The sequence below is a fragment of the Kitasatospora sp. NPDC059599 genome, from assembly GCF_042735125.1.
Lineage (GTDB): Bacteria > Actinomycetota > Actinomycetes > Streptomycetales > Streptomycetaceae > Kitasatospora.
Genome location: NZ_JBHWCL010000011.1, coordinates 1 through 57,671 on the forward strand (window position 1 = coordinate 1; position 57,671 = coordinate 57,671).

At 71.3% G+C, this 57,671-nt stretch carries 34 protein-coding genes and 5 pseudogenes (1 of these 39 running past the window's edge); 20 read left to right on the forward strand and 19 right to left on the reverse strand.

Annotated elements, in window-relative coordinates:
- Positions 1 to 186: 186 nt before the first annotated feature.
- The 10 genes from ACFV04_RS06105 to eccD form a co-directional block, all read right to left on the reverse strand.
- Complete coding sequence (locus tag ACFV04_RS06105) at positions 187 to 621, reverse strand: hypothetical protein (protein WP_380527123.1); 435 nt, start codon at positions 619 to 621, stop codon at positions 187 to 189.
- A complete protein-coding gene (locus tag ACFV04_RS06110; protein ID WP_380527125.1) occupies positions 618 to 21,980 on the reverse strand; it encodes a toxin glutamine deamidase domain-containing protein in 21,363 nt (7,120 codons plus the stop codon). The genes ACFV04_RS06105 and ACFV04_RS06110 overlap by 4 nt, the downstream gene beginning before the upstream one ends.
- Before the next feature lie 12 nt (positions 21,981 to 21,992).
- Complete coding sequence (locus ACFV04_RS06115; RefSeq protein ID WP_380335962.1) at positions 21,993 to 22,310, reverse strand: hypothetical protein; 318 nt, start codon at positions 22,308 to 22,310, stop codon at positions 21,993 to 21,995.
- Positions 22,303 to 22,785 carry a YbaB/EbfC family nucleoid-associated protein gene (locus tag ACFV04_RS06120; protein ID WP_380335965.1) on the reverse strand — a complete coding sequence of 161 codons (483 nt, stop codon included), beginning with the start codon at positions 22,783 to 22,785 and terminating at the stop codon, positions 22,303 to 22,305. Before ACFV04_RS06120 ends, ACFV04_RS06115 begins: the two co-directional genes overlap by 8 nt.
- Before the next feature lie 74 nt (positions 22,786 to 22,859).
- Entirely contained in the window at positions 22,860 to 25,007 is a 2,148-nt protein-coding gene (locus tag ACFV04_RS06125; protein ID WP_380527127.1) for a hypothetical protein, read from the reverse strand.
- 132 nt (positions 25,008 to 25,139) lie between these two features.
- Positions 25,140 to 25,649 carry a hypothetical protein gene (locus ACFV04_RS06130; protein WP_380335971.1) on the reverse strand — a complete coding sequence of 170 codons (510 nt, stop codon included), beginning with the start codon at positions 25,647 to 25,649 and terminating at the stop codon, positions 25,140 to 25,142.
- A gap of 16 nt (positions 25,650 to 25,665) precedes the next feature.
- Entirely contained in the window at positions 25,666 to 25,968 is a 303-nt protein-coding gene (locus ACFV04_RS06135) for a hypothetical protein (RefSeq protein WP_380335974.1), read from the reverse strand.
- Positions 25,969 to 26,065: 97 nt separating this feature from the next.
- Positions 26,066 to 26,398, reverse strand: a complete 333-nt coding sequence (locus ACFV04_RS06140) for a hypothetical protein (protein ID WP_380335976.1) — start codon at positions 26,396 to 26,398, stop codon at positions 26,066 to 26,068.
- A gap of 102 nt (positions 26,399 to 26,500) precedes the next feature.
- Complete coding sequence (gene eccB / locus ACFV04_RS06145; protein WP_380527129.1) at positions 26,501 to 27,967, reverse strand: type VII secretion protein EccB; 1,467 nt, start codon at positions 27,965 to 27,967, stop codon at positions 26,501 to 26,503.
- 58 nt (positions 27,968 to 28,025) lie between these two features.
- The gene (eccD, locus tag ACFV04_RS06150; protein WP_380335982.1) at positions 28,026 to 29,393 is read right to left on the reverse strand and encodes a type VII secretion integral membrane protein EccD; all 1,368 of its coding nucleotides are present in this window, start codon (positions 29,391 to 29,393) and stop codon (positions 28,026 to 28,028) included.
- Between the two features lie 201 nt (positions 29,394 to 29,594).
- Here eccD and eccCa point away from each other — a divergent pair, with 201 nt between their 5' ends.
- The 3 genes from eccCa to ACFV04_RS06165 all read left to right on the forward strand — a co-directional run bounded on the left by eccCa (position 29,595) and on the right by ACFV04_RS06165 (position 37,864).
- Positions 29,595 to 33,590: a type VII secretion protein EccCa gene (gene eccCa / locus ACFV04_RS06155; RefSeq protein ID WP_380527214.1), complete on the forward strand. Its 3,996-nt coding sequence runs from the start codon at positions 29,595 to 29,597 to the stop codon at positions 33,588 to 33,590.
- Positions 33,591 to 33,756: 166 nt separating this feature from the next.
- Positions 33,757 to 36,894 (forward strand): hypothetical protein, encoded by a 3,138-nt coding sequence (locus ACFV04_RS06160; RefSeq protein WP_380527131.1) that lies wholly within the window; start codon positions 33,757 to 33,759, stop codon positions 36,892 to 36,894.
- A gap of 100 nt (positions 36,895 to 36,994) precedes the next feature.
- A complete protein-coding gene (locus tag ACFV04_RS06165; protein WP_380527133.1) occupies positions 36,995 to 37,864 on the forward strand; it encodes a chitosanase in 870 nt (289 codons plus the stop codon).
- 74 nt (positions 37,865 to 37,938) lie between these two features.
- On the opposite strand, the gene ACFV04_RS06170 is transcribed toward ACFV04_RS06165, so the two are convergent.
- Together ACFV04_RS06170 and ACFV04_RS06175 are read right to left on the reverse strand one after the other, a co-directional pair.
- On the reverse strand, positions 37,939 to 38,460 hold the full coding sequence (locus ACFV04_RS06170; protein WP_380527135.1) for a hypothetical protein: 522 nt from the start codon (positions 38,458 to 38,460) through the stop codon (positions 37,939 to 37,941).
- 103 nt (positions 38,461 to 38,563) lie between these two features.
- Positions 38,564 to 39,214: an LPXTG cell wall anchor domain-containing protein gene (locus tag ACFV04_RS06175; protein WP_380527136.1), complete on the reverse strand. Its 651-nt coding sequence runs from the start codon at positions 39,212 to 39,214 to the stop codon at positions 38,564 to 38,566.
- A gap of 318 nt (positions 39,215 to 39,532) precedes the next feature.
- Here ACFV04_RS06175 and ACFV04_RS06180 point away from each other — a divergent pair, with 318 nt between their 5' ends.
- The 3 genes and pseudogenes from ACFV04_RS06180 to ACFV04_RS06190 all read left to right on the forward strand — a co-directional run bounded on the left by ACFV04_RS06180 (position 39,533) and on the right by ACFV04_RS06190 (position 41,892).
- Positions 39,533 to 39,805 carry a hypothetical protein gene (locus ACFV04_RS06180; RefSeq protein WP_380527137.1) on the forward strand — a complete coding sequence of 91 codons (273 nt, stop codon included), beginning with the start codon at positions 39,533 to 39,535 and terminating at the stop codon, positions 39,803 to 39,805.
- A pseudogene (locus tag ACFV04_RS06185) lies at positions 39,718 to 40,260 on the forward strand (ATP-binding protein); the annotation flags it as partial. The gene ACFV04_RS06180 and the pseudogene ACFV04_RS06185, both read left to right, overlap by 88 nt.
- Before the next feature lie 423 nt (positions 40,261 to 40,683).
- Entirely contained in the window at positions 40,684 to 41,892 is a 1,209-nt protein-coding gene (locus ACFV04_RS06190) for a hypothetical protein (protein WP_380527138.1), read from the forward strand.
- Positions 41,893 to 41,947: 55 nt separating this feature from the next.
- On the opposite strand, the gene ACFV04_RS06195 is transcribed toward ACFV04_RS06190, so the two are convergent.
- Positions 41,948 to 42,172 (reverse strand): hypothetical protein, encoded by a 225-nt coding sequence (locus ACFV04_RS06195; protein ID WP_380336004.1) that lies wholly within the window; start codon positions 42,170 to 42,172, stop codon positions 41,948 to 41,950.
- 126 nt (positions 42,173 to 42,298) lie between these two features.
- Here ACFV04_RS06195 and ACFV04_RS06200 point away from each other — a divergent pair, with 126 nt between their 5' ends.
- The 7 genes and pseudogenes from ACFV04_RS06200 to ACFV04_RS06230 all read left to right on the forward strand — a co-directional run bounded on the left by ACFV04_RS06200 (position 42,299) and on the right by ACFV04_RS06230 (position 47,313).
- Positions 42,299 to 43,003 (forward strand): DUF6000 family protein, encoded by a 705-nt coding sequence (locus tag ACFV04_RS06200; protein ID WP_380336007.1) that lies wholly within the window; start codon positions 42,299 to 42,301, stop codon positions 43,001 to 43,003.
- Positions 43,004 to 43,016: 13 nt separating this feature from the next.
- A complete protein-coding gene (locus ACFV04_RS06205) occupies positions 43,017 to 43,574 on the forward strand; it encodes an SMI1/KNR4 family protein (protein WP_380527140.1) in 558 nt (185 codons plus the stop codon).
- Positions 43,575 to 43,628: 54 nt separating this feature from the next.
- A pseudogene (locus ACFV04_RS06210) lies at positions 43,629 to 44,123 on the forward strand (IS5 family transposase); the annotation flags it as partial.
- 506 nt (positions 44,124 to 44,629) lie between these two features.
- Complete coding sequence (locus ACFV04_RS06215; RefSeq protein WP_380350192.1) at positions 44,630 to 45,034, forward strand: hypothetical protein; 405 nt, start codon at positions 44,630 to 44,632, stop codon at positions 45,032 to 45,034.
- Positions 45,031 to 45,435 (forward strand): hypothetical protein, encoded by a 405-nt coding sequence (locus ACFV04_RS06220; protein ID WP_380350195.1) that lies wholly within the window; start codon positions 45,031 to 45,033, stop codon positions 45,433 to 45,435. Before ACFV04_RS06215 ends, ACFV04_RS06220 begins: the two co-directional genes overlap by 4 nt.
- Positions 45,436 to 45,463: 28 nt before the next feature.
- Entirely contained in the window at positions 45,464 to 45,895 is a 432-nt protein-coding gene (locus ACFV04_RS06225) for a hypothetical protein (protein WP_380527142.1), read from the forward strand.
- Positions 45,896 to 46,419: 524 nt separating this feature from the next.
- Entirely contained in the window at positions 46,420 to 47,313 is an 894-nt protein-coding gene (locus ACFV04_RS06230) for a methyltransferase domain-containing protein (protein ID WP_380527144.1), read from the forward strand.
- Positions 47,314 to 47,494: 181 nt separating this feature from the next.
- Here ACFV04_RS06230 and ACFV04_RS06235 read toward each other — a convergent pair.
- Positions 47,495 to 48,387 (reverse strand): IS5 family transposase gene (locus tag ACFV04_RS06235; RefSeq protein ID WP_380527216.1). Its coding sequence is split into 2 segments (ribosomal slippage): positions 47,495 to 48,006 and positions 48,006 to 48,387, totalling 894 coding nucleotides; the frame shifts between segments, so codons are not numbered across the junction.
- Positions 48,388 to 48,782: 395 nt separating this feature from the next.
- Entirely contained in the window at positions 48,783 to 49,475 is a 693-nt protein-coding gene (locus tag ACFV04_RS06240) for a hypothetical protein (RefSeq protein WP_380527146.1), read from the reverse strand.
- Between the two features lie 8 nt (positions 49,476 to 49,483).
- On the opposite strand from ACFV04_RS06240, the pseudogene ACFV04_RS06245 reads away from it, so the two are divergent.
- From ACFV04_RS06245 to ACFV04_RS06255, 3 genes and pseudogenes are all read left to right on the forward strand, one after another.
- Positions 49,484 to 49,678 (forward strand): annotated as a pseudogene (locus tag ACFV04_RS06245) (hypothetical protein); the annotation flags it as partial.
- A 128-nt stretch (positions 49,679 to 49,806) separates the two neighbouring features.
- Positions 49,807 to 50,040, forward strand: coding sequence for a hypothetical protein (locus ACFV04_RS06250; protein WP_380527148.1), 234 nt, complete (start codon positions 49,807 to 49,809; stop codon positions 50,038 to 50,040).
- Entirely contained in the window at positions 50,040 to 50,903 is an 864-nt protein-coding gene (locus ACFV04_RS06255; RefSeq protein ID WP_380527149.1) for a DnaB-like helicase N-terminal domain-containing protein, read from the forward strand. The genes ACFV04_RS06250 and ACFV04_RS06255 overlap by 1 nt, the downstream gene beginning before the upstream one ends.
- A gap of 280 nt (positions 50,904 to 51,183) precedes the next feature.
- Here ACFV04_RS06255 and ACFV04_RS06260 read toward each other — a convergent pair.
- Positions 51,184 to 51,783 (reverse strand): annotated as a pseudogene (locus tag ACFV04_RS06260) (transposase); the annotation flags it as partial.
- A gap of 432 nt (positions 51,784 to 52,215) precedes the next feature.
- Here ACFV04_RS06260 and ACFV04_RS06265 point away from each other — a divergent pair.
- The 4 genes and pseudogenes from ACFV04_RS06265 to ACFV04_RS06280 form a co-directional block, all read left to right on the forward strand.
- On the forward strand, positions 52,216 to 52,722 hold the full coding sequence (locus ACFV04_RS06265) for a hypothetical protein (protein WP_380527151.1): 507 nt from the start codon (positions 52,216 to 52,218) through the stop codon (positions 52,720 to 52,722).
- A gap of 27 nt (positions 52,723 to 52,749) precedes the next feature.
- Entirely contained in the window at positions 52,750 to 52,992 is a 243-nt protein-coding gene (locus ACFV04_RS06270; RefSeq protein ID WP_380527152.1) for a hypothetical protein, read from the forward strand.
- A gap of 202 nt (positions 52,993 to 53,194) precedes the next feature.
- The gene (locus tag ACFV04_RS06275; RefSeq protein ID WP_380527154.1) at positions 53,195 to 53,884 is read left to right on the forward strand and encodes a DUF6294 family protein; all 690 of its coding nucleotides are present in this window, start codon (positions 53,195 to 53,197) and stop codon (positions 53,882 to 53,884) included.
- A gap of 284 nt (positions 53,885 to 54,168) precedes the next feature.
- Positions 54,169 to 54,819: pseudogene (locus ACFV04_RS06280) on the forward strand (IS5 family transposase); the annotation flags it as partial.
- Between the two features lie 741 nt (positions 54,820 to 55,560).
- Here the strand turns inward: ACFV04_RS06280 and ACFV04_RS06285 are convergent.
- From ACFV04_RS06285 to ACFV04_RS06295, 3 genes are all read right to left on the reverse strand, one after another.
- Positions 55,561 to 56,190: a class I SAM-dependent methyltransferase gene (locus ACFV04_RS06285; RefSeq protein WP_380343366.1), complete on the reverse strand. Its 630-nt coding sequence runs from the start codon at positions 56,188 to 56,190 to the stop codon at positions 55,561 to 55,563.
- Positions 56,191 to 56,755: 565 nt separating this feature from the next.
- Positions 56,756 to 57,382, reverse strand: coding sequence for a DUF6000 family protein (locus tag ACFV04_RS06290; protein ID WP_380343368.1), 627 nt, complete (start codon positions 57,380 to 57,382; stop codon positions 56,756 to 56,758).
- A 57-nt stretch (positions 57,383 to 57,439) separates the two neighbouring features.
- A protein-coding gene (locus ACFV04_RS06295; RefSeq protein ID WP_380527218.1) for a tyrosine-type recombinase/integrase crosses the window boundary here: on the reverse strand, positions 57,440 to 57,671 show its final stretch. Its footprint extends 296 nt past the window's final position; the window shows 232 of its 528 coding nt (coding positions 297-528); its start codon lies beyond the right edge, outside the window; its stop codon occupies positions 57,440 to 57,442.

Genomic DNA, 57,671 nt, shown 5'->3' on the forward strand with positions numbered 1-57,671 from the left:
AGATCTACCCGCCCATCGGCGTGGCCTGCGACTTCTGTGTATAAGCCCCCGCCCGCCTGGGCCCCGGCGCCGCGGCGGGCCCCGGGCGGGTGGGATCCCACCGGCCGGGGGCCGTCCGGCGTCGCGGCCTCAAGCTTCGCGACTCAAGCTTCGCAACTCGGGCTTCGCGACTCGGGCTTCGCGGCCTCAGGCTTCGTCGATCTCCCAGACCGTCTCCTGCCCGGCGGCGGCCGGGGCCAACAGGAAGTCCACCACGCGCTCCCGCACCTCCGACGCGAGCGGCGCGGGCGCCTCGCCCGCGGCGAGGCGCTCCCGGACGTACGCGAGCAGGCCCGGCTCGGGCGCCAGACCGTAGCGGTCCAGGTAGTAGGTGACGGTGTCGGTCCAGATCCACCGGCCGTCGCAGCGGTAGTTCATCGGCACACCGCCCGGGCGCTCCGGGTCGAGGACGTCCGCCATCAGGCTCGGGGTCATCAGCACGACGGCGGCCGAGGCCAGGTACGCCGCCAGTGCCTCCCGCTCGCCGTCGTCCCCGATCACCGGGTGGTCCTCGTGGAAGGCCGGCCCGGTCAGCGGGTCGACCAGGTCGAAGACGGGGGCGACGATGAACTCCGCGGTCACTTCAACAGCTCCTGGAAAATCTGGTCGGCCAGCCCGGTGCCGGGGTGGTCGCCGTCGAACGGAATGGCGCCCGGGATGGGCCGCTTGACGTCGAACTCGTCGTCCTTGACACCGAGGTAGTTCTCCGGCCGGGGCGCCGAGTCGCCGGTCGGCGGGAGGTAGGCCCCGAGCTTCTCGATGACCGGGACGAGCGTACCGTCCGTCGGCCGGTCGAAGCGGTACCAGCTCCCACCGGCGGAGATGCCGGGCCGGGCGCTCGTCGTCATGCCGACCTGCTTGGCCACGACCAGGTCCCCGCGCCGTCCGAAGTCCGGTACGCCGTGCTCGTCGACCTTGGGGACGAACCAGACCGCCCCGTCGCCCGCGTAGGCCGGCGCCACGATCCGAGGGTCGAGCGCCCACAGCTTGGACATCGTCGTCGCCACGAAGCTCGACTCGATCCCGGCGCCCAGGTTGCACGCCACGAACTGCAGCGGCTTCTCGCCGTCCCAGCCGCCCGACAGCAACGCCTGGTGCAGCCCTGCGGCCACCTCGTCGGGCGAGAGCAGGCGGTTCACGTGGACCGGGAACCCGCCGTCGGTGTGCATCGCCACGGTGAAGAAGCGGTCGTCGAGCGGGAAGTGCTGCATCGCCGCCATCTTCTGGTGGTGCAGCTCCAGGGTGGGGGCCGCGCCGAAGACGGCGACGGGCTGGCGCCGCAGGTCCCCGGGGGGATTGTGCCCGCCGGGTTGTTCGACCTGGTGTCCGGTCGGCGTCAGCGGCGTGGTCGGGGTGTTCGGCATGGCCGGCGTCAGGTGGCCGCCCGGGGTCCCCGGGGTGCGGGGGGTGCCGAGTGCCGACAGCGGTGTCCAGGCCTTCTCGACGTCGGACGGCGAGACGTGCAGGCCCTGCTTCTTGAGCGAGTTGACGAGCTTCAGCAGCCGGTGGCGGTCGAGCGGCACGACCTGCGCGGCGTCGTCGGCCTTGTTCAGGCGCCTCAGGTAGCCGTCCACCTCCGCCCTGGTCACGGGCTGCTCGGAGTTCAGACCGAGCGCCTCCCGCACCACGTCGGCCATCCGGCGAACGCCCCGGAGCCGTTCGACGTCCACGTGCCCCGTGCCGCCGTGGAGGTCCGCCGTGAGGGCGCCGATGTGCCAGGTCTTCTCGCCCAGGACCTCCTTGGCCCTCTCGCCGGGGAAGACGTTCGCCGCCGACCAGCCGCGGAGGCCTTCCGCGTTCGAGACGCCGATCTCCTTGCCCAGGGCCCAGAGGTCCTTGTGGTCCTTGACCCCCCGCATGCCGGAGATGTCGGCGAGGTGCTCCTGCAGGTCCTCCCTGGCCCGGCGCAGGGCGGCCGCCGAGGTCGGCGTGCCCGGCGTGCCGGGAGTACCCAGCATGGGGAACGAGGTGGAGGAGTTGGCCTCCTTCACGTTGATGAAGAGCTTGTTGTCCCGCCTGCGCCGCTCGATCACCGTGTAGGTGCTCCCCGGCTTGCCCAGAACCTCCTTCTCCTGCATCTCGACCGAGAAGGCGGAGATGTCCTTGGCCGCCCCGCCGCCGGTCAGCTCCATGGTGACCAGCAGCGGCTCGGTGCCCGGAATCCTCCGGCGGGTGTCCCGGAACTTGAGCGCGACGGACTCCTGGCGGCTGGCGCTGGCGAAGTCGCTGCTCCGGACGTGCGAGCCGCCGTACGACGGGGACAGCCCGGTGAAGCCCTTGAAGGAGATGGCGGCCGTGCCGCGGTAGACCTTGCCCTCGGCCGCCGGAAGCTCTTCCAACGCCGAGTCCAGCATCCGGATGTGCTCGCGCATCTCCGCCTTGAGCCCCGGCAGGACGTCCGTCCGGACGATCTCCATGATCTTCCGGCGGTTCGCCATCTCCACCGACTTGATGCCGGAGTGCACCCGGAGCAGGTCCTTGATGGCGGGGTGGAGGGACAGCGAGGTGGGCGTCGCACCAGAGCCCCAGAGCAGGTTCTTGATCTGGACCAGCATCGCCTTGTCGAGCGAATCGCCGAACCTCATCATCACGTTGATGAGCGGGAACGCCGGCCCGGTGTAGACCGCCAGGGCGTAGAAGTGGGCCGGGGTCAGCTTGCTCAGGACCTCCTGGGCGGTCATGTGGTTGGTCGCCAGCCAGGCGTTGAGGCCGTCGACGACGTCCGTGTCCGCGTGCGGGTCCATCACGCCCTCGGCGATCTGCTCGAAGAGCGACCTCCGCTCCTCGATCACGGTCCGGTGCGGGCCGGAGGGCTCGGAGAAGCCGCCGTTCTGCTCCTTGATCCTCGAGAGGTAGACCTGCTCGTGCGGCAGCATGTGGTCCGGGGACAGCTCCCGTCGCACCTGGTCGAGCGGGATGCCCGGAAGGTTGCGGTACATGGACTCGGCGGACTTCAGCGTGTCCTCGCCCAGCGGCCTGGTCGCGCCGGACATCTCGACGCCCTTGAGGATCTCGTAGACCGAGTGGTCGCCGGTGGGCAGCATCCAGCCGAACAGCGCCTTCACCATGTGGTCGGGGCTGACGCCGTCCACGTTCAGCAGCCTGAACGCCGTCATCAGCTTGGCCGAGGTGGCCGAGATGCCCGCCACCAGCCGCATGCCCAGGTCGCCGTTGGCCTCCTTGTACCAGGAGGAGTCCGGGCTGAGCGTGTGGACCGCCTCGCCGGTGCGCCAGCTGATCGGCTTGTCGGGACCGATCTCACCGGGGCCGACCTCCGGGTTGGGCCGGTGCTCCACCAGCTTGTACACCTCCTGGCCGCCGGGCCCCCGCTCCGTGACCACGTCGTGGACACCGGGCCGGCTCTTGAGCGCCTCCAGGTCGTACGAGCCGTCCGCCTTGCGCGGAACGTCCTCCCACAGCACCCGCTCCAGGCGAAGCCCGACGATGTCCCAGGCCAACGGGTTGACCTTCAGGAAGGCCAACTCCCGCTCGCTCAGCTTCGTCCCGGCGATGTCCAGGTCCAGCGCCGACGGCGCCTGCACCTCCCCGGTCGGCCGCGGCCGGCGGGCGGTCAGGCTCGCCAGGTAGCCCTTGCCGTCGGAGAACCAGCTCTCCGACTGGGCCAGCACGTTCCCGGTGCCGAACACGTCGTGCTCGAACATGGTGGCGTGCTTGGGGCTGACCCTGCTCAGGCTCTCGTGGAGGCCCTTGCGCACCGGGCCCTCCAGGAACGCGTGGTGCTCCTTGAGCGCCGCCACGTTCAGACCGAGCTCCTCCGCCCGCTCCCAGCTCTCTCCCTCGATGAGGGAGTTGAGCAACTTCTTGAGGTTCAGATCGGAGTCGTTGAAGTAAGCCCCGTTGAAGAACGCCGTCATCAGCTCACGGGTGTTGCCGGTCTTCAGGAGCCCGGCGATCTGCTCCGGGGTGAGGTCGGTGCCGACCTGCCCGGCGGACGTCGGATCGTCCTTGAGGAGGGTCTTGAACCGGTCCAGCGCCGACACCTCGGGGTTGGCCTTCTGGATCACGTACAGCAGCTTGGCCACCGTTCTGCGGGCGGCGTCCTCCGCCTCCTTCAGGTTGTGGCAGTAGGCGCCGAGCCGCTTCTCGAACTCGGCGGTCGCCGCCGCGTATTCGGGCGCGTCGTAGAGCGGGCGCTTCCCGAAGACGGTCGCGCCCGGCATCTCGTGCGCCACGGCCGACGGGGAGTCCGCCCAGTGCAGGCCCTCCGGCAGTCCTTCGTGGGACGCCGGGACGGACAGGTCCGCCGGCAGGTGCGCCCCGAGCTCCTCCACGTGCGGGACGGGCCCGTGCGGCGCCGGCTGCGGGTGCTCCGGGTTCTCCGGGTGCTCCACGTGCGGCGGGTTCTCCGGGTGCGGCGGGTGCTCGCCGCCGGTCTCCGGCAGTGACACCTTCAGCCACGTGCCGCCCGGGACCACGACCGGCAGGCCGTTGGCGTCGAAGCCGACCGTCTTGGCCACCACCAGGTGGCCCAGGCCCTCCGGCTCCACGGTGAAGGCGCCGGTGGGCTTCGGCACGAACCAGAGCTTGCCCTCGGGGACGTACGCCTCCAGCGGGCCGCTCACCTTGCCCCGCAGCGCGCGCAGCACGTCGGCCGCGTACGAGGACGCCTTGCCGGTGCCGAACTCGCAGGCGGGGAACTGCAGCGGCTTGCCCTCCGCCCAGATGCCCCGGGCACGCAACTCGACCAGGACGGCGGCCAGTTCCTCGGGGCCCACCCGTTCGCCGTGCCAGGTCGGCGAGCCGTCGGCGTGCTCCGAGTGGAAGGCGACCGAGAAGAAACGCGGGTCCTTGGGGAACCGGGCGACGGCGCCGCCGGTCTCCTGCCGCTGCCCGACCGGGCTGTCCGGATCCGCCAGCCAGCGCACGTCGGAGCCCGCGCGGGCATCGACCAGGGCGTCCACCATCTCGTGCACGCGCTCGGGCCGTTGCTCGGGCTGCTGCTGCGGCTCCGGCTCCGGACGGTGCTCCGGCTGCGGGTGCTGCGCCGGCGGCGCGCCCAGGTCCGGCCCGGTGCCGCCCCGGTGCACGGAGAGGTCGGACTCGACCGGGTCGATCGGCTTGGAGCGCGGGTCCCTCGGCACCGGCGACGCGGTGCCGGAGTCCGACGCGGCCGGGCTCGGGGTGAAGGGCGGACGGGGCGTGGGCGTCGCGGTGATGTCACTGCTGCCCGAGCCCGACCGCTTGAGCTGCGGACGTGCGGTGTCCGGAGCGTCGGGCAGGCTCTCGTCGGATCCGTCGACCCGGTAGTGGGTGACCTTCTTGCCCTCCTCCACCCAGAGCACCTTGCCCGGAGCCTGTCCGGTGGCGTGCTCGATCAGGGCCGGCAGCGAGGTGTTCCAGAGCAGGCCGTCGACCGCTACGGTCCGCGCCTTGGCCGAGGCCGCGAACGTCGAGGCGAGGTCCTTCTGCGAGGCGAAGCAGCGGGCGAGCAGGACGTCGACGTGCTGCTTGCGCTCGGCGCCGCTACCCAGCGAGTTGACGTCGGCGTTGGAGAAGCTGGCGCGCCGGCGGACGGTCCGCCCCAGTGCCTCGCCCTCCATCCGGGCCGTCACCGAGAAGGTGCCCGGCGTGTGGGTACCCACCTCCATCAGGGCGGTGGAGCCCAGTCCGTGCCCCTGGTCGACGTACGGGCGGGCGCCGAGGTCCCACTTGATCTCGGAGCCCTTGAACACGCCGACGCTGCCGTACTCCTGGTGGAAGACGCGGCTGTTCGGCAGGACTTCCCGCCCGGGCTTCTCGATGACCCCGATGTGCGGCACGTCCATCGGGACGGCCTGGTCGAAGCTCCAGAACTTCCACTGGTCCGGGACGTTCCAGGTGGTCCGGCCGACGTGCTCGCCCGGCTGGTCACCGACCGGCCGCGAGTACAGCGGGTAGGACACCGTGGAGCGGTCCGGCAGCGGGATCTTCAGGGGCAGGACGGGCCCCTTGCTCCCGCCCAGGCTGTGGGTGACGAAGAAGCCGCTCTCCTTGAACTTCTCGGTGTCGAAGTCCGACGGAGAGGTCCGGTAGTCGCGCGGCGGCAGGTCGTGGTCGTGCCGGGCCGTCACGGCGAGCGTGGTGGCGCCGTTCGGGCCCCCCGACAGCGGCTCCGTGCGCACCGGATTGGCCTTGAAGTGCACGGTCCGGCCGGTCTCGGCGGCGATCCAGCGCGCCAGCTGCTCCATGTGCGGGCCCTCGGCGAGGTCGCCGTGCAGGCCGACCAGGCCGATCTCGCCGTTCGCCGGGAACTTGCTCTCCTTGAGAACGTGCCCGATCAGGCTCGCACCGTCGCGCCAGGGCAGGGTGACCGTCCCGCCGTCCTTCGTGGTGACGGTCAGGCCGCCGCGCCGGTCGTCGACGACCACCACCGCGACCTTCTTCGGGCTCCCGTCGGGGAGCTTCTCGCGCATGGCGGACGCCCACGGCAGGTCGGCGTCACCGTGCTTGGTCGGCAGGCCCGTCCGGCTCTGCTGGGTGTAGTCGAGGTACTCCCGGTTCCCGTCGAGGTTGCGGAAGCCGTCGATCGCCGCCGCGTCCAGGTCGGCGAAGACGAACCCGAGCTTGTCCCGGGTCATCTCCACCTCGACCGCGACCTCGCCGCTCAGGTAGGTCCTCCGCTGGCCACCGCCGTCGAGCCCGTCGCCCGTCCAGGAGCGCGCTTGCGGCTCCTGGACATGACCCTCCGCCACCAGCTTGCCGTCCTGGTAGCGGGCCACCCGCTCGTCCCCGAGTGCGATCCGGACCTCGATGTGCGTGCCGGTGCCGCCCAGTTCGGCGCTGAGGTCCTTGGCGAAGGTCCTGCGGTCCCGGTCGTCGACCGTGCCGTCCTCGCCGGTGATCACCACGGCGAGGGCCGGGGTGTGGGGCTTGTCGCCGTTCGCCGAGAGGATCCTGGCGGCCTCGGCGGGCGTCAGGGGTGCTCCGGTGTGGTCGACGAAGCCGCCCCCCTGCGCGGAGAGCACGAGCAGCTTCGAGTCGGCCAGCCCCGGGAGCTTCTCCAGGTTGTGGATGAGCCCGCGGTCGACGACCTTTCCGGGGACGAGCACCCCGGCCGTGGTGTACTGCGGCAGGTGCGCGTCGGTCCGCTTGCCGCCGGACAGGTCGGTCCGCACCCGGGCGTCCAGCTGGGCCGAGGCGTGGTCGACCAGCTTCTGCCGGACGTCGTCCGTCGGCGCCTGACCGGAGAAGTGGAGGGTGACCGTGTCGCCCTTGGTCACGCCGAGCTTGGTCAGGGCCTCGCTGAAGGCCTCCGGAGTCAGCTGCCGGACCTCGCCGTGCTCCGTGGTGAACACCGGACCGTGCGGGCCGGACTCCACGGTGACGATCCGCTCGCCCGGGACGTTCGGGGCCAGCAGCAGCGCGTCCTTGTAGGCGGTGGAGTCAACGCCCAGCTTGGGCCCGCGGATCACCGCGGTGTCGGGGCGCGTCGTCGGGATCACCGGCGCCGACTCGCCGGGCTTCGGCACCTCCGGCGGGGGTGTCACGCCCGGATCCGGTTCCGGGTAGAGCGGGCTGCTCGTGCTCGTGTCCCGCGCGTGGTGGACCGCCTGCTCCGTCTGCTCCGGGGTACGCCCCTTGAACAGGTCCTGCACCGAGGCGCCCGGGTACTTGGCCGCCTCCAGCTTGCGGCTCGCCTCCACCTCGGCGGCGTGCGCCTTGTCCGCGGCGAGGAACGCGTCCCGGAACTTCGCGTCGTCCCCGAGGACGTCCAGCAGTGCCTGGCGACGCTCGCCGATCCCGCTGAAGGGGTCGAAGAACAGCTCGCCGGAGTCGTGCCTCATCCCGGGCGGGACGACGCCGGCCCCGGCCTTGGCCATGCGCTTCACCTGGTCGAACATCAGCAGGTGGCGCAGGTCCTGGCGGATCGCCCCGATGACCGCCGGCGTCAGGGTGCCGTCGTTCAGTGCGGGGATCTCGGCCAGCTCCCGGGAGAGTTCCGTGATCGCCCGCAGGGTCTCGCCGAGCCCCTGGTCCGGCTTGCCCGCGTGGTGCCCGTCGAGGTACTCGGCGAGCGACCGCGGAGCGGGGACCTTACCCGCGGCCCCGGTCAGCACGGCGACCCGGGAGAGCTGACGAGGCGTCAACTCATCGTTCGCGACGAGCAGCCCCGCCAGGGCGTTCGGGTTGTGCGTGGCCTCGGCGGACAACACCAGACCCACCGCGTAGCTGCTGAGCGTACGGCTGCCGAGCAGGTCCTCCACCGCATGGTCGGCCGCGTAGTCCTGGAGGGCCTTCACCAGCTCGACCGCGCCCTGCGGACGGGCCTGGAGCGGCTCCTTCAGCGACGCGCCGATCTTGTCGACCAGTTCCTCGGCCGACGTCTTCTTCGGCGTCTCCCAGAGGTCGACGAGCTCGTTCACCGCCTTCTTCTGGCGGATCTCCAGCTGTTCGTCGGCCACCTGGGGGTGGACCGGGTCCGGCAGCTGTCCGGGCAGCGGCAGCTCCTGCAGGCCGGCCTGCAGCTTCTGGCCCTCCTTCAGGGCGTTCGTCACGTGGTCGGCCGCGTCGATCCAGTCGGCCACCTGGCGCATCCGGTGGTCGGACTGCGTGATCCACCGGCCCAGCCTGGCGTTGTACTGCCTCTTGGCCAACGCCGGATCGGGCAGGTCGACGCCCCCGTGGTCCGTCAGGAAGGCCTTCAGCTCGGTGACCCGCTGGTCCAGGCCCTTGCTCGCGGCGACGTCGACGTCCAGCAGCGCGTGACCGGTGCGCTTGTCCGTCTGCTGGAGGAACTGGTTCCAGGTGGCGACGTGCTGGGCCCACTCGGCCCGCAGGTCGGAAACCTTCCGAAGGTGCGCGGCGACCTCCGCCGGGCTCGTCAACTCCTGCTTGGGGTAGGGGTTCTCGTGGTCCTTCCAGGTACGGACGGCACCCGCCGGCAGCCCTCCTCCGGGCGCCGAGGAGTCGCCACCGGAGCGGTGGTGCCACTCGTCCCCGCCGAAGTGCTGGAGCGAGGCCCCCACCGCGTGCTGCAGGGCACTCGACAGCACCTCGCGGTCCGCGCGCACCACGTTCGCTTCGGTGAGCGAGAAGGCGGGGGTGACGTGCCCCTCCTTGCCGCCTCCGGCCGCGATGCTCAGGTCGACCGCGACCGAGCGGTCCACCAGGACCGAGGAGATCTTCGAACGGCTCAGGTCACCGCCGGTGAGACCGGTCGCGACACGCACGGCGGTGTCCTCGCTGCCGATGACCAGCAGCGAGTGCTCGTCCCCGGTGTACAGCTCCAGCGAGCCGCCGTCGTGCAGACCGAGCGGCAGGGCGTCCCCGGAGGACACCAGGTACAGCCGGACGAAGCCCTGGCCGCCGATCGACGTCTCCTCGACGTCACCGCGGTGGACCAGGTTGCCGTCGGCGTCCTTGGAGGAGGGCAGGAACGGTGCCAGGTAGGAGGCGCCGTCCTTCCACAGCTCCGGGTGCACCGACGGGCCGTCGCCGCTCTCCCAGACCGTGTCGAGGGACATGGCGGACCCCTCGGAGCCGGCGTCCGACTCGGAGTCCGACTCCCGCAGGGAGCTCAGACCGCCCGACGACTCGTCCAGGCTCATGACCCGGTCCGCCAGGAGCCGCTGCGAGGGCCGCAGGTTCGGTGACGCGTCGTGCGCCGTGTCGTGGGCGGGCTGGTCGGCGGAGAAGTGGAAGGGGTCCTGACCGCTGGTCGAGGGGCGCGGCCGACGCCATCGGTCGTCCATGGAGTGGCTGGGGCTGGGGCCGGAGTGCTTCAGCCGCCGGTACCGGCTCGACGAGCTGGGGCTGAGCGTCTGCGGCGGCCCGTCGCCGCCCGGCCGGCCCTTCGCACCGGCACCCTTGCCTCCGTCCTTGTCACCGGGGCCGCGCGGGGCCTCGGACGGCTCGGGGTGGATCTCGGGCGCGATCGGCCTCGGCTCGCCGCGCGGGGCGAGGGCGGCCTGCGACCACTGGTCGGTGGCCGCGGGGTGCTCGGGGTGCTCGGGGTGCTCGGGCCCCGGGTGCGTTCCGGGCTGGGGGGGCAGGTCGACGTGCGGCGTCGACTCCGACTCCAGGTGTGGCTCCGGCTTCGGCTCGGAGTGCGACGGCGCGTCGGCGGCCGGGTGGGGGGTCACCCCCGAGTGGTCGACCTCCAGGTGCACGTTCTCGTAGGGGAAGCCGTCGTTCCTGAAGCGCGTCAGGTGCACCCCGCCATCCGCGTCGGCGATCAACAGGTCGACCGGCGCCATGAACGTGTCCGCCACCCGGCGCGCCGCCGCGTGCGGATCCGTCAACAACCCGTCCTCCGCCCGCAACACGACCCGGAACGACCCCATGTCCTTCGACATCAGCTGCGGCATCAGGGCCTCCTCCACCCCCGCCGGATCCAGCCGAGCCCCGCCCGACAGCTCACGCACCTCGAACGGCGCCGGCTCCAGACCGTCCTGCGGCGACTCGTACCGCACCGACTCCCAGGAGAAGGCCCCCGTGGCGGAGCCGGTGGGGACCGGGGCGGTCGGCGGCTCGTCGACCACCCCGCGCATCAACCTGCGCTCGGCTTCGGTCAGCCCTTCGGCCTCGATGGTGGGCAGGTGGTCGCGAATGTCGGCCTCGGTGAGCGGCAGGCCCTCCTTGGTCGTCCGCTCGATCGCCTCGGCGGTGCCGCGCAGGTGCTCCCAGCTCACGCCCTGCTCGTCGGGCTCGTACAGGTGGTGGGCGTACATGGCCACGGCCGTCCCGGTCGGATGGCCGGGGAACATCGCGTGGGCAAGGTCCGACAGGTCCCGGGTCGTCCTGAGGTGTTCCACTCCGGACGCGTCGAAGGAGGGCACACCGCTGCCGTAGAGCGAACGCCCGAGCCGGACCAGGTCGAGCACCCGGTGGTGGTGGACCGCCGCGTCGCCCGGGCCGGTGCCGGCCCGCAGGCCGACGGCGTCGCCGACCTGGGTGATCAGGGTGTGGTCGGCGGGCCCGGCGGCCGTGTTGAACTGGTCACCGAGCCCGCCGGCGACGTACTGGTCGAACCGCTGCATGCCCTCGACCAGGTGGTCGGCGATCTCGTGCGTGCTGTAGCCGCCGAGGAAGAGCTCGAAGGAGTTGGTCAGCACGGAAGGCCTGAAGCCCTGCTCCAGCAGGAACTTCTGCATCAGCACGCTGACGTTCACGCGGCTGTTCGCGTCGGAGAACGGCTGGATGATCTGCAGGGCCCGGGTCACCTCGGCGATCGCGAGCAGCTTGGAACGGTCGTCCGTGGCAGCGGCGACCTCACCGTAGTAACGGTCCAGGACGGCCTGGACGTGGCCGGGCGCCTCACCGTGGACGTAGCTGATCGAGATCATGCCCTCGCCCTTCTGCCCGCGGGAGAACGCGACCAGTGGCAGCCCGACGCCCGTCGTGGAACCGGACTTGGCCGTGATGTCACCGAGCAGCCGGCGACCGTTGACGAGGTCGTCGGCGAGGTCGGCAGCCAGGGTGGTCCGTCCGGTACCGCGCATGGTGGTGTGCAGGCGGGCGCCCTTGGTCCCGGACCACTCCGTGGCGACGTTCCGGCCGGACCCCTCGACCAGGTGCCGGGTGGCCAGGTCGTGCAGTTTCTCGTACGCGTGGACGTCGATCCGCGACCAGTCGCGGCCGGACCCGGTGTGCCCGTCCAGCACCTCGCGGAACAGCTCGGTCATGCTCCGGCGGAAACCGGGGTACTTCGTCCGGTCCAGGTGGTTCGCGGCGTCGGACGGCGACCCGACGAGCGCGTCCTGGTGGACGTTGGCGTCGATGAACAACCGCCACCAGGACGACTCGGGGATGAGGTCCGAGAGCTTCGGGTGGCCCGGGGCCGACACCGGTACGGAGCCGGGCTCGGGCCGGAGGGAGTCGAACACGTCCTCGGCCGCCTTGACGACCGGGTCCGGCTTCACCTCCGGCTCGGTGCGCGGCGCGGAGTCGGGCGCCGCCTCCGGCTTCGCCGCGACTTCCGGCTTCACCTCGGGGGCCGCCTCCGGCTCAGGCTTGGGCGACGCCTCCGGCTTCGGTGCGGCTTCCGGCTTCGCCTCGGGAGGCGCTTCCGGCTCCGGCTTGGGCGCGGCCTCGGGCTTCGGGGCCTTCTCCGCCTCCGGCTTGGTTGTCGCCTCCGGCTTCGGGGCCGCGGCCGGGTCGGCGGGCGGCGTGGCATCCGGCGTGGCGGCAGGCTTCACCGGCGGGTGCTTGGGCATGGCGAGCCCGTCCGGGTTGTCCTCGCTGAACGTCAGGTAGTGGTCGCTCATCACCTTCGCGTCGACGGTCTCCCGCTCGGGGATGTCGACGGTGATCGGGATGACGCCCTTCTCCACCACCTCCTTGTCGCCCTTGAAGAAGACGACCTCGACCTCCGCGAAGCCCTCGTAGCGCGCCATCGGCGTGTTGAACTTCGCGTGCGAGACGACCTGGCCGGAGCTTCCGGCCGACACGCCCTCCCGGCTGCGGTGGGACCCGCCGACGCCGACCTGGAAGGTGCCCTCGGCCGCGACGACATCGGTCTTCACCCCGCCCTGCACCTGGCCGCCCCAGAGCGACCAGTCGAGCCGGGTCTTGGTGGAGGTGGTGGAGGTCGCGTTGGAGGGGCTGAGCTCGACCTTTCCGTCGGTCCGGTCGTACTCCAGCTGTAGGACCTTGAGGTTCACCTTCACGCCGCCGTCCGACACCAGCAGCCGCCGCCCGGGCGAGGGCGTGCTCAGCGACTCGCCGCGGGTGGCGGAGCCGAAGTGGCTGGCGAGCTGGGCGTGGTCGGTGGTGTTGCGGGCGAGGCTCTCCATCCGGTCCCAGGTGCGGGAGCCGAAGAACTCGGGCCCGCGCAGTCGCAGGATGTCCTGCACGCCACCGGCGTCGCCGAGCCAGCGCATGACGTCGATGTCGCGCAGGCCCTCGTTCCAGACCCGGGCCGGCGGCGCCTTGACCACCTTCTCCACGGCCGGCTCGGTCGGCGCCGGGGCGGGAGCCTGCCCGGTACGGTGCTCGGGCGCCTCGAACGGCGTGGGCTTCGGCCCCTTGGCGGGGCGTCCCTCCCCCGCCTCGACCGAGACCTCGAAGCCGACCTTCGCGGTGTCGATGCCGTGCACTGTGGTGCCGAGCTTCCGGACCTCGCGCCAGGCCTGCCCGGCGGCCGACTTGACATGCTCGAAGGCCGTCCCGGGCACCTGTGTGCCACCGTCCGGCACCAGCCGGTTCGGGTCCCCGAGGGAGATCAGCGGCCGCCGCTCCATCCGGAAGTACAGGATCGCCTCACCGGTGTAGGCGCTGCCGGCGAGCTTGGTCTTGGTCGCGGCACCCGCGGTGCTGCGCTGCGCCTGGACGTCGAGCTGGTCGTGGCCCCAGGAGTGGGTGACGGAGCCGCCGCCGGTGACGGCCGGGCCGACCGGCAGCGGGCTGCTGGTGCCCTGGACGGACACCGTGACGACGTTGCCGCGCCCGGCGCCGTAGCTGGTGACGCCGTCCGAGCCGGCCATGGACTTCTGCACCTGGGTGCCGGTGTTGAACTCGGTCTGCGCGGTCTCACCGGTGTGCTCCAGCCGGGACACTCCGGCCGTGATCCGGACGGTGCTGCGCCCGTGCTTCACCACGATCTCGTGGCCGGACATCATCGACTTCAGCTGCGGCTGCAGCTTGGTGACGTCGAGTTCGCCCCGGATCTTCTCCTTCATCCCGGCCCAGTCCGAGCCGAGCACCTTCGCTCCGCGCCGGTCCAGGCCGGAGACCGCGGAGTCGCCGACGGACGGGCGTTCCTCGGTGCCCGCCGGGTGCGGGCCGGTGCCGGTACCGGCGCCGCCGCCGCGCGGGCGCAGCGGGTAGACGTCGGTGACGACGTCGGAGGAGCCCAGACGGTGGGTCTTCTCGACCCGGGCGGGCGGGTCGAGCGGCTTCTTCAGCGGTGCGGTCTCGGTGGAGCCGTGCAGCGGGGCGTCGCGCAGCGGGACGGCGACGGTGGTGTCGACCGGTACGTGGACGTCCGGCGCGGTGACCTTCTGGCCGAGCTTCTTCGCCTCGATGTGGACGGTGAACTCGGCGGTGCCGCTGAAGAGTCCGGCCTGCTCGACGGTCTTGCCCTTGCTGACGGTGGCGCCGGTGCTGTCGATGGCGGAGCCGTGCACGAAGTCGTTGCGGCGGGAGACGTTGAGGCCGAGGTCGACGTGCGGCAGCTTGAAGCGGAAGGGCGCCGTGAAGACGTCCCGGACCCGCCGGTCCTTGCTGACGCCGGTCGTCACCCGGGTCTGGGTACCCAGCTCGAACTCGAACTTGTCGACCGTGTCGGTGTGCGTGAAGTCCTTGCGCAGGCCGGCCTTGACGGTGACGGTGGTGTCCCAGCCGTGGATCGTGACGTGCTCGGTGAGCTTGCCGCCGCGGGTGAGCTTGGACAGCTGCGGTTTGAGGGCGATCGGGTCGAAGCGGCTCTTGATCTTGCTCAGGACGTCGTCGGGGACGTGGCCGAACTCCTTCTGCAGGGTGGTCTCGATGCCGTTCAGGACGGCGGTGTCGCCGTTGCCGAAGCTGTGCACCACGTCGGAGGCGCTCAGCGCGCCGCGGTCGGTGATGCGGCGGGGCGGGTCGTGCGGCTCGGCGGGCCCCTGGTGGGTGACGGGGGTGCCGGTGCCCGGTCCGGTGAACAGCGCCCGGCCGTCGGCGCCGACGGTGTGGCGGCCGGTCTCCTTGGCGTCCAGGCTGACCTCGGCCCGGATCGGGACGGTGACGGTGTGGTCCTTGCCGTCCACGGTGATCCTGACCTCGACGCCGATGCCGGCGTCGTAGATCTCCTGCGGGCGGGCGTACTTGCCGTTGGCGTACACCTTCTGCGCGTTGCCGTCGCGCCAGCCGTCCCGGTTGCGGACCTGGCGGGAGTAGCCGCCGCCGACGTCCATACCGATCTTGTCGGGCAGCGGGACGGTGCCACCGGCCGCGCCCTGGCCGGACTTGGTGTCCGAGAGCAGCGTGCGACCGGCGCTGAACGACGAGGTCTCGTCGACCGGGTTGAGCTCCGCCTTGGCGTTGGGCCGCTTGTACTCCAACTCCGTGATGTGCGCGGTGGCGGAGACCTTGACGCCGTGCTTGAGCAGGGCAGCGGCGATCTGCTCGGGCAGTTCCAGCCGGGTGCCGCGGGTCATCGCGGTCAGGTGGGAGGCGACCATCGGGTGGCTGAACAGCTGCTGGACGTCGCGCTTGACGTCCTTCCAGGCGCCGCCGAGCACCTCCTCGCCCAACCGCTCGACACCCTCGTGCAGCGGCTCGACGGTGGGCAGGTCGCGGACCGTGGTGGTGTCGCCGAAGCCGCCGCCGGTGCCGTCGGGCTTGCGCCAGACGCCGTCGGGCGGGCTGGGGACGGTGCTGCCGGGCTCGAAGGTCCTGGGCTGGTGGGGCTCGGGGGTGTCGGCCGCGACGAAGAGGGTCGGGTCGCCCGCGCCGGTGTCCTGGACGCTGCGGGCCTCCGCCTGCTCGATCAGGGCCCGGAAGTCGACGGAGGTCGTCGCGGTGTCGCCGGACTTCCCGAGCGGCGTGTCCTTCGCGAACGTCAGGCTGAGCTCGGCCCGGCCGTCGTAGACCACGCCGGGGCCCTTGGTCTTGGTGGTGAGCAGCGTCTCCTGGCTGTTGCCGGAGATCTGCACGGTGTCCTTGATCAGCTGGAGCCCGCCGCCGCCGGAACCGGTCGACTTGTCGATCGCGCTGCCGGAAACCACACCGGGAAGCGGCAGTTGGACGCCGTCACCGGCGCCGCGCTGCTCGGTGCGCACGCGCTGGACACCGGTGCCGACGTTGAACTCGGTCTGCGGGGTGTTGCCGTGCTGCCACATGGCCTTGACAGAGGCGGCGATCTCCACCGAGCCGGTGACGTGGCCGGTCCTGTCGACCACCTCGATCCGGGTGGGCTCGCCGGACATCATGCTCTTGAGGTCCTGCTGGAGGCGGGTGGTGTCGAGTTCCGTGCTCAGCTTGTCGCGCAGCGACGGCCACAGGTCGCCGAGCACCTCCTCGGCGGTCTTCTCCACACCGTCGAGGATCTCCTGCATCGGGTGGTCGGCGTCCGGCCGACCGTGCCGGTGGGTGGAGACGTCGAGCACGATGTCGGAGCCGCCCAGTCGCCGGCCCTCGACCACGCGCTGCGGCGGGGCGAAGAGCTTGTCCTTGGCCGGCGGCACCGGGGCGCCGTAGACGTCCAGGGTGTCCCGGACGGGGATGCCGACGGTGACGCCGATCTCCAGCCGCCGCACCCGGTCGCCGGGCGCCTCGAACACCGGCTCGCCGTGGTGGGTGAGTTCGGTGAAGTCGAGGGCCAGATGGAGCTTCCCCGCGAACAGGGCGCCCGGCTCGACGGTCTTGCCGCGCGCGATGGACCGGCCGACCTCGACCGAGCTGCTGCCCTTCACCGAGTCGTGCTGGTAGCCGAAGGTCTCGGTGACCTCGGCCTTGCCCAGCTTGAACTTGGCCTGCGCGGAGGCGTTGAAGCGGTTCAGGGTGTCGTCCCGCAGGCCGACGGAGGCGTGCCGGTCGGAGCCGTTCTCGAACTCGACGCTGGGCGCGGTGTCCTGGTGCACCAGGCCGTCCACGTCCACCCGGACCGAGATCTTGCCGGACCAGCCGTCGGTCTCGAACGGCGCCTCCCAGACGTCGCCCCGGGAGAGGGCGGTCAGCCTGGGGCGCAGCGTGTCCGGGTCGAAGAAGTCCTTGGCGAGCGTACGGGCGGCGGGCAGGTCCTTCGGGAAGGCCGACTCGAAGAGCTTGACGATCTGCTGGTGGACGGCGGTGTCGCCGTGGTGCAGGCCGACGACGAGGTCGGAGGCGGACAGCCGTCGGTGGTTGGTGATCCGGGTCGGCGGCAGGCGCAGCTCGTCCGGGCCGAGCGGCTTCTTGGGGGTGAACGCGGGGTCGTGCGGGCCGTGGCCGTCGCCGGACTCCGTCGAGAACACGGACATGGCGAGCACGGACGCCGGCGGGGAGGGCGGCGCGGGGTGGGCGAGCGGGTCGTGGTCGGCCTCGGTGATGACGATGGTCGGGATGTCCGACCGGTGCGGCGCCGAGACCTCGGGCTTGGGCGTGGTGTCGGTCGCGGGCTTGGTTCCCGCCCCGGACTCGGCCTTCGGCGCGGTGTCCACCGAGGCCTCGGCCGTGGGCTTGGACACGGTGTCGGTCGCAGGCTGGGATCCCGGCTCGGTCACGGGCTTCGGCGTCAGGTCCGACTCCGTCTTGACCACGGGCTTCGGCGCGGGCTTCGCCTCGGGCTTCGGCGCGATGTCGCCCACCGACTCGGGCCCCGGCTTCGGCGTGTCCGCCGACGCGCCGGGCCGGTCGTGTCCGCTGACGGTGGGCACGCTGTGCGGGGCGGGCGGGAGCACCGGGCCGTCGTGCCCGGCCGGGTGCGTCGGCGGCGCGGTGCTCACCGACGGCGCCGTCACGGGCGGGCGGCTGGCGTCGTAGTGGTTGGAGCCGTTGTAGTAGACCGTCACCTGGTGGCCCTCCGGCGGGCCGTACCGCAGGTACTCGGTGTGGCCGCCGTGGCCGTCCGGGCCGAGGATGCGCAGGCGCAGGCCGAGGGCGTCGGCCAGCAGCGGCGGGAAGGTCTCGCCGTACCCCTGCCACCAGGAGCGTTCCCAGTTCCTGACGGCGTCCTGGAGGCCGGCGAACTCCCCGTGCGAGAGCGGCGCGTCCGAGATGGTCCGGTGCCAGACCTGGAGGTCGGCGAGCTCGGCGTCGGAGAGGTCGTGCAGCCCGATCTGCTCGGGGCGGCCGAGCAGGAACTCGAACTGCTCCTCGGGGCGGGTGGAGCCGTCGGCGAAGTTCCAGCCGACCTCGTGCTCGACGGTGCCCCGGTCCTCACCCCGGGCGACCCGCTCGTCGACGTACTGCCGGCGCAGGTCGTGCGGGTCGGTCGCGGGCTCCAGGCCGCGGTCGCGCAGGTACGTCTCGGCGGCGCGCTGCTCCTCCGGGCCCTTGAACTTCCACCTGACGCTCTGTTCGGCCTGCGCCCGGGCTGCGGCCGGATCGCCGCCGGAGCCGCCGAGTTCGTGGGCGAGCGCGGTGACGTAGCGCTCGCGGAGCAGCGGCGCGGGGACGACCTCGTGGGTGGCGACGCCGCCGACGCCGAGGTCCAGCAGTCCGTTGAGCAGTTCGGGACGGCTCTGCCCGGCGAGCTGCTTGCCGAGCTCCTGGGTGACGATCGTGCGGTAGCCGCGGGCGACCTCGGGCGGCAGCTTCTCCGGGCCCTGTGTGAGCAGGTGCTCGGTCACCGCGCGCTTCATCGCCCCGGGCGTCGACGGCAGCGGGGCGCGCGAGCCGGAGCCGGTGGCGCCGCGCTCGGTGAGCACCTGGTGCACGGCGTCGGGCCGGCTGGTGGCGACGGAGTTGAGCAGGCAGAGGCCGTCGCCGTCGACGCGGACCCGGTCGCCGGGCGGTGGGAAGGCCTCGACGACGGTCTCGGTGCTGTGCGGGGTGGCGGCCCCGGTGGCGCGGGGGGCCGGGTGCGAGGGACCGTCCGCGCCCGTGAAGGCTTCGGCCGGGGTCGGCCGGGCGGTGTGCTCGTCGGGGTGCAGGGCGGCCGCGTTGAAGCCGCCGTCGCCGTGGATGGGGCGGTTCTCCGGGTCGAGGGTGATCGCCCAGACGCGGGTGACGTCCTGCGGGAGCGGACGGCCGCCCGGGGCGTGCAGGCCCTGCTGGGCGTCGACCCAGACCAGGCCCTCGCCGGGGACGTTGACCAGGTTCCAGGCGTGGCCCTTGCCGTCCTCGGTCCAGGCGAAGACCAGCGCGGCCGAGCCGGGGCCGCCCTCGGTGACCCGGCGGGCGACCTCGATCAGCCCGGTGCTGCCGAGGCCGAGGTACTCGGCCGGCCGGCCGGTCCAGTGCTGGGCGTCGCCGACCGCGCCGAGGTGGCGCTCGTTCAGGGTGAGGGCGACCTGCGGGTCACCGTGGAAGGTGGCGTGGAAGGCCATCGCGGCCGCCACGCAGTTGACGTCGCCGAGCAGGCTTCCGTCGCCGTGCTCGGGGTTGACCAGGTCGACGAACTCCCGCGGGTGGGCGAATTTCTTCGGGCCGTCCGGTCCGGCCAGCGCCTGCTCCAGGGCGTGCCGGGCGGCCGGGCCGGGCGTGTCGTAGCCGCCGTCGGAGAACTCCCGCAGGAAGGAGTCCAGCGGGCGCAGCGGCCGGGGCGCGCCGTCCTCCTGGTCGAAGGGGCGGCGGCCGTCGGGGGTGTGGTCCAGGTCGGGCCGGGGGCGCTTGGCGGCCGGTTCCGGGCCCGTCGCCGGGGCGTCCGGGGCCGGGTCGCCGTGGTCGGTCGGGTGGTCGTTCTCGTACTCGTCCCGGCCGCGGCGGCGGGACGGCTGCTGCGGCTGGTCGGTGGAGCCGTGGTCGCGGTCGGGCCGCGTGCCGCGGGCGTCCGGGCCGGGCTGCGCGGCGGGGTCGCCCTGGTGCGGGGGCGGCGGGGTTCCGTGCTCGGGGCGCGGGGTGTCGGCACCGCCGAGGTAGCGGATCTGCCAGACCTTGCCGTCCTCGACGCCGATGGCCAGCCGGACGCCGTCCACGGTGCCCTCGTGCAGGATCAGCGCGCCGCTGGGGCGTTCGGGGTCGGGGTAGCTGCGGTCGGGGCGCTGGAGGATCCGGTGGGCGGCGTCCGTGAAGTCGTGGTCCGTCCAGTGCGGCAGCGCGCCCTCGGGGAAGTCGGCCTTGATCCACCAGGGCGCCGGCCACTCGTCGGTGGCGGCCGGCTCGCTGCCGTGCTCCGGCCGGGCGGGCTCGCCGCCGGGCTCGGGGCGCGGCGTGCGGGCGTCCGGGCCGGGCGCGGCGCCGTGCTCCGGGCGCGGCGCGGTGTGCCCGTCCGGGGTGTCGCCGGAGGTGCGGGGCGGGGTCGGCGGCTCGGGGTTCGGGCCGGCCGAGCCGGTGGCGCCGGCGTGTTCGGTCTTCTCGCTGCCCCCGGTGCCCCCGGTGCCCCCGGTGCCCCCGCCGACGGTCCGGCCCGGGCGGGCGGGGCCGACCGGTTCGTCGCCGAGGGTGGTGCCGCTCCAGCCGGTGTCGGTGCGGACGGGTGCGGGGCGCCCCGGGGCGGGCTTGCCCCCCTCGGTCTGCACCGGGCTCGGGCGGTCGGCCTTGCCGCCGACGGAGGTGTCGGGCCGTCCGGAGCCCGTCGCTGGGTCGTGCTTGCCGGAGGTCGTGCCGCCGCCCGACGTGGTCGGTACGGGCTTGGGCGTGGGGTCGGCGAACAGGCTCGCCAGATCCGCCTGGCCGAAGGCCTTGGCGAACAGCGCCGCGTACTCGACGTCCGGCGCCTCGCCCGTGCCGCGCGAGTAGCCGAGGACGTGACCCGTCGTCACTTCCTCGTGGTGCGGCCCGAGTCGGGGCACCGGGAAGGGCGCAGGGTGGCCGGCCAGGTTGCTGAGCAGCGACAGCGCGGTCATCGGGTGCAGGGGCCCGAAGTACGCGCCCTTGCCGGCCTCGACCTCCTTGAACTGGACGCTCTGGACGTACGAGGTCCACTTGTCGCCGATGCCGAACTTGTGGAACGCGGCGTGCAGTCCCTTGCCGAGCAGGCCCATGCCCATGCCGGCGCCGAAGGTGGCGGCGCTGGTGGTGAACGTGTGGCTGTCGTCGAAGATGAGGTTGTAGAAGCCCTCGGAGAGGTTGCCCTGCACGCCCTCCATCAGCTGGGAGCCGACCGCGAAGCCCAGCCGGTAGAGCTTGTTCCCCTCGCCCATGGTGGCGGCCAGCTTGGGCAGGTGTTCGGCGAGGGCGGTGACCCCGTGCTCGCCGAGTTCCGAGCCGCCGTGTTCCAGGACGGAGCGCAGCACGACCCCGAGCGACTCGTTGCCCGCGCCGTGCTTGGTCCAGCCGGCGACGAAGGCCTCGGCGTACTCCTGGCCGAGCTTCCTCGCCTCGGTCTTGCCCAGCTGGGTGCCGAGGTGCTTCTCGAAGGAGCCCGCCAGGTTCTCGGTGAAGCGCTCGGCGACGCTGCCGGCGCCCGCCTTGCCGAAGCCCTGCTTCAGCCACGGCTCGACCTCCTGCATCCGGCGGCCGAGGGACTGCGAGAAGGCCTTGGCCTCCTCGTCGGTCAGCAGCTTGCGGACACCGGCCCCGGCACCGCTCTTGCCGGCGCCCTCCAGTCCCGAACTCCCGGCCTTGCCGATGGACTTGGCGCCGGCCTTCTCCAGGTTGGTGAGCGCCGAGCCGCCGGCCTCCTTGGTGACGGTGTTCAGCAGGTGCTTGAGCGCCTCCTTGTCACCGTTCTTCATGACGTTGGCCAGTTCCTTGGAGAGGACCTTGCCGGCGTTCTTCCCGATCAGGTTGCCGATCAGCTTGCCGAGGCCCATGCCGAGCAGGTTGATCGGCCCGGCGAGCGCGCCGCCGATGACGCCGTTCAGCACGCTCTGCTTGAACGAGCCGTCGAGGTCGAACGACTTGCGGTCGCCGTGCGAGATCTGGATGCCCTGGATGATCGAGTCCATCAGCATGCCGGTCACGATGCCCGTGAAGGTGTGCATCAGGATCGACTTGAGCAGGAACTTCAGCAGCGTCCAGAGCGCCTGCCGGGTGAAGAAGTACGCCAGCGACAGGCCGGAGAAGCTCTCGCCGAAGGTGAACGGCGCCCAGATGGTCGCCATGGTGATCTCGAAGACCAGCTGGATGAGCTGGGCGATCGCCATCCACTTGGTGTACTCGACCGAGTTGGCGACGTCGCCCGCGCAGTCGGCGAGCGCCTGGGCGGTCTCCGCGGCCTGCTTGACCTGGTCCGTGCCGTCCTTCCCGCCGCCGAGGCCGATGTAGGCGTTCATCGCGTTGCTGAACGACTGGGCGGCCTCGCCCTCGAACTCCTGCCGGGCCTTGATCGCCACCGTCGCGATCAGCTCGTGGAGTTGCGGGATCTCCTTGGCCAGGACCTCGTACGCGTCCCGGACGTCCCGCAGTTCGCCTTCCTTGACCTGCGGCCAGGGCATGCCGGCGAGCGTGCCGAAGAGGCCGGAAAGGAACTCGCCGGGATCGAGGGACGGGTACGACACGGGTGGTTTCTCCTACATGCTGCTCATGATGTCCTGGGCGGTGTCCTCCGCGTAGTCGAGGTCGGCGACCAGGTTGATGCCGTTCTCGCCCGCTTGTCTCACCGTGTCCTTGATGTTGCTCATCAAGGTCTCCAGGTCCTTGGTGGCCTTGTCCACCTGCTCGTGGTACTGCTTGCCGATCTCGTCGTCGCCGCCGACCTTCTTGTTCAGGTCGTTGACCGTCTTGACGTCGGCGATCACCTTGTCGATCAGGTCCGACAGCTGGCCGAACTCGGCGAACCGCTTCTTGAGCTCCTGGGTCTTGCCGAAGACGTTGGGGTCGCTACTCACGGAACTCCTCCTGGCGGCCCGCCCGGCGGCGCTCCGCCTCGGCGTCGTCGTCGTGGCCCGGCCTCATCGAGCGCAGTGGCTCCAGCAGTTGGTCCAGGTTGCTGCCGCCGGTGAGCCCGAGCCGCAGCATGTCGCCGACGCCCTCGAACTGCTTCATCGCCCGGATGACCTGGTCGCCCATCTCGGCCCGGGCCTGGTTGAGCAGGTCGGTGAGCAGCGTGCCGAGTTGGGCGGGGGCCATCTCCTGGTAACCGGTGGTGTGGAAGGTGAGCCCGAGGACCTGCCCCTGCGGGCCGACCTTGACGGTCACCATGCGGTCCTTGGAGGTGACCGTGGCGGAGGAGCGGGCCAGCTCGGCCTGGACCTCCTCGGCCCTCTTCTGGTGCTCCCTCATGGCCTGCATGGCCTGTTCGATCTCCTCGCTCATCGAGCCGAAGAGGCCGTCGGGACCGAACGGGTCGGCGGTTGTGGGCATGGTCGTTCCTTCCGTCCGGCCGGAGCCGGGTGTCACGGGTCGTGCGTACGAGGGTGGCGGCGGGGGCGTGCCGGTCAGCGGCCGATGACGCCGCTGACCGCGGTGCTCTCGGTGCCCCAGACCTCCTCGTCCTCCGCCAGCCAGGTGGTGCGCTGACGGTCCTTGTCCTTCTGGTTGGGCGCACCGCCCGCGCCCGCGCCGGGCGGCATCATCGGCGGCATGCCGCCGCTGGTGGACATGCCCTTGCCGGTCAGCGCGTTCTTCTCGGCCTCGGCCGCCGCCCGTGCCTGGGCGGCCTTCTCGGCGGCGTCGGCGGTCTCGGCCGCCGCCCGGGCCTGGGCGGTGTTCGGGTCTCCGCCGTTGGCCAGCGCCTTGCTGCTCATGCCACTGCGGCCGCCGGGCATCAGCCCGCCGCCGGGGTAGCCGCCGAGGCCGAGGCCGTCGGAGCCGCCGGAGTCGCCGAACAGCGAGCCGCCGGGGTGGTAGGTGTACCCGCCGGAGCCGAACCCGCCGCCGCCGAGCAGGCCGTCGCCACCGCCGCTGTCGAAGCCGCTCTCGAAGGCGTGCCGCTGGTCGGCGAGCAGCTGGGAGACCTCGGAGATCGGCCGGCCGTCCGGGTCCAGCAGGGTGCCGTCGCCGTCGATCCGGGAGCCGGGCTCGACGACGATCGGGTTGCCGTTCTTGTCCAGCACCGGCTGGCCGTCCGGGCCGATCACCCGGCCCTGGTCGTCGACGTGCGAGCCCGGCGGCACCTTCATGTGCTCGCCCGGGCCGGTGCCGACGCTCGCCCCGTCGGGGACGGTGATCGGCTTGCCGTCGGGGCCGAGCACCGGCTTGCCGTCGGGGCCGATCACCTGGTGGGTGGTCGGGTCGATGTGGCTGCCCGGCGGCACGGTGACGGGGTTGCCGTTCGCGTCGAAGATCTGCTTGCCGTTCTTGTCCAGCACCGGGACGCCGGAGCCACCGCCACCGGGGAAGCCCGAACCGCCGCCGCCGGGGAGGCCCGAGCCACCGCCGCCGGGCAGACCGCCCGGCCCGGTGGTGAGGCTGGGGGTGTGGCCGGGGCCGCTGGTGAGGTTCTTGAAGTTGTCGTTCACCCCCTTGAGGTTGTCGCTGATCCCCTTGTTCATGTCGTTCAGCGATTTGTTCATGTTGTTGTTCATGTCGCTGAGGTTCTTGCTGATGTCGGAGAAGGGGTCGTCCTTGCTCCCGCCCAGCGGGTCGTCCTGTGGGGGACGGTACGGCGCCTTGGGCGCCTTCACGTGGATGCCGTCGTTCAGGCCCTGGATCGCGGGGACGTAGCCGGCGTCGAGGATCTTCACCGCGTCGCCGGCCGCCTTGTCGAGGATGTCGGCGACCCCCTTGAGCCACCGCTCCTTGGCGCGCTTCTCGGCCTGCTTCCAGAAGTCGTCGCCGTGCGGGTCGCCCCAGGCGGTGGTGACGGTGAAGCTCACGTCGAAGCCGGCCACCGCGGTGCCGTCGCTGTTGCCGGCGGGGGTCTCGGAGACGGTGACATTCGCCGTGGACATCCCCTCGACCAGGGCGTCCAGCATCGGGTTGACCGGCCAGGCGATCCGGTTGTTGCGGTAGGTCTCCTGACCGGTCCACATGGTGTGGATCGCCTGCTGGGTGGCGTCCCGGCCCGCCTTGAGGAGCGTGTCGACGTGCTTGTCCTGCAAGGCCTTGGCGAGCCCCTCGACCTTGTCGCCGAACTGGCTGAGCATGGTCTTGAACACGCCCGCCGCGGTGCCCTGCCAGTCCGCGCCCGGCGCCGCCACGTCACCGGCCCAGCCCCGGACCTGCGGCGCCCAGGTCTGCAGCAGCTGCTGGGCGCCGGTCAGCGTCGACACGGCGGTGTCGAAGCTCCAGGGGCTCATCGTGTCGTTCTCGTACGGCGAGTGGGCGAGCGGCATCAACACGTCGGAGCCCTGGCGGACCCATTTGCCCAGGTCGGTCGTCTCGTCCAGGAACTGCTTCCAGTTGAGGTTGCAGCCGATCACGTGGCTCCACGGGCGGCCGGTGCTGTCCGTGTAGTTGTACGACCACCACGCGTCGTAGCCCTCGTTGCCCCCGGTCTGCTTGAAGTACGGCAGGGTCTCGTCCTTGTGGTTGGCGATCCACTGGACCTTGTCGTCACCGGTGACGCTGCTGCGCTGGGTGAACTGCGTCCGGTCGGAGGACGCGAACACCAGCAGGACGGATTCCCAGGTGGTGGTGGCCATCGGTGTCACAGCTCCAGGGGGCTCGGGCGTGCGCGGGGCGGGCCGGAGGAGGGGTTCGGCCCGCCCCGCGGTCAGGGGTGACGGCGGGCGGCGCCGTCGGGCGGGAATCGGTGCGGAGCACCCGGTCGTGGACTAGCGGATGCCGCCGCCACCGAGGACGTCACTGACCAGGTAGATCATCTCCGCGGCCGCGAGGGCGTCGTCCCCACCGTGGTTGAGGGTGGTCTGGGCCGACTCCAGGTCGTCGATCATGGCCTGGACCTGGTCCTCCAGCGTCTTGAACTGGGCCTCCAGGGCGGCGCAGTACTTGGTGAAGGCGTCCTGCAGCGCCTTGGTGCTCGGCAGCACCGCGGGGCCGCCGCCGGGGAGGAGCTTCGCGTAGTCGCCGGAGAACTTCCCGCCGCCGATGCCGAGGACGAACTCCTTGAGCGCCACCCGGGTGGGGTGGGTCTTCAGGTCCTCCAGCATCTTGGCGAGCTTGGTGTGGGCGAAGTCGAGCAGGAAGTTCTCGGTGACCTTGAAGCTGTTGGCGTCGTCCTTCTCCTTCTGCTGCTGCTTCTCCCGGGCCTCCTTCTCCTTCTGCTTGCGCTTCTCCTCCTCCTGCTTCTTCCAGTCCTCTTCGGCCTTCTCGTCGTCGGTCACCGCGACTCACCCTGACCTAGTGGAGCTGGAACTTGGAGCCGGCGGTGCGGTCGGAGTCGCGGATCAGGCCGTGGACCTCGTCCAGGGCGGCGGCGGCCTTGGCGATGTCGTCGGTCATGGCGGTGTCCGCGGCCGACAGGATGTCGGCGTACCCCTTGCCCTGGGTGGCGTACTCACCGTGCAGCTCGTGGCCGAGGCCCTGGGTGAGGAACGTGCGGGTCTGCTCCATCATCTCGTGCATCTGGGCGCCCAGTTGGCGCAGCATCGCCGCGGCCTCGTCGATCTGCTGGTGGTGGAGTTCGATCCTGCCGTCTGACATCGTGGCTCTCCTTCGAGGGGCGGTGGTGGTCCCGGTCCTGACCCGACCGGTGGGTGGGCCGGCGGTGTCGCCCGCCGGCGTCAGCTCGGCGCGAGCGTCAGCTCAGGCCCTTGACGACGTCCTCGCCCGCGCCGAGGCCCGAGACGATGTGGACGGCGTTCTGGCCCTCCTGCTGGATCAGGCCCGAGCCGCTGGCGAGCAGCTCGTGGAACTGGGTGTACTTCTGGCGCACCTGGTCGTACTTGGCCTGCCAGTCCTGCATCTTCTCGACGAAGACGGTGCTGGCGGCGGCCTGGAAGTGCGCCTGGATCTCCTCGACGATGGCGTTGGTCTGGCGCTGGGTCTGCTGCATGTGCGAGTCCTGTGACTCCACGGTGGTCAGCACCTGCTGGACGACCACCGGGTCATTGAGCATGCTGTTGTCGGCCATGTGACATCCCTTCTCAGAGGCGGCGCCGGCCGGTCGCCGACGCCTCCGGGTGGGTGGGGGTCCGCGGCCCGGCACATTGAACGGAGCCGCGGTGCCCCGGGTTCAGCCCCCGCAGGGGTTTGTGGAGCCGGGCGGCTCGACCACGCCGCCACCGCCGAGGGCGGCCGGATCGAGGCTCGGCCCGGTGGGCAACAGGCCGAGCAGCCGGGTGGGGACGGCCGCCGGAGCGGTCTTGGTGTAGCCGAGTTGCTTGGCGACCGCGGGCGAGGGCAGCGGGTACTTCACCCCCGCGTCGGTGACGAGGTAGAGGGTCGAGCCGGCCCCCGAGGCGGTGACGGCCCGCGTCAGGGAGCCGCCGCCCGGCCGGACCGCGATCCGGTCGGCACCGTTGCACGCCGGGGTGACCCCGGGCTGGGCGGCCGGGGACTGCCCGGCCACGGCGGCGGCGTCCAGCAGGCCGACCGCGACCGCCCCCGGTCCGCCGGGCCGCAGTTCGACGCAGGGCACCTGCCCCTGCGTTACCTTCGCCAACTGCGGTGGAGTGGCTGGAAGTTCGGCGCCGGCCCAGGCGGCAGCGGCGACCGCGGGCGCGAGGTGCGCCGCGAGGTCCGCCGGGCCGACAAGGCCCGGGGTGACGGGCGCGCCGCCGTAGGCCTCCTGCTGGATCCGCGGATCGCCCTGGACGAGCCGGAACAGCGTCTCGCCGAGCGGGACGAGCCCGTCCTCGGCGAGCAGGTAGCGCTCGCCGCCGGGGCCGGTGAACAGCTGGCCGATCCGGGTGCCCTTGCCGGCCAGTGCGGGGCCTGCCGTCCCCCGCCCGTGCAGCTCGGGGGCCCGGACGTCCGGGCCGACCGGAAGGGTGTCCAGAAAGCCGGCCTTCACCGGGTACGGCGTGGCGCTGCCGTACCCGAGGGCACGCAGCCCGCCGTCACCGGAGTCCACCCGCAACCTCTCCCCCCGCCAGACGAGTTGGGGCGCACCGTCCGGCCCGGCCACCAGCACGGCCTGCTCGTCGGACAGCGGCCGGGCGCCTCGGCGCATGCCGATCGCCAGCGACAGCTGGGGCGTGGCCCGCGCACCGGGCGCCACCTGGCCGCTCTGACCGGCCTGGACCGCGCAGGCCGACCAGTCGGCCTGGCCGAGGTCCTGGTCGGCCGGCAGACCGTCGGGGGCGCCGACCAGGCCGACCACCGCCCCGCGCGGTACACCGTCCAGCGAGCCCGCGCTGACCGTCGTCGAGCGGAACTGGTCCCCGGCGAGCAGCCGGGCGCTGGCCTGGTTGAGCACCGGGCGCAGCTGCCCGCCGGCGTAGAGGTACCGGGCACCGCTCTCCTCGACCACCACCAGGGTGCCGGGCTTCTTCCAGCCGGTCGCGCCCCCCGGTTCGATGAGCCCGTAGACCCCGGCCCCGACACCGATCAGCAGACCGATGGCGAGCCCGACCATGGCACCCCGGGTGGTCCGGGCGACGGGCGTGTCGGGCGCGTCCGGCTCGGCGCGCAGCATCCCCGAGGAGACCCGGCTCATCACGAACAGGTGGGCCTGCACCTGGTCGCGTCTGGACTGCATGGGAGCTCTCCCGGGATCGGTGGGGCGGACGGGCGGGGGTGGGGTCTGCGGGCCGGCCCTAGCCGGCCATGCCCCGCATCAGGTGGTAGAAGCCGAGGGTCTGCAGGGCGAGCGGCAGCAGGGCGAAGGCCGCCAGGGAGTGCAGCAGGTCTGCGGCGCGCCCCCAGTAGGGCAGCAGTCGCCGGCCGGGCACCGTCCAGGCGACGACCAGCAGGACGGCGGCGACCCCGAGCAGCACGGCGACCAGGGTGAGCCGGTCCTGCCAGGCGCCCGCCAGGCCGTACCGGCCGGCCAGCAGCACCAGCCCGTACAGGCCCGGCAGCAGGACGGCGAGGCGTTGCCGGAGGCTGCCGATCTCGCGGGCGTGCAGCAGGAGGAGCGCGGCGAGGTCGGCGGCCGTCGCGGCCGGGCCCCAGCCGTCGGCGTCGGCCAGCAGGGTCAGGCAGGCGGCGCTGACCAGGCCGATGCCGATGAGGAAACCGGTCAGGTAGCCGTCCGCGACATCGCCGCGGGCGAGGACGACGGCGGCCGGGAACGGCTCGATGTCCTCCTGGAGTTCCTCCGCGTTCCGCGGCAGGGCGGGCACCCTGAGGCCGGCCAGCTTGAAGGCGAGACCCGGGGCGAACGCCCCGGAGAGCACCGCGGCACAGGCGAGGACCGCCGCCGAGTGCCCGGGCGGCAGGTCCTGCACGGCCAGCACGCCCGCGGCCAGGGCGACCAGGCCGACGAACAGGACGGAGAGGAAGAACGGCGCCGAGGCACCGACCACCGCGAGTGCGAGCACGGTGGCCCCGGCCGCGGCGGATCCGCCGGACAGCAGCCGGTCCGTGCCGCTCGGGCCGGGCATCAGGGTGGCGGCGGTGACGGCGTAGCCGATCGCGGCGGCGCCCAGCGCGGTGCCCGCCACGGCGTCGCCTACCGTGCGGGCGGCGCCGCCGGCCCCGACCAGGAGCAGGACGGCGATCACCGCGGCGGCCGCGCAGCGCAGGTCGGCGGGCCCGGGCAGGAGCAGCAACGCCAGACCGCCGGCCAGGGCGACCAGCGCGGCAGCGACCGCGAGGTGGTGGGTGAGCGCCGGGCGCCAGGAGTCGCCGCGCTCCAGCATGCCGCTGCGCACCCCGTCGACCACGTCGTCGAAGTGGACCGGGGGCAGTTCGGCGGTGCGCGGGCGCAGGAAGATCTCCTGGCCGTCGCGCAGTCCGAGCGCGTCCAGCGTCAGGTCCTCGTCGAGCGGCTCCTCGCCCACGCGCTGCAGGACCCAGCCGGAGTGCTCGGCACCGGCCTCCTCGACCTCGGTGCCCGCGTGAGCGAGCACGGCGGGCAGGAGGTCCGCCAGGACCACGTCGGACGGCACGGCCAGTTCGAACGCCGAGTCGGGCGCACGGAACCTCAGTCTGCACAGGCCGGCCACGGCTCCACCACTCATGCGTTCCCTCCTCCGGTCTGCGGGTCTTCGCCCGGCTGCACGGAATCACCGGGGGTCGCGGTTCACCGGAATCGGCAGCAGTTCGGTGAACCTCCGGGGACCGCGCTCCGTGCCCAGGGCGGAGACGTCCACGCGCGTGTGAGGAGAGGCCCGTTGAGTCAGGTCGTGGTAGAGCGTCCGCCGAGGCGCTCCGGGCCGGAGATGCCGGACGGCGACATCCAGCTGCAGGAGCCGCCGGGCCTGCCCGAGCCGCAGAGCGGGCTGTCCACCATGCTCACCATGGCGCCGATGGCGCTGAGTTCGCTCTCGATGGTGTTCATCTTCCTCAACCCGAACTCAGCGGGCGGTCCGCTGACCTACGTCGCGATCGGCATGATGGGCCTGTCCGCCGTCGGCATGCTGGTCACCCAGATGATCCGGGGCGAGAGCGACCGCAAGCGCCAGCTGCGCGGCGAGCGCCGGGACTACCTGCGCTACCTGTCGCAGATCCGCCGTCAGGTCCGGCGCCACACCGTCAAGCAGCAGCGCGCCCTGGCCTGGCGGCACCCGGAACCCGCCGCGCTGGCCTCGATGGTGCGCACCTCCCGGCTGTGGGAGCGCCGCGCGGCCCACCCCGACTTCGGCGACGTGCGGATCGCGGTCGGCGCGCAGCGGCTGGCCGTACGGCTGGCTCCGCTGGCCACCAAGCCGGTCGAGGACCTGGAGCCGCTGAGCGCGCACGCGCTGCGCCGGTTCATCCACGCGTACGGCACGCTGCCGGAGCAGCCGATCGCGGTGCACGTCCGCGGCTACGCGCACGTGGCGCTGCGGGTCGACGCGGGCGAGGGTGCCGGCGCCCCCGACGGTGGTGGGCCGGACGCCACGGAGGCTGCCCGCGCCCTGGCCCGCGCGATGGTGGCGCAGCTGGCCTTCTTCCACGCCCCCGACGAGCTGCGGATCGGCGTGGTGGCGGCACCCGAGCGCCGCGCCGACTGGGACTGGCTGAAGTGGCTGCCGCACGCCCTGCACCCGAACGAGACCGACGGGGCCGGCCCGGTCCGGCTGGTGGCGGGCTCGATGGTGGAGCTGGAGCAGCTGCTCGGCGCCGAGTTCACCGCCCGCGGCCCCTGGGAGCCGGACGCGCAGCCCGGACGCGAGGAGCCGTACACCCTGATCGTGGTCGACGGGGTGCGCCTGCCGTCCTCCGGCCGGGCCGCGCTCGCCGGCTACCGCAACGCCACCGTGCTGGACGTGGACGACGCGCTGGAGTGGAAGCACGCCAAGCACCGGCTGCGGCTGCGGATCACCGCGGACGGCGCGCTGGAGCTGGTCGGATCGAACCGCGACCGCCAGGACAGCGTCACCGCGCTCGGCCGCCCCGACGCGCTCACCGCCGCGGCCGCCCGGCGCTACGCCGTCGTCCTGGCACCGCACCGGCTCGGCGACACCACCGACGGCGCCGAGCCGCTGGCCACCGACTTCGACCTCACCTCCCTGCTGGGGATCAAGGACCTGCATCGGCACGACGTCCGCCGGGCCTGGGCCGACCGGCCCAAGGAGCAACGCCTGCGGGTGCCACTGGGCCTCGGCTCGGACGGCACCCCGGTGGACCTGGACATCAAGGAGTCCGCGCAGGGCGGCATGGGCCCGCACGGCCTGCTGATCGGCGCGACCGGCTCCGGCAAGTCCGAGCTGTTGCGCACCCTGGTGCTGGCGCTCGCCCTGACGCACACCTCGGAGACGCTCAACTTCGTGCTGGTCGACTTCAAGGGCGGCGCGACCTTCCTCGGCCTGGACCGCCTCCCGCACACCTCCGCTGTGATCACCAACCTGGCCGACGAGGCCGCCCTGGTGGACCGGATGCGCGACGCGCTGCACGGCGAGATGATGCGCCGCCAGGAGCTGCTGCGCTCGGCCGGCAACTACACCTCACTGGTGGACTACGAGGCCGCCCGGGCCTCCGGCGTCAAGCTGGACCCTCTGCCCACGCTGTTCGTGGTGGTCGACGAGTTCTCCGAACTGCTCGCCGCGCACCGCGACTTCATGGAGCTGTTCATCATGATCGGCCGCCTCGGCCGCTCGCTCGGCGTCCATCTGCTGCTGGCCTCGCAGCGCCTCGACGAGGGCCGGATGCACGCCCTGGAGTCCCATCTGTCCTACCGGATCGGTCTGCGCACCTTCTCCGCCATGGAGAGTCGCGGCGTCCTCGGGGTGCCGGACGCCTTCCACCTGCCCTCGCAGCCCGGCAACGGCATCCTGCGCAGCGACATCGCCACCCTGAGCCGGTTCAAGGCCGCCTACGTCTCCGGGCCGTACCGCCAGCAGAAGCCCAGCCCGGCCCGGCAGGCGGCGGTAGCCGGGCAGGTCGTGCCGTTCGGCACCGAGTACGTGGCTCCCCGGCAGCAGCCGGTGGTGCCGGAGCCCGGCGTCGCCGAGGAGCCCGAGACGGAGGAGGCCGCCCGCACCCTGCTGGAGCTGGCCGCCGACCGGATGACCGACGCGGGCCCGCCCGCCTACCGGGTCTGGCTGCCACCGCTGGACGTGCCGCCGACACTGGACGAGCTGCTGCCGCCGCTCTCCCCCAGCCCCGAGCACGGACTGACCACGGACGGGTGGCCGCTGCGCGGCGGGCTCTCGGTGCCGGTCGGCGTCGTCGACCGGCCGTTCCAGCAGCTGCGCGACCTGCTCACCGCCGACCTGTCCGGAGCGGGCGGACACGTCGGTATCGCCGGCGGCCCGCAGAGCGGTAAGAGCAACCTGCTGCGCGCGCTGATCACCGGCCTGGCGCTCACCCACTCCCCGCGCGAGGTGCAGTTCTACTGCCTGGACTTCGGCGGTGGCGGCCTGTCCGCACTGCGCGACCTGCCGCACGTCGGCGGGGTGACCGGCCGGCACGACCCGGAGCGGGTCGGCCGCACCATCGCCGAGATCAACGGCATCATCGCCCGCCGGGAGAAGAGCTTCGCCCGGCTCGGCATCGACTCGGCCGCCGCCTTCCGACGGCGCCGGGCGGCCGGCGACCCCGAGCCGGCCGACGACCCGCACGGCGACGTCTTCCTGGTCGTGGACGGCTGGAACACCGTGCGCCAGGAGTTCGCCGAGCTGGTGCAGATCCTCGGCCTGGTCGCCGGACGCGGCCTCAACTACGGCGTGCACCTGGTCATCACCGCGACCCGCTGGGCCGAGGTGACCAGCGCGCTGCGCGACCAGCTCGGCACCAAGTTCGAGCTGCGACTGGGCGACAACGTGGACTCCATGATCAACATGCGGGCCGCCGCCACCGTCCCCAAGATCCCGGGCCGCGGACTCACCGAGGAGGAGCTGCACTTCCTCACCGCTCTGCCCCGGATGGACGGCGTCGGCGACACGAGCGACCTCGCCGACGCCGTCGCCGACCTGGTCGAGGCCGTGAACGACCACTGGAGCGGCCCGCGCGCCCCGCAGGTCCGGATGCTCCCGCTGATGCTGGAGGCCGCCGCGCTGCCCCCCGCCGAAGGCCGGCTGAAGGTGCCGCTCGGTCTGGAGGACCGCCAGATCGCCCCGCTGTGGCACGACTTCGAGGAGACGCCGCACCTCACCGTGATCGGCGACAGCGAGTCCGGCAAGACCAACCTGCTGCGCCTGCTGATCAACGGCGTCACCGCGGCCTACACCCCGGCCGAGGCCCGGATCATGCTGATCGACTTCCGGCGCGGCCTGTTCGACCACGTACCGGAGGAGTACCGACTCGGCCACGCCGTCGCGGTGGACGTCCTCAAGCAGGTCGTCCAGGGCGCGGCCCGGGCCATGGAGGGGCGGGTGCCCGGCGAGGACATCAGCCCCGCCCGGCTGAAGCTGCGGGACTGGTGGACCGGCGCGGAGCTGTTCATCGTGGTCGACGACTACGACCTGATCACCGCGCCGATCACCGGCCACCCGTTCGCCCCGCTGCTCGACCACCTCGCCCAGGGCACCGAACTCGGCCTGCACCTGATCGTGGCGCGCAGCGCCAACGGTGTCGGCCGCTCCATGGGCGACCCGCTGCTGCGCCGGCTCCAGGAGGTCAACACCCCGGCGGTTCTGCTGTCCTGCCCGCCGAGCGAGGGCGTGCTGTTCGGCAACGTCAAGCCGCGCGAACTGCCGCCCGGGCGGGCGCTGCACATCACCCGCCGGCGCACCGTCCAGCTGCAGACCGCGTGGGTTCCCGATCCGGAGGAGACGGAGGCGGCGGGCGCCTGAGGACGGTCCGGGATTGCCGGGCGCCCGGATGAACCGGGGGCCCGGCAATCCCGTGTTGCTGGGCGAGGTCCCTCCGCGCGGGCCTGATGACCGACCAGGGGAGGCAGACGCCAATGGCCGAGGTGGAGCCTCGCACGACCGCCGCCGGAACCGTCCGGGGCCCGCGATGAGCACGACCGGGAACGCGTCCGGCTCCGCACCGGGCGGCGACGCGCCGGCGCCACGGCGCTGGTTCGGCCGCCGCGGCCCCACGCCCGAGGCCGCACCCGCCCGCCGGCCCGGCCGCTCGATCCTGCGCGTGCTCGGGCCGCACTTCGTCATCGCGCCGCCCGAGGTGACCGACGGCGAGCTGTCGGCCGCCATGGGCGGCCTGCGGCCGGTACCGGACGCCCTGGTCGTGGTGGCGGCGGCGACGGACGCCGCACCGGTGCTGCGCGAGCAGATGGCGGAGCTCGGGATGATCGCCCGGGCCCGCGGCGCGTCCAGCCTGATCCTGGCGGCCTCCGGTCTGGCCGCCGTCGGCCCCGGCGGGCGCCGCCCCGCCGAGGTCGTCGCCGACAAGGCGGGGATCACGGTCGTCGCCCCGGACGGCATGGTCGCCATCCAGCCCGACGGCACGCTCAAGGTGACCGCCCCGAACGGCTCGACCGAGCCCGCCACCTGGTGGAGCTGCCCCCCGGGCGGCCGCGCCCGCCGCCTGCGCGAGACGGTCCCGGCCGCCGCCCCGGTCGACCCGGGCCCCGCCCTCCCCGGCGGCGGCGCACCGCACGTACCGCCCGTACCGCCCGTCGAACGGGCCGTCGCACCCGCCGGGCCCGGCGCGCTGCCCGTCTCGGTCTCGGTCCACCGACTGGCCACCGGCTTCTGGCTCAACCACGTCACGGCCCGGCCCGAGGGGTCGATGCCCTTCCTGCAGCAGCTCGCGACACCCCCGGGGACGACCCCGCTGCTGGTCGGCACGCCCGACCGGCCGGCGCTGGACCCGCAGGAGTTCACCGAGGCCGCGCTGTCCCTGCCGGTCGGCTCCGGCCAGCTCATGGTCAGCGCGCCGTGGGCCGACCCGGGCGCGCTCGCCCTGCTCTCCGGCAGCCTCGCCGAGCGGCTGGGGCGCCCGGTCCACGCCGCGGTCGGACTGCCGGTCGCGGGCAGCCGCGGCTACACCACCGCCGTGCTCGACCACCGGGGCGCCGCCTCCTGGGAGCCGTTCCTGCTCCGCCTCAGCTCGTCCGGTCCCCACCGGACCGTCAGCTCCGCCTGGCGCAAGGGCACCCCCTCCTGGGAGACGGTGGGCCCGGGGCTCTTCCGCGCCTTCCCGTTCTGGTGCCTGGAGGCCGTCCCGGCCGGTCTCTGGCTCCGCCCGGAGCCGCCGTACGCCTGGGCGCCGCGCTTCCTGCGCCCCGACCCGGCCCGCCCGCTGATCGTCGTCGGCGAGCAGGCCCGGCTGATCCCGCACCACGTCTGGGAGGAACTCGGGGCCCTGCTCGACGAGATGCCCGGCCCCGGCGCCCGGGGATTCGGGCTGCTGCTGCACGGCCTGGTCGACTCCGCGTCGGAGAGCAGCGCCCGGTTCTTCGCCCGGATGCACGGCCTGGTGTGGCTCAACCCGCCGGCCCGGCCCGCCACCGGGGATCCGGCCGGAGCGCTCGGGCCCGACGGGGCGGCGCACGCCTCCTACGCGCTGAACGGCTCCTGGGCGGGGGCCGTCCCGGCGCCGGTCACCGAGCGGTTCGCCCTTCCCGCCCCCGGTCCGCAGCCGACCGTCGGCGCGGCCGACCCGGCGTCCGGCACCGCGACCGGCGCGCCGGTCGGGTTCGTCACCGGGCCGGTCGCCCCGGCGGAGTCGCCGGTCTGCGTTGCGGGGGCGACGCCCGATTTCACCACCGCGGCCGCCGCGCCGGGCTCGCCCGCCGAACCGGCCGAACCGGCCGAACCGGCCGAACCGGCCGAACCGGCCGTCGGCGTGCCGACCGTGCCCGCGGGCTTCGCCACCAGCGCCGGTATGCCCGGAGCGGGCGGCACCCCGACGGCCGCGACCGGAGCAGTCGGGTCGACCGGACAGCCGGGGCAGCCCGGGGAGCCGGGCGCGACCCGTCGGCCCACCGCCTCCGGCGGAGCATCCGAACCCGCCGCCACGGTCGAGGAGTCCGCCGCCGGGGCACCCGGCGAGCCGACGACGGCCGCACTCGGCATCGATCAGCCCACCCGCCACACCGTCACCGGCGGAGCGCCCCGGCCGGACACCCGACCCGACGCGCCCGCCGGGGAGTTCGCCGGGGAGTTCGCCGCCGAAGCTCCGACGCGGGTCGGACCGGCCCAGGTCGGACCGACCCAGGTCGGACCGACCACGGCGACGGCCGGATCCGCCGCGCCCGGGCCATGGGCGACGGAGGCCGCGCCGCCACCGGAGCCCTCGCCCCACGCGACGTCCGCGCCCGGACCCGAACCCGAGCCGGTCTCCCTCGCCCTCGCCGCCCACTACTTCACCACCGCGGACGTCCCGCCCCTGCCCCCGGTCAGCGCCGCAGCGGACCGGGACGCCTTCCGGGCGATGCTCGGCGAGCACTACCACCGCTGCGCCGGGCGGGTGGAGCCCGCTGTCACCCGGCTGCCGGGCCTGCGGTCGACCGGCCAGGACGACTTCAAGGCCGACCTGGTGGCCGTGCTGCTGCACCACGAGGACTCCGGCGTCCCCGCCGACCGCGCCGCCCTCCTCGCCGAGGCCCGTGGCGGCACCGCCGGACCACTGCGCCCGTACCTCGCCTGCCTGGGTTCGGGCCTGCGTCGGCTGCCGAGCCACCACGGCGCGGTGCTGCTCGGGGCCGAGCTCGCGCCGGAGGCCCTGGAGGCCTTCCCGGTCGGCCTGGCGCTGGTCGAGCCGGGCCCGATCGCCGGCCTGGCCTCGCCCGCCGTGCAGCTCGGCACCCCGGTCGAGTTCGTCGTCTGGTCGACCACCGGCCGACGCACCGCCGCCTTCGGCGACGACGGGGAGGTGCCCCAGGTGGCCTTCCCGCCGGGGACCGGGTTCGTGGTGGTCGACGTCGTGCCCGGCGAGGGCGCGGCCCGGCCCGCCCGGGTGCTGCTGCGGGAGGCCGCCGGCCCGGCGGCGGGCCCGGACGCCGAACGCGACGACAGTGCCCGGAAGCGGCTGCACGCCTGGCTGGAACGCCGGGACAAGGTGGCGCCGGCCGACCGCCGTACGGTCGCCCGCCCGGAGCGCTTCCGCCTCACCCCGGGCGCGCTCCTGCCGGAGCCGCCCGCCGCCCCGGCCGCCCCACCCACTCCCGACCCGCCCGCCGAGTCCTGACCGGGGCACGCCACGCCCGAGCGGACCGGCGGCAGTTCACCGGTGTCCGGAGGCCTCCGGACACCGGCCGCCCCTACCGCCCACCGAATCCGGAGGACGCATGCCGCCCCAACACGCCCGGAAAGCCAGGCCCAAGGCCCTGCACATCGCCACGGCCGCGGTACTGATCACCGCCGTCACCGCCACGGCGGCCAACGCCCGTCCGCACCGCACCACCCAGCCTCCCAAGCCCGGGGCGAGCGCCACCAGCACCGCCGGGGACGGTCTCAACGACCCGCACCTGAAGGACATCGCCCAGCAGATCGTCTCCAGCGCGGAGAACTCCTCCCTCGACTGGAAGGCCCAGTTCGCCTACGTCGAGGACATCAAGGACGGCCGCGGCTACACGGCCGGCATCATCGGCTTCTGCTCGGGCACCGGCGACATGCTCGACCTCGTCGAGCACTACGAGAAACTCAAGCCCGGCAACGCGCTGAGCAAGTACCTCCCGGCGCTGCGCAAGCTGAACGGGTCCTCCTCGCACTCCGGGCTCGACCCGGACTTCGTCGGGGACTGGAAGAAGGCCGCCCAGGACCCGGTCTTCCAGCAGTCGCAGACGGACGAGCGGGACCGGGTCTACTTCAACCCCTCGGTGATGCAGGCCCAGACCGACGGGCTGCACGCCCTCGGCCAGTTCATCTACTACGACGCCATCGTCATGCACGGCCCCGGCAACGAGCCGGTCAGCTTCGGCGGCATCCGGGCCGCCGCCATGAAGAAGGCCAGGACCCCGGCCCAGGGCGGCGACGAGAAGGCCTACCTGGCGGCCTTCCTCGACGCCCGCCGGGCCGCGATGAAGACCGAGGCCGCCCACGAGGAGACCGACCGGGTGGACACCGAGCAGCTGGTGTTCCTGAAGGCCGGCAACCTCGACCTCAAGACCCCGCTGGCCTGGAAGGTCTACGGGGAGTCGTTCAAGATCGACAGCTGACGGGGCCCGCCCGACGCCGGCCACGACCGAGGGGCGGCTGCCCACACAGCCGCCCCTCTTCGCCAACTCCCCTGTCACCAACCAGTGGTGGCCCGCCGTACGGCCGGGGCCGAGGCCTCGCCCGGGGCCGTCCGACCGGCCGGCATCTCCCGCCGCTCCGCCGGCCGCCGGACGTCGAACCCGGGATCCGAGCTGGTCCGGACGAGCGGCGCCGAGGCCGGGTCGAACGCCTCGGCCGCCTCCCGCCGCGCGGCCGGGGCCTCGACGCCGAGTGCGTCGAAGCGCAGCACCAGGTTGCGCGGCAGGTCGGTGCCGGGCACGCCCGGCCAGTGGCAGTCCCGGGCACGGATCTCCCGGCTGCGCGCGCCTCGGGTGCCGACCACCGGGCCGGGCACCACCTGGACGTCCGGGCGCCAGCCGCCGCCCGGCCAGAGGTGTTCGAGCCTCAGCTCCCAGGTGTCGGCGTCGACCACGAGCGACTCCCCCACCCGGCCGGCCAGCACCAGGGTGCCGTACGGGGTGATCGCCACCGCCCGCTGGTCGAAGTCGGCATCCTTGCCGACCACCGTGATCCGCCAGGATCCGTCGACGAACATCTCGTTACCCTTCCGCTTACGCCCGGCAGCCAAAAAGGCCGTGGGGCGCCGGAGCCCGGTGTTCCCGGACCCCGACGCCCCGGTCACTGCGGTCAGTGCTCGGTCAGGCGCGACGCTTGGCCGCGACCTTGCGGGCGGCGAGGACCAGGCCCGCACCGGCGGCCAGCACGGCGCCACCGGCCAGGGCGAGCGGGGTGTTGCCCCCGCCACCGGTCTGGGCCAGGGCCGGGGCGGTGCTCGTCGCGCTGGGCGTGGCCGCCGGGGTGACCCCCGGAGTCGTCGGGGCCGGCGTGGTCGCCGAGGGCGTGGCGCTCGGCGAGGCCGGGACCGACGTGGTCGGCGTCGGGACCGGGGTCGCCGGGACGGAGGGGGTGGTGGTCGGGCTGCCCGTCGGCGTCGGGGTGGCCGACGGGCACAGCGGAGCGTCCGCGACCCTCTTGTCCACGTGAGTGTCCGCCAGGGTGTAGCGCCAGGTGTCGCCCTTTCCCGAGTAGCTGACGGTCAGCTTGACGGTGGCGTTCGCCTCGATCCGACCGTGGTACTCCTCGGAGCCGCCAACCAGGCTCAGGGTGTAGTCGCCGGCGGCCTTGTAGCGGTTGCCGAGGACGAGTTCGACGTGGCCGGCGTCCGCCCGACAGCCGACCTCCAACGAGGCGTCGCTGGGCTTCCATGCGAAGGCGGTCCCGGTGCCCGCCAGTGCGAGGCCGACGACCGCGCCCCCGGCGACCACGGCCGCCCGCCGTACGTGCTTCATCTGTGCTTCTCTCCTGTGGAGTTCTTCGAGCAGGGAACGCCTCGCGCGCTCCGGGGGGAGATGGGATGGAGCGCGCGAGGCGGCGAGCCCGGACCGCCGTCACCCGCCGTGGCGGCGGCGCGTGACGGCGGTGCAACGCGGCTCTCGCCCACCTGCACGGACAGCCTGCCCGATCCGGTTCACCTCACCGGGAATTCCATGAGATGCCACAAGGGCACAGGCATTGCCCCACGCCGCCTCAAGCGCGCTCAGTGGTGGTCGACCTCGTCGCGCCACGTCGGAGAGGAAACCCGACACGGTCGAGCGAAGGGGGCGTGGATGACCGATCTCAAGGTGTTCCGGCGGGGTGCCGATGGCCGGGATGTCGAGCTGCGGGGTTCGACGGTGGCGCGGGAGCGGGAGTTGCAGCGGCGGGTCGAGGGGGCGCTGGAGGCGATGCTGGGGGTGCGGTTCCTGGCGTCGGAGTACTCGACGGGGCCGTGGCACCAGGGGCGGATCGACACGCTGGGGCTGGACGAGGACGGCGTGCCGGTGGTCATCGAGTCGCCCAGCGGTGGCGGCGCGGATGGATCGAGGCCACCGCCACCCTGATCGTCTCCAAGCTGCTCATGACGGTGGTCTTCCTCGTCGGCGTCTCCGCGCTCGGCAAGACGGACGCCAAGGACGGCATGGCCGCCCTGTCCGACGCCATGGCCGGTGTCGTGATCATGGTCATGGTGCTGCTGTGCCCGTACGCCGTCTACAAGTTCGTCCACTGGGCGACGGACGGCAGCGGCCACGACGACACGCACCGCACCGGCATGGCCGGCATGGCGGTCGCGGCCGGAGCGGCGAAGACCGCCGGTTCCCTGGCCATGCAGATGAGCACCGGCGTCCCGGCGCCGCAGGGCCCGGCGCAGGTCCCGGGCATGGGAGGTGGCGGTGCCGCCTCCGGCATCGACCCGACCGGCCGGATCAGCACGGAGGGGATCGACACCGGCTCCGCGCAGCAGCCGACGAAGTTCCGCTTCGGCGAGGACCCGAGCGCGGGAGGCGACCGCGGACGCTTCTCTGAACTAAGAAGGAAGCCGTGCCAATTGGTGCGTGGCCGCTGAGGGGCGGGCTATGGTGACTGAAAGTAGTGAGTCACAGGTGTTAGGTGCAAGGGCCCCAGATTGACCGAGGGGGAGCCCACAGGGCTCTGTCCACGAGAATGGGCTCCGGCTCAACTTCCGTAGTGAAACCACGGTGAGTGACCGACATCTGTTTCAGTGTCCTGGGAATTGCCTGTCTCCCTAGCCGTCGACGAGGTTGAGGGATCGCCCGCGAGTGACCCCCACGCCGCCTGCCCCGCTGGGCTGGCTGTTCCGCGCCGGCCCGATGGGGAAGGTGCGGGGGCTCGTGGGCTAGTGGAGCCTGCACGGTGCGCGCTTATGCGCGGGTAGTCCGTGTTGCGGGGCTGTTGCCAGCTGTAGACGAATCAGTGGACCATGACAGGCATGGAGGCTGGGGCGGGGGAAGCGGCCAGGTGGATCATCGAGCAGGAAGATGAGCTTGTCTGTCAATGGTTGTACGGGGTGCTGGCGGACTGTGGGTCCGAGGCCCGAGAAATTCTCGATGCTCTCGGCCCACTGCGTGAGAACGGCACCGACTTTCTGGGGCAACCGAGGCCGGAGGCTCTGAACGCACTCCGGCACGTCTGCCGGTGGGCTCTCGACAGTCGCTTCCTCCCCTACATTGCCTCTGTTCCTTACACGTGCACGTTCCGGGGCTCGCCGCCCGGCCAAGCCTTCTTCGTCATGTCCTCCTTGGACCAGCAGCGCCTCCAGCAGGTGTTGGAGCCCACCGTCTCCCGTCGGGACTTCGAGATCGCACTGACGACGGCCCGCTTCCGAGCCGTGTGGCTAGCTCAGGCGTACTCCGAGCTGAGAATCGTGCGGCCGGTCCTCGACGCGCCTGTGGAACGGGATCCGCCGCGGCACGGACGCCTCAGGGACGGCATTGTCGGCCGTGCGTTTTGTGAGGAGATCGCCGAGCGGCTCATGGCGGGGCAGGCGCTCCGACGCGCCGCCGGAGAGCAGACCGTGCCCGCGATTCGGGCGTGGGTTACGGCGACGGCGGCAGTTCTAGATCGCGGTCTGACCAACGACGACATAGGTGAAGGTCTTCGACTAGTAACCCAGGGGCTCCGGTTCTGCGACTGGACCGTACCCCACCCGGTGGCACTGGCCGGCGCCTATCTGACGCTCGGCCTGGACTATCTCGAGAAGGTGGAGAAACAGATGCCGGACCACATCGAAGCATCGGGCCAGGGCTCGCAGCGGGCGCCGGTCATCATCAACGGCAACGTAGGCGCGTTCAACAGCAAGGTGACGAACAGCAGCTTCGCGGTGGCCGAGACGATCCGGGGTATCGAGATCACCGTCGGCGCCCTCGATCGCGACGGACAGAGCGACACTGCCACCGCTCTCCGGGACCTCATCCACGCCATCCAGCAGGACCCCGCACTCGCGGACCACCGAGCCCAGCTCCTCGACCACGTCGCCGATGTCGCTGAGGCGGCCGCCGAACCGGACCGTCCGCGCGCGCTCAGCCGAGCCCGCCTGGCCATGGCCGCCATCACCGGCGCAGCCGGAGCGTCCGCCCAGCTTGCCCAAGCCCTCACCACCTGGCAAGACACCCTCGGCCGCTTGTTCTGAGCGGCCCGAGCACGTTCCGGGCAGTGGGAGTCAGCCGCGATCGTGGACAGAGCGATCACGATTCTGGCCCCTCGATAACCCGTCCGTATGGGGGCTTGAAACTGGGCATTCCAAGATCGGTTGTCCGCCCGTTCTTGGAGACGGCCTGCATGGCCGCGAGCTTCTCTATCGCGGAGGACAGGCTGACTTCGAGACCGGCGACTTCGCCGGTCCAGCCTTCGCGTTGGGCCTCGGCGATGCGGGCATCGAGATTGGTGATGATCTCGGTGAGGCGAGGCATCTGGGCTGGATCCGGTCGCAGGAGCGGGCAGCGGATGCATGCTTCTCTGAACTAACGATCGCCGCTTGGCGGCCCCTGGGGTTAAACCGCTGGCAGCCGGGTGTTGACCCGGGCAAGGATGCAGCTATGCGTCACGCCAACACTGACCCTGAGCTGTCGGGCTTGGTCCGCCGATTCGTTACGCCCGGACGCCGGTACCTTCGGCTGGGTGGAAGCTCGCTGCGGTTGAGCGGGCCTGAGCGCGATCTGTTCATGAGGGAGTTGGTCCAGGCTGCCTCGGAGATCACTCCCGCTGAGCTCGGCATCCTTTTCGAAGGTGGGTGGCGAGAGTGTAAGACTGCCTCCTGGCTGGTTGTTGTAGCTGGCAGGACCGAGTTCCGAAGTCGTATCGGCGAACTTCTGCTGGCCAGCGGAGGGCCTTATGCCGGCGCGGCCTACTGCGTCACTCTTGCCACGTTCGGCGATAGTGCCGACGCAGATTTGCTGTGCAGATACCTTGATCACTACTTGCTGCGCCCTGACCTCGACTACGACCAAGGCCTTGCTCTTGGCGCGCTGCTTCACCTCGATGCCACACTCGGGACCGAGCACGCATCCCGCTACCTTGCCGTAGGTGGCTTGTGGCAGCAGTGGACCGACGCTCCGCCCCATAGGGACCGGGACCCGCAGCGTATTCGGCAGTTCGTGGACCAGCTGTGCTCCTTCGCCAGCGAGTGCGCTGAACTCTTCGCAGCACTGGAAACGAGCATTGATTGTTCGTCTTCTCTGAACTTCCTGTCGCCCACCAGTCCGCCCGGCGGCCCTGGCCGTCGACATGTCGGCGGGCTCTGACAGCATCACGGTCATGACCGACATTGATGACCTCGTGCAACGCGTCGCCAGCCGGGCCGCATCGGACAACGAGGACCTTCCCGCGCCTGTCGGCGATGCCCAGATTGCGGAGGCCGAGGGGCAACTGGGCTTCGCGCTGCATCCCCTGCTTGCGCGCCTGTATCGCGAGGTCGCTGACGGCGGCTTCGGCCCTGACTACCGACTGCTGCCGCTGCTTGGTCCGGACGCCAGCGTCGCTGGCGAATACCTGACGCGACGTGAAGCGTCCGTTGGCGTGGAGCACCCGGAGTGGCCCGAAGGCGTCGTACCGATCCTGACCTGGGGCTGTGCCATGTACGCAGGCGTTGATTGTCTCAGTGAGGACGGTCAGGTCCTGCTCTTCGAGCCGAACCCGTATAGCGGCGGATCGTGGGATCAGTGTTGGTTCCTCGACTCCGCCAGCCTCGCAGCGTGGCTGGAGACATGGCTCGCAGGGACGGGCTGGTTCGAGGAGGACGCCTTCGGCAGGGACGACCCGGTCGAGCCTCAGCCATGGGACCAGGCCGCAAACCGACTGTCCTCCGGCGCATAGCGAAACACCAACGCTTCGTCCCGTTGGCGCAGACGCCGTCAGGCCCCGGCCGGCGAGCCGGACGACCACGCGATCGGGCGGTCCCGCGGCGGGCTGACTACGAAGATCCACCTCGCCGCCGACGGCCGGTGCCGACCCCTGGCGTTCGTGCTCACCGCGGGCCAGGCGGGCGACGCGCCCGCCTTCACCGCGGTGATGGCCCGCCTGCGCGTTCCCCGGCCCCGTGGACGGCCGCGCACCAGGCCGGACGTGGTCCTGGCCGACAAGGCCTACTCCTCGCGCGCCATCCGCGACCACCTGCGCCGGCGCGGCATCCGCGCGGTGATCCCCGTTCCGTCGGACCAACGGGCGAACCGGCTGCGACGCGGAAGCCACGGAGGCAGGCCGCCCGCCTTCGACCGCGAGGCCTACAAACGGCGCAACACCGTTGAACGGTGCATCAACCGCCTCAAGCAGTGGCGAGGCATCGCCACCCGCTACGAGAAGACCGCCACCATTTACCTGGCCGGACTCCACATCGCAGGCATCTCCCTCTGGTCCGCCCGGTGATCCAAACGAATCTGCCTAGCTGTGTATCTGCCGGAGCTCGGTTACATCCGGGTCTGGGTCTTCTGCTTGAGGCGTTCGTAGGGGGGTCTGGCCACCGAGGGCGCCGTGTGGGCGGTGGAAGTCGTAGGAGTCCTCCCATTCTCGGAGTTTGTCGTTGAGGACGCCGGGTGTCGTCGATGACGGCACCGGCGAGCACGCGGTGGAACTCCTCGGCGTCGATGCGGTGTGAGCGTTCGACCTTGCCGTTGAGGTGTGGGACGCCGGCTTGATGTAGGTGTGGGCGATGCCCCTGTCGAGCGCGTGCCAGTGGAAGGCGGACTGGAACTCGGGGCGCCGTGGTCGACAGAAATGGGGGGCGAAAGGGCCATGGCCGGCCAAAAGACCCTGTGGACACCCTTGAACGGAATCATGATTACCTCTTCCGGCGGATGTGATGCGTGCTCATAGCCGGTGCACCAGACTCTCCCCTCGGTGCCCCCGGGCTGTCGGGGGCGGACGGGAGAACCATGCGACTGACCAAGCGCCTGGCCACGACCGGCGCGGCCCTGGGCCTGGCGACGGCCGGGCTGGTCGGACTCGGCAGCACGAGCGCGCACGCCGCCGACAACTGCCAGGAGCTCGACAGCTACTACGGGGCGCGGATCAACATGTGCATCTACCGCGTCAACTTGTGGGACGTCACGATGCACTACAACGTGATCCGGCGCGGATCCACCGACGAGCGTGTCTGGTTCACCGCGTACACGCCGGGCTGCGGGAGCGGCACCTACACCGACGTGTCGGGGAACGACTACAGCGAGCCGTCGAAGTACTTCGAGGTGGTGTGCGCGGGCCAGGTCGGCGGCATCACCGGCTGGATATCGGAGTCCGGCAGCAACAACTCGGTCGGCGGCGTGGGGGTGACCTGGTGAGCGCGGCGAGGCGTCTCAGCGCGAGCACGGCGGCCGTGGGCCTGGCCGCCGCCGGCCTGGTCGGTCTGACCGCCACTGCGGCTCACGCCGATGGCTGTACCGACTTCGGCACTCGCTACCACGCGGTGATCCGCGCCTGCGCGCACCAGGACGGCTACCCGGGCTGGGTGGGCATGAGCTACAGCGTGGTGACGGCTGGGAGCACCGATGAGCGCGTCTGGTTCAAGGTCGAGTCGAGCTGCGGCGAGAAGTACTTCTCCGGCAACGACGTGCAGGAGCCCAGCTGGAGCCTGGGCTACACCTGCGGCAGCCTCACCGGGGGCTACATCCGCTCCGTCGAGGTGTACACCACGGAGTCCGGCGTGCAGGACAGCAACAGCTACTTCCCGGTCTACCACTGACCGCTGATCGAGTGATCGAGGAGAGACGATGAAGAGCATGATCAAGCGGCTCGCCGGCACGGGCACGGCGCTCGGCTTGGCCGCGGCCGGTGTCGTGGGGCTCGGTGCGGGTGCGGCGCACGCGGACGGGCAGCGCTGCGCGGAGCTGGACACCCGGTCCGGTGCGCGGATCTCGATGTGCGCCTACGTGGTCAACGCGAACTACCTGAAGATGAGCTACAACGTGATCCAGCGCGGCAGGACGGACGAGCGCGCGTGGTTCCAGGTCACCTCGCAGTGCGGGCAGTATCCGGGTGCTGAGGGGTCGTCGTACGACTGGTTCTCCGACAACGACTACAACACCAGCTACGACACCTTCGAGAAGTGGTGCGACGTGCCGAACGGCGGCTTCAACGTCGCGGTCAAGGTCACCGAGTCGGGGAACGTCTCGGACTATCAGGGCGTCGTCTACCTGTACTGATCTGAGTAGCGAGCGGAGTGGGGCCCAGCGCCACCGCAACCCGGCCGCCCGGCGGGCCGACCTACGCCGGCCCGCCGAGCGGACCCGGGCGCCTGCGTCGAGGCCGGCGACCCCGGCCGGGCGCGGCCCCACGTGTTCTGACGCACCGCCCGGTCCCGCCCGCACAAAGGCCCCGCCCTGGCGGATGGGTGACCATCCCCGGGGCGGGGTCGACGCATGCTGCAGCAGCAGGATCAAACCGCGGAGCTTCATCCAGCTCCGCCCGGACGGGGCCCCCAGGCGCTGACCCGCCCAGGCCGGCACCTGGGGAATTACGCCGACACGACGCCTGGGCAATGCCACCGTCGTTCACAGGTCAGTGCCCGGCCTGGCCGGGACCGCGCGGCGGCTCGTAGCAGAGATGCGGCAGTCCCGGCCCAGCAGTGCGGCCGGGCGCCGGCCGGTGAAGTGCAGGAACTCACGGATGAAGTGGTTCTGGTCGTAGAAGGTGGCGCCGGCGGCCAGGGAAGGTCGACCATGTGGTCATGACCTCCTCGCCCCGCCCGCCGTACGCCGGTGGCCGACCGGATCCGACCGACGGGACCACTGGGCCCGGTGGAGAGTCCGCTTCCGCCCGCGGCTACCTGCTGGACAACGCGCGCGCCGAGGCGGGCGAGCGGTTCGTCTGGCTGGCCGAGCTGTTCGACGGTGTGACGCGCGGGCACTTCGACCGGCTGGGGGTCGGTGCCGGCTGGCGCTGCTGGGAAGTGGGGGCCGGTGGCCCCGGTATCCCTCGGGCGCTCGCGGCGGCCGTCGGTCCGACCGGGCACGTGCTGGCCACGGACATCGACCCGTCGTGGCTGAAGGCGGGCGACGGGTACGAGGTGCGACGGCACGACGTCGCCGCCGACCCGCCGCCGGAGCCGGGGACGTTCGATCTGGTGCACGCCCGGCTCGTGCTGGTCCATGTACCCGACCGGGCGAGGGCGCTGGCCACGATGGCGGCAGCGCTGCGGCCCGGCGGCCGGCTGCTGGTCGAGGACGCCGACACCGCTCTGCAACCGCTGGCGTGCCTGGACGACAGCGGCCCCGCGCAGCGGCGGGCCAACCGGCTGCGTGACGCGGTCCGGGAGCTGCTGGCGCGCCGCGGCGCGGACCTGCGCTACGGCCGGACCCTGCCGTGGGCCTTGCGTGAGGCCGGCTTGGTGGATGTCGCCGCGGCGGGCACCTTCCCGGTTGGCGGGCCGGCCTGCGACCGGTTGGAGGCGGCGACCATCCGGCACGTGCGCGGCGAGCTGCTCGCGGCGGGCCTGGCCGACGACGCCGAGATCGACGCGCACCTGGCCGCCGTCCACGCGGGCGAACTCGACCTGACACTCGCGCCGCTGATCTCGGCCTGGGGACGCCGTCCGGCCGAGCACCCTCCGGCACTCGGTTAGGGCGGGTCGGGGGCGTTGTCCGCCCCGCCCACGGCGCTGTTCGCCGAGGGAGGCCGGGCGGCTCGCGCAGGGTGGTGCGCGCCGCGCGCCGCGCGCCACCGGAGCAGGGGCTGGCCCGCACTCCCGTCCGGCGTCTCCCGACGACACAACGTCGACCGAGTCCTAGGCAGATTCGTTTGGATCACCGGGCGGACCAGAGGAAGATGCCTGCGATGTGGAGTCCGGCCAGGTAAATGGTGGCGGTCTTCTCGTAGCGGGTGGCGATGCCTCGCCACTGCTTGAGGCGGTTGATGCACCGTTCAACGGTGTTGCGCCGCTTGTAGGCCTCGCGGTCGAAGGCGGGCGGCCTGCCTCCGTGGCTTCCGCGTCGCAGCCGGTTCGCCCGTTGGTCCGACGGAACGGGGATCACCGCGCGGATGCCGCGCCGGCGCAGGTGGTCGCGGATGGCGCGCGAGGAGTAGGCCTTGTCGGCCAGGACCACGTCCGGCCTGGTGCGCGGCCGTCCACGGGGCCGGGGAACGCGCAGGCGGGCCATCACCGCGGTGAAGGCGGGCGCGTCGCCCGCCTGGCCCGCGGTGAGCACGAACGCCAGGGGTCGGCACCGGCCGTCGGCGGCGAGGTGGATCTTCGTAGTCAGCCCGCCGCGGGACCGCCCGATCGCGTGGTCGTCCGGCTCGCCGGCCGGGGCCCCTTTTTGCGGGCCCCGGCCGCGTGCTGGTGTGCGCGCACGATCGTGGAGTCCACCGAGACGGCCCAGTCCAGGTCCTCGTCGGCGTCCGCCTGGGCGGTCAGGGCGGTGAACATCCGCTCCCACGTGCCGTCGACGGCCCACATCCGAAGCCGGTTGTAGACGCCCCGCCAGTTGCCGTACCTCTCCGGCAGGTGGACCCACTGCGAACCGGTCTGGAACTTGAAGGCGATCGCGTCGATCACCTCACGGTGATCACGCCACCGACCCCCACGCTTCGGTGTCCGGTCCGGCAGCAACGGCTCAATCCGCGCCCACTGCGCGTCAGTCAACGACACATCCAGACCAACGAGCAGATGATCCGAACGAAACGCCCTAGTCGTCATCGATGAGCCGTCTGACCTGGGCGAAGATGTGGAATTGAACGCGATGATTGTCACGGTCTGCTCGCGGTAGTTGTCACCCGCAGGCAGCGCTCGGTGTTCCTGTCACCTGCTGTTCCTCGAAGATCGGCTTCGGGTGGTAGGGCGCAGCATTGATGGCACGTGGAGGCCACCGTGACCGAGCCGCACGAGGCGTCTTCGAGGTACCGACCGGACGCCTCCACCCGGCGCTCCGGCGAACCCGGGCCGCCTGGGAGGCCCCGTGCCGGCACGGGAACCGGGAGAGGACCCGGACTTCGCGGCAGACCTCGCTCAGGCCGCCGGGCACGACCGTCGCTGACGTGCCGTACGTGCCCGGCGAACCCCCGGACTGTGCCCGCCGGGGTGGGTGCGGGGCCCTACTGCCAGGTGACGTCGTCGCCGTCGACGATCAGGTTGCCCCAGGCGGGGATGCGGTAGAACTTCTTGTTCTCGCCGCCGCCGAGGACGGCCTTGCGCCAGACGCCGACGCCGTCGGTGAGGGTGTAGGAGCCCTCGGAGACCTTGTCGTAGGCGGGCACGAAGGTGCCCTGCTCGCAGGTGACGTCGGTGGACCACATGCCGTGCCCTTCGGAGTACTCGTTGTACCGGCGCGGCATGGCGTCGCGCCGGTACCGGCCGACGTACTCGGGCTGGGGCTGGGGGTCGGCCTCGCTGGCCGCGGCGGCGATCACGGCCAGCGGTGCGCCGGCCAGGCGGGCGGGAGCGGATGCCTCTTCGGCGTCGGGGGCGATCACCGTGCAGGTGTGGTCGGAGTAGGCCACGCACACGGTGCCGTCGGGGGCGACGGCGATGGCCGGGGCCCCGTCCGGGGTGCTGGGGAAGGTGCCGGTCTCGGTGAGGTCGGCGGCGTTGAGGATGCTGCCTGCGCGGTCGGCGTGGAGGGCGTAGAGGAGGGTGCCGTCCGGCGACAGCGCGAGGGCGGTCGGGGCGGGGCCCTGGGCGCGGGCGGTGACGGTGACGGTCATGGTGGCGGTGTCGATGGCGACCAGCGGGTCGGCCTGATGGGGCACGAACGCGTACAGGGTGGCGCCGTCGGCGCTGAGGAGCACCCGGACGCCGCGCGCTCCCCAAGGGCAAGATCCTGCTCTTCGCGACCGGCATGAAGGTGGCGATGCTCGACCTCAAGCCCTGGTACAAGGAGCGCTCCGCCAAGGACATCGGCCCGGCCTCCTCCCGCGCCACCAAGGCCATCACCGAACGCGCCCTCGCCAAGGGCAGCACCGGCCGCGACGACTTCACCCTCTCGGCCTGACCCACCCCACCCGGCGGTGCCGACCGGGAACCCGTCGCTTCTTCAGCCGGCGCCGTCGCCCCTGGCTGACTCTCTTCCCGTGCCCGCCGCAGCCGCTGAACCACCGCTCAAGTACCCAGAAGGTCTTCATGTCCGACACCAACTCTCCTACTGCCCGCGATCGTTCGACTCCACTGGCCGGGGCGCCGGTCGTTCGCCGGGGCGGCCAGTGGTGGCTGATCACCTCAGCCGGCTCCCTGCTCGCCACCGATCCGACGTTCACCGGTGAGCTGGACCGCTTCGCCGCCGCGAAGTCCGCCGCCGACCGCGTGGTCGCCCAGCTCCGCGCCGACCGCGGCGCCCGTCGCCGCCGGAGCCGGTGATGGACCCGCTGCTCCAGGGCGAGCAGGCTGTACTCGGAGCGGTCCTGCTCGACCCCCGCCAGCTCGGCAACCTCGACTGGCTGGAGCCGCGCGACTTCTACCGGCCCGCGCACCAGGCCCTGTTCGCCGCGCTGCGCAAGCTCCGCACGGACGGCCACCCGGGGCTCACCGCAGAGGGCCCGGTGCCATTGGCCTGGCTGAACGACACCCTCGCCGAGGCGGGCAAGCATGTCCGCGGGCTCACCGCCTCCTATCCGCATACCCTGATCGCCGCATGCCCGCGCCCTGCCAACGCCCCGGTCTACGGCCGGATGGTGCTCGAAGGCTCCATCCACCGCACCGTCACCGAGCACGCCATCCGCTTGCTCTCCGTCGCCCAGGCAGACGCTGCGGAGCACGAGGTCGACGGCACCCTCACCCAGGCCGACGTGCTCGCGGGCGTCCTGGACGAACTCGCGACGCTGGGGAACCCAACCCCGGGCCACCGCCCCGAGGACACCCTCTCTCCCTGCCGCTGCCGAACCTCCCGCAGCGGCCCGGGCGGACGACGAGCAGTTCATGCTGTCCCTGCTCGTCCACCAAAACGGTGCGATCGGCGAGGTCTTCGACTGGCTGCGCCCCCAGGGCTTCGCCGTTCCCGGCCACGGTCACCACGCTGTGGGAGGTCCAGCGACGCGGTCTGCTCGCCGAAGGCACGATCACTGAGGAGCAGCTGGGGCCGGTGCTGCGCGACGGGGCAACGGGTTCGGCCGAGTGGCTGGGTGATCAGCTCCTGCGTTCCTCCCTCACCCGCACCGCCGCCGGCGCCGCGCTGCAGATCACCGCCCATGCCGACGACCGGCGCCTCGCTCCCGGGCAGCTGATCGGCCACGCGCTCCACGCCCTCGGTCCACTCGACGAGGTGCGGGCCCGCTGGCGCACGGCGACGTCCCCGTCCGATCCGCGGCAACGACCCGATGTCGGCGAAGCAACACGCGTCCAGGCGGCGCTCGCCCGCAGCCCCGCGCCGCCTCCCGCCCACAACACCCCGGCACCGGACAGTGTCCGTCCCTTCGGCCCGGCACCGAGCCGAGGCCGTGACCGCGTCAACCCACACCAGCCCTCCCGGAGCCTCTTGTGAACACTCCCGACGTCGAGGCCCTCTCCATCACGGCCATGGGCACCGAGTCCACCACCCGCATCACCGATCAGGCCGAAGCCACCCTTGTAGGTCGGGGCGGCTTGATCCTTCTCCAAGTGGCAGGTGATCAGCGTGGCGTCGAGATCCAGGACCAGCCCGGGCAGGGCACGTCCCCCGGCCTGGGCTGTGGGTATGCCCTCGCCCCGCTCAGCTGCCTGCAGCCAGGCCACCTCCCGGGCTTGGGCGCGGGCTGATCGCAGCCGGTCCAGTACCCGTTCGTCGATGGCGGCCAGCAACCGCCAGGCCGTCGGCGTGGAGGCCACCGGGCCGAACACCTCGCGCTGGTCACGCAGAACGGCCAGTTCCGTGATGGTCTCGCCGCCGTCGGCGAGCATCACCGCCAGGTCGGTAGCGATCCGGCCCGGATCGTGTCCGGTCCCGCGCGGCCGAAGCGGCCTGAGCGCAGTGGAGCACGCGGTGGTCAGCCCGGTGGCATCGGCAAGATCCGCCAGCAACCGTGCACCGGCGTGACCAACCACCCCCACGCCGTCAGCGGAGACATGGAGCTTGGGACGCGAACCGATACCCTGCACGCAGAAAGTGCCTTCCGTCTGGACCGACAGAACCCCTCGACAAGGTTCATCGTCCCAGCTCAGACACGGCAGCTGTAGTTCGTGATCTGGGCGATGCCGGTCAGCGCGGAGGTGGGTGTCGGGTGGGTGTCTGCGGGGATGACAGTGGCCACCGCGATCATGACGAGGCGTGCTGACAGAGAGGGCGAAGTGCGGCCGCCGCACGGAAGTTGGCCAGAAACCGTTCCCCTGAACATCCGGTGCGGACACCGCCCCGCGCCCGAGTTCGGGCGTCAAGATGCAGACCGTAGACTGCGGATTTACGGTCGTGTGGTAAGGCGTTTAGGCCAGGTCTCTGGACACGGCAGTTTCGACAGCCGCTACAGCCCGGCAGGCACCGTGGCGGCGCCAGGAGCACGCTCACACCTCCCACTTACTGCCCTATGGATCGGCGTGCTCAGTCGAATAGGGAAGTGGATGGTCATGGCAGATCTTACCTTCAACAGCCCACTTTGCCGCATCTCGTGGACCGACGTAGTTCACGGCACTCAGCATTCGACGTTTGGCTTGGACGAAGAGGTCGAGCTGCGCTTCGGCCTCAATCTGGACCAGAGTTTCTGGTCATCGTTCCAAACCTCGGAGTTCTTCGTGCAGTTCTGCGTCTACCGGTTCGGCGCACTGACCAAGCAGTTCGACCACGACGGCGACACGCGGCAGCAGATGCCCGGCGCCCCTGCAACCCAGATATGGCTCGGCCTCGCCCTGGGACGGGCTGGACAAACACTCTTTGCGGGTTCTGGGCTGATGCAATTTCGTCCACAGATTTACTTCCTGCGACAAAGCGCCGTCGGCAACATAAATACTGAGTTCGCAGTGGCTCCACACGACCACACGTTCATGGTTGATCTGCTCAGCCCTGTCGGCGGTGGCACCGATGCAGAGTCTCTGGTAGGCGGAGTCGGCATCCCGGATGGCACCCCGATACCTTGAAATGGCAGCCGGATACCAGGAGGAGACATGAGCCTGACCATGCTGGTGCAGAACATGGACGACTGGTGCGGAACACCCGCGCCCGGTCGGCCGCCCCGCCCGCCCTGGTTGCGCGACATCCTCACTGCGGTGGTGTTGGCTGAGATTTCGGCCAACCTGAGCGGTGCCGACGAGGGCCGCTCCCTATACCTCGCCGCCGCTCGCCTCTACGAGACCGCGGCCGAGAAAGTGGCTCTCAACCCGCAGCCGCTGCCCCCGTTGGAGGAGTAAACCTCCTGACAGGCGCGTCGGCCGAGCAGACCAATCCATGAACAAGTATTTACTCTGTTCCCATCAAAAGGTTCTCTTGCCGGAAGATCTGAGCGCCCACGACCACTTTCTCGATCCTGGAGAGCCCCGCACGGTGGGCCTTATGCGGCTGGCAACAACGGCGATCAGGTGTAGACGGAGAACCTCCGCGAGAGGAGTCGCTATGGCCGAGAATAGGTTTGATTCCGGCGAGGCACTGGTGGCAGCGCTGGCCGAGGGGAAGCTTCGGTCCGATCACCAGTACACTGGCATGGTCAAGGCGTCGGACAAGGACAAATACGTCGCGTTTGCTCCGGGCTCCTGCGACAGTGGATGGATAGACGTTCCCGCTGAGGTCATCGGGAAGGTCGAAGTAATCGATCAAGCGCCCTGCCGCGAGCACAGCCATCCGCTTGTTCGCATGCAATTCAAATTCGATGAGTCGAATCCCCTGCATGTGATGGCCGGCCAGCTGATCACATCTGCCAACTCGCGGCCTTCCGCTATTCAACCTGGTCATCTAGCCACGGCTAGCAGGTCGGTGACCTCGGGCCAACACGACTTGCCTTCGGTAGATTTCTATTGGGAAGTGACGAGTAATGTGGGCGGATGCAGCCTAGGCGGCGCTCACTTGACTCTCAGGAGCGACGGCAGTGCGTCATGGCGAGGCGTTGTCAACTCAATCTACCACAACGATTCTTATTGTGTAACACTGCCATTCCTTAACAGTGGCGGTCGCGAGCTATTCGCCTGGCCGAGATTCTGCTCACAAACGTTGTGGCAAAGTCTACAGGTATGGACAAATGACAACCTCACTTTCCCGCAACAATTCTTCGAATCGATTGCGATTGCCAACAGGCGTGACCATTGTTGAGAGGCGCGACGGTCCTGGGGGCGTTCGTTGTTGATCGCGGAGTGTAGCCTCGGAGGACGTTCGTGTCGTTGACATGCTGGCTTATGCTGTTTTGTTGTGCGTCCGAAAATGCTATGAATGGGCCTTCTGAGAGGAAGGCGTGACTGCCTGAGCGGGCACCGTCACGGTTTTATCCCCTCTCGCCCAAGAAGCTCCTGTCCGGTTCGAAAATGCGATGGATATCGCTTTCGTCTCGCCCGATCGGGTGATGGGCAAACCCAACACCGCTGTGTAGCAGTGACCTTATGGCCACTCAGCAGCCGCGCGCCGGCTATCCCAGCGACCTGTCCGACGCCCGCTGGACCTTGATGGAACCGACCCTGACCGCCTGGCGGGACCAGCGGCAGAAAACATCCCTCGGACTCAGCGGCAAGGTCACCGACCTGCGCGCAGTCATGAACGCGATCCTCTTCGTCAACCGGACAGGGATCCCGTGGCGGTACCTGCCGCATGACTTCCCACCTCACACCACCGCCTTCAGCTACTCAGCACCTGGACCACCGACGGCACCATCGAGAAACTCGGCGTCCGCTTACACCGACTGGTCCGCGAGCAGGAAGGACGGACCGCCGACCGCCTGTGTCATCGACGCGCAGAGCGTCAAGACCGCCCCCAGCGTGCCCACCGACACTCAAGGCACCGACGCCGGCAAGAAGATCGTGGGCCGCAAACGCAGCATCGTCGTCGACACCCTCGGCCTGTTGCTGCTGGTCACGGTGACCGCGGCCAGGGTCTCGGACAACGAAGCCGGCAAAGAACTGCTGACTCAGATCGCCGCCACGCACCCCACCATCACCAAGGCATGGGTCGACACCGGCTACAAGACCCAGGCCATCGAGCACGGCGCCACCCTCGGGATCGACGTCGACGTCGTCCCACGAAACACCCAGGCTAGGGATCCTTCGCGCGACGTCGCTCAGCGCGACGATCACGCGCCGCGTCCCGGCGAGCCAGGAGAAGCTGCAGCAAATGCAGCCGATGAGTGCTGGTCTGCGGGATCACGGCATTCGCCAGAGCGATGAAGCCGGCGAACACCAGAACCACAACCTCAAGCGCGAGTGGCACCGAGCCCACGGTCAGGGCTTTTGCGCCTCCACCAAGACCGATCACGGTCACCAACGGTGCGGGAATCTTGAACATGGAGGCCCTCCTGCTGACCGCGGGGCCGGCCTCCCCGGCACCCGGCTTACGTGTCCGACTCCATGGACCGGCGCCTGTTTTGGACACTACGGGCGAGGGTCGCGGCTGAAACCGGCGCCAGCCGAGAAATTTGGACGCGGTCCCGGACGCGGAGAGGGCGCGGGCAGGCGCTACTGCACAGCTGGCCCTGTCGCGGAGAAGGCCAGGTCAGGGCATCTCGGTGAGGCGCAGAACTTGCCGTCATGCGGGAGCCTGCTGAGCTATGCCCTTGTTGTCGGTGTTGTTCTTCAAGACCTTCTCGAAGTCCTTCAAACTCAGGTGTTCCTAGGTGCTGTCCTGGCGATCAATCCGTGTCGGTGGGTGCGGACGAGATGTCTATCGTGAGGGTCATCCATGTCCTGGAGGTGGAGAACCACCGGCTCCTCCGTGAACAGTCCCATCCCGGGAGCGTCGTGCTGCCGTTCCACAACAGGGAGTGACCCGCGACCAGTTACCTCTCACGCTGGGTTGCGGAAGACAAGCAGATACCGCCAGAAGAGGAGTCTGCGGACTGTGAAGCCCGGCAGAAGAACGACAGCCTCCTGTCGGATCTCCTCGAGGGACATCGTCGGTGGTTTCACCGGGGCCTGGAGAACCCCGGCCCCGCCACGACGAACTCCGCTGATCCGCTCTTTGACCGCAACGATGAGTCGAGCAATCGCGTTGGCTGGCACGGCAGTCAGGCTCCACGCCCAGTCAGTCCGTGTCCTCTCCGGATAGCACCCCAGGATGACGAGGACACCTCCCGGAGCCAGGGCGTCCCGCAGAGCGCGGACCGTGCCGAGCGGCATGTGATGGATGCTCGCCAGGCAGGAGATGAAGTCATAGTGCCCATTCGGCAACTCGACCTGATCGATGTCCGCATGACGGAACCGGGGCCGTTGCTCACTGGCGGCAGCCGCAGACGACGCCCGGGCAGCCTCGACCGCTTCCTCGGACGAGTCAATCGCCTCGACCTCGAATCCCAGGCTTGCGAGCCGCCGAGCGAACCGGCCGGTCCCGCAGCCGACGTCCAACGCGGTGCGGCAGCCGGGCGGAACCTGGCGCAGAAGGAGCCGATGGTAGTGGTCGTTGTGATCGAAGGGCATGGCCAGACCATGCCACAACCGGCCTCCTCGCCAACAGCACAGTCCACCTCAATCCACCCGCGATACGGCAAGGAGACGGTTCCGGTCAGCAACTCCCAGCCCTTGCGGAGCTACACGCACAACACGCTCGGACTTGACGCGGAAGCGGGCTTCCCCTGCCGAAGACGTCTCGGTCGCCGGCCTCCGCGCCGGACTCAACCCCGAAACCCGATCCGGTCTTTGGCTGCACGTGGCCCGCGCGGCCGAAGCCGTCCGCTCCTGCCTGCTGGTGGTCGAGATGTACGAGGACGCCTCACCTCCCCCGCCGTCGCCACCTCCGCTGGCGACGTGGATCGCTTCCCGTGGTGTCCTGGGAGACGACCCAACCCAGCCTGATCTGCTGGCACTTGGCGCCATACTCGGCACCCGGGCCCAGCTCCGGTACAACGCGAAACGGCTCGTGCTTCACGCCTCCGACGTCGGCGCACCCCACCACCGGGCCAGGGTCTTCCTCACTCATCTGGACAACTTTGAGTTCTGCGGCGGCAGATTCCTTCGATCAGGTGTCACTCAGCCGGGGACGGTGTCACCGCTTCCTTGCCGTGCAGTACTCCGTGCTCTCATCAGCGAAGACGCAAAACTGGCCTGTGATCTCGCGGTAGCTGTCCGGTGTGTCGTGGTGCTCCTTGCGGGGTGGTCCGTCGATCCACTGGTGCCAGAGGCCGTCTGGAGCCAGGAACTTGGTCGCTTGACCGGCACCGAGCTTGGTGTCGAGGTGCAGGAGTGCGCCCATGGCGGCTGTCTGGTCGTAGTAGAGATCGGGGCGTCGGAGGTAGCGATCGAGGTAACTCGCCAACAGGTCCGCGTCGGCAGGAGTGCCGAAGGTGGCGAAGGTGACGCAGTAGGCCGAGCCCGCGAAGCAGACTTCGCTGGCAAGCAGGAGCTCGCCGAGGCGTTCACGGAACTCGGTTCTGCGGGCGACGGCAATGAGCCAGGCGGCGGTCGTGCGCTCTCGCCACCCGCCTTCGAGCAGGGTGCCCAGTTCACGAGGTGTGATTTTGCTGGCGGCCTTGCCGAGTTCCCTTGCGAACTTGGCGCGTTTGCGCTCGGTCATGTGCAGGAAGCTGCCGCCGAGTTTGAGGTAGCGCTGGTCGGGCGCGACATAGCGGCGGATCAGAGTGAGCGACTCGGGGTCCTCGTGGGCGTGACGCATAGCCACATCCTGTCCCGGACGGAGTCGTCGGACCAGTGCAATTCTCGACTGCACTGATCAGTCGGCGGGCTGATCATGCGGTTCGCCGAGGTCGTCCAGGAGGCTGGCGATACGGTCGGCGATGCGCTGGTGGCGCTGGATCTCCCGCTCCCAGCTGCGGTCCCTCGCGTCGGTGATCAGTTGCCGCTCGACACAGAGGCGGTCACGCAGGCGCGGCGCGTACTGGGGTGTGGTGACGAACTTCGCACAGCTGAGGTAGAGATCGCACTCGCAAGGGCCTTCCTGAGGA

Coding starts and splice junctions, on each gene's coding strand:
- ACFV04_RS06120 (WP_380335965.1), bottom strand. CDS start 22,785: ATGCCCACAACCGCCGACCCGTTCGGTCCCGACGGCCTCTTCGGCTCG.
- ACFV04_RS06125 (WP_380527127.1), bottom strand. CDS start 25,007: ATGGCCACCACCACCTGGGAATCCGTCCTGCTGGTGTTCGCGTCCTCC.
- ACFV04_RS06135 (WP_380335974.1), bottom strand. CDS start 25,968: ATGTCAGACGGCAGGATCGAACTCCACCACCAGCAGATCGACGAGGCC.
- ACFV04_RS06140 (WP_380335976.1), bottom strand. CDS start 26,398: ATGGCCGACAACAGCATGCTCAATGACCCGGTGGTCGTCCAGCAGGTG.
- eccB (WP_380527129.1), bottom strand. CDS start 27,967: ATGCAGTCCAGACGCGACCAGGTGCAGGCCCACCTGTTCGTGATGAGC.
- eccD (WP_380335982.1), bottom strand. CDS start 29,393: ATGAGTGGTGGAGCCGTGGCCGGCCTGTGCAGACTGAGGTTCCGTGCG.
- eccCa (WP_380527214.1), top strand. CDS start 29,595: ATGCCGGACGGCGACATCCAGCTGCAGGAGCCGCCGGGCCTGCCCGAG.
- ACFV04_RS06160 (WP_380527131.1), top strand. CDS start 33,757: ATGAGCACGACCGGGAACGCGTCCGGCTCCGCACCGGGCGGCGACGCG.
- ACFV04_RS06165 (WP_380527133.1), top strand. CDS start 36,995: ATGCCGCCCCAACACGCCCGGAAAGCCAGGCCCAAGGCCCTGCACATC.
- ACFV04_RS06170 (WP_380527135.1), bottom strand. CDS start 38,460: ATGTTCGTCGACGGATCCTGGCGGATCACGGTGGTCGGCAAGGATGCC.
- ACFV04_RS06175 (WP_380527136.1), bottom strand. CDS start 39,214: ATGAAGCACGTACGGCGGGCGGCCGTGGTCGCCGGGGGCGCGGTCGTC.
- ACFV04_RS06180 (WP_380527137.1), top strand. CDS start 39,533: ATGACCGATCTCAAGGTGTTCCGGCGGGGTGCCGATGGCCGGGATGTC.
- ACFV04_RS06190 (WP_380527138.1), top strand. CDS start 40,684: ATGACAGGCATGGAGGCTGGGGCGGGGGAAGCGGCCAGGTGGATCATC.
- ACFV04_RS06195 (WP_380336004.1), bottom strand. CDS start 42,172: ATGCCTCGCCTCACCGAGATCATCACCAATCTCGATGCCCGCATCGCC.
- ACFV04_RS06200 (WP_380336007.1), top strand. CDS start 42,299: ATGCGTCACGCCAACACTGACCCTGAGCTGTCGGGCTTGGTCCGCCGA.
- ACFV04_RS06205 (WP_380527140.1), top strand. CDS start 43,017: ATGACCGACATTGATGACCTCGTGCAACGCGTCGCCAGCCGGGCCGCA.
- ACFV04_RS06215 (WP_380350192.1), top strand. CDS start 44,630: ATGCGACTGACCAAGCGCCTGGCCACGACCGGCGCGGCCCTGGGCCTG.
- ACFV04_RS06225 (WP_380527142.1), top strand. CDS start 45,464: ATGAAGAGCATGATCAAGCGGCTCGCCGGCACGGGCACGGCGCTCGGC.
- ACFV04_RS06230 (WP_380527144.1), top strand. CDS start 46,420: ATGACCTCCTCGCCCCGCCCGCCGTACGCCGGTGGCCGACCGGATCCG.
- ACFV04_RS06250 (WP_380527148.1), top strand. CDS start 49,807: ATGTCCGACACCAACTCTCCTACTGCCCGCGATCGTTCGACTCCACTG.
- ACFV04_RS06255 (WP_380527149.1), top strand. CDS start 50,040: ATGGACCCGCTGCTCCAGGGCGAGCAGGCTGTACTCGGAGCGGTCCTG.
- ACFV04_RS06265 (WP_380527151.1), top strand. CDS start 52,216: ATGGCAGATCTTACCTTCAACAGCCCACTTTGCCGCATCTCGTGGACC.
- ACFV04_RS06270 (WP_380527152.1), top strand. CDS start 52,750: ATGAGCCTGACCATGCTGGTGCAGAACATGGACGACTGGTGCGGAACA.
- ACFV04_RS06275 (WP_380527154.1), top strand. CDS start 53,195: ATGGCCGAGAATAGGTTTGATTCCGGCGAGGCACTGGTGGCAGCGCTG.
- ACFV04_RS06285 (WP_380343366.1), bottom strand. CDS start 56,190: ATGCCCTTCGATCACAACGACCACTACCATCGGCTCCTTCTGCGCCAG.
- ACFV04_RS06290 (WP_380343368.1), bottom strand. CDS start 57,382: ATGCGTCACGCCCACGAGGACCCCGAGTCGCTCACTCTGATCCGCCGC.